Here is a 57,671-nt window from a genome sequence, read left to right on the forward strand (position 1 = left end):
GGTCGTGGGAGATTACCACGTTGATAGGCTACAGGTGTAAAGGCAGTAATGTCATAGCCGAGTAGTACTAATAACCCATAGGCTTATTGTACGCCTGTTTTTTTATAAGTTCAATAATTATTACAAACTATGTTTCTTATTTTCAATATGTTAAGATATTTGTTTATCTAAATTGATAAACGCTGAATGCTAAAGGCAAAATATGCCAATAGCAAGCAGCTATAACTTAAGGTGGTTATAGCGATGGGGCTCACCTCTTACCATTCCGAACAGAGAAGTTAAGCCCATTAGCGCCGATGGTACTGCATTTGTGGGAGAGTAGGTCGTTGCCTTTTTTGGAAACCCTTCACTATTTTAGTGAGGGGTTTTTTTGTTTAAGTTTCTATTTTATTCTATAATATTAAGCAGGATTAAATGATGATTTTTTTCTTTATATGAAGAAGAAAATAAAGCATAGCAGATTAAACAAAAAAAGTTGAGGGATTAAGAATTATGCATAAATTTTTGATAGTCTAAAGAGGAAGAATGCTACAGAGCTCACGCCTCTAAATTGATTTCTAAAGGCTTTAATATTTACATTGAAGGATTCCGCCTAGGTATTGGTACTTCTGTAGTCAAAAAAGTTTAGGATGTTTTTATAATGATGCTGTATAGACTTAGACACAATGCCAAAGGTTTTGCTAAAGCTGTAGCTTTCAATTTTGTTGTACCACTGGGCTAGTTTGGTTTGGGCTACCGATTTGTTTTTGGTTTTTTTATGAATAACCCCAAGTTCCAGTGTTAATAGGTAAGCTTCTTTTAAGTCAGAATAGCGTTAAAATAAAATCTCATATACTTGACAAAACAAAAAGAAGTAAAATAAACTAGCTAATTTAAAACCTGTTTTTTTACTAAAAAAATAAAAAAATCAATTCTATTTACGTAGCTATTAGTTGTATTAAAAAAGGAATTCCAGAAGTTGCATAGCAATTTTATATATTTGTTCTTATGACATATAAAGAACTACAACAGCTTAGATATCCCATTGGAGAATTTAAAGCTCCAGAACATATTACTTCTCAGCTTTTAAATCAATGGATAGAAACTTTAGAACGCTTTCCTTTACGATTAGAGGCATTGGTTAAGTTTTTAACCAAAAAACAATTAGACACACCTTATAGGCCAGATGGTTGGACTATTCGTCAAGTGGTGCATCATATTTCAGATAGCCATCACCACAGCTATATTCGGTTTAAATGGGCTTTAACCGAAGATAAACCTGTTATTAAACCTTACCAAGAAGGGCTTTGGGCAGAGCTTCATGATACCAAAACAGCACCTATTGCAATGTCGTTGGAACATTTAAAGGCTGTACACTATAAATTGGTGTATTTGTTAAAAGGACTTAGTGAAGCACAATGGGGCAGAAGCTTTATACACCCTGAAAGCAATAGTGAAGTTTTACTAAACCTAAACGTTGGTATTTATGTATGGCATTGTAACCACCATTATGCACATATTGAAAACGCATTAAAACAAAATGGTTGGATTTAAATGATAAGACCTGTACATATTGAAGACGCTCAATCCTTGTTGAATATTTATAATTATTATGTTATTAATACTGCTGTCACTTTTGATATAGAGCCTATAACTTTAAAAACCTTTATAAAGAAATTAAATGTTTTAAAAAAAGACTACCCTTTTATAGTGTTTGAAGAAAACAATACCATTTTAGGTTACGCCTATGGTAGTCGATTTAGACCTAAACCTGCTTACGATTATGTGGTGGAATCGACTGTCTATGTTAAATATGATACCCATGGTAGACAGATAGGGACTCAATTATATGCTGAACTGTTAAAGCTTTTAAAAAAGGAAAATTTCCATACGGTTTTAGGTGTGCTTACTATACCCAATGATGCCAGTATAAAACTTCATGAAAGGTTTGGTTTTAAACAAGTTGCTAACTTGAAAGAAGTAGGGTTAAAGTTTGGTAAATGGTTAGATGTTGGTATTTGGCAATTAAAACTAACTTAGTTTTTCCACTTGATATTGCATCCAATACTTGGTTTTTGTAACAGGATATTTTCTTTATTTTCAAGTAAACAATTTAAAGCATGTCTTAAATCTTTTCCAGTAACAGGCAATCCGTTTCCTGGTCTAGAATCGTCAATTTGTCCTCTGTAATTTAATTTTAATTCGGCATCAAAAACATAAATATCAGGTGTACATGCTGCATCATAAGCTTTTGCCACATCTTGAGTTTCATCATATAAATACGGAAATGGATAGTTTTGTTCCATAGCATGCATGGCCATTTTTTCGGGTGAATCCTGCGGATAATTAAAGACATCGTTACTAGAGATGCCTATAAACGATACACCTTTATCCGCATAAGCATTAGCTATTGAGACAATTTCTAGGTTTACATGAATTACAAAAGGACAATGATTACATATAAACATAATTACAGTGGCATTCTTTCCTTTTAAATTTTGAAGCGATAAAACCTGTTTTGAAACCGTATCAAATAAATTAAAATCTGGTGCTATTGTTCCTAAAGGAATCATATTTGAAGGTGTTCGTGCCATAATTTTTTAGTTTATTCAAAGTTCGACAAAATTTGTATTTTTAAAAAATGAACAACACAATATCTTTTGAAGATTTTAGTAAAGTAGATTTACGAGTAGGCACAGTAATTAAAGTAAACGATTTTCCCGAAGCAAAACATTTAGCTTACCAACTTATTATAGATTTTGGAGGTTTAGGTATTAGAAAATCTTCGGCACAAATAACAACTTTATATTCTAAGCAAGATTTATTAAACAAGCAAATTATAGCTGTTATAAATTTTCCTAAAAAGCAAATAGCCAAATTTATGAGCGAATGTTTAGTTTTAGGTGCTGTATATGGTAAAGATGTAAAGCTTTTAAATCCAGAGAACAGAGTTGAAAACGGCACACCTGTCTCTTAGTTTATGCAGCAGCTAGATAACGTTCAAATAAATTTTGATACCAATACACTTTGGGTTCTAAATGTTGCTCTCGGACTGGTTATGTTTGGAGTTGCATTGGGGATTTCGTTAAACGATTTTAAAACTTTAATTAAGCAACCAAAACCTATTTTGTTGGGTTTATTGTCACAATTTGTTTTACTGCCCTTCGTTACGTTTTTATTTGTAATTCTTATAAAGCCACAACCGAGTATTGCTTTAGGAATGATGATGGTTGCTGCATGTCCAGGTGGGAATATATCAAATTTTATGTCGCATTTAGCTAAAGGAAACTCAGCATTATCAGTAAGTTTAACCGCATTTGCTACTTTTTTAGCAATGATTATGACACCGTTTAATTTTCAGCTTTACGGAAACTTGTATCAACCAACAGCACAAATTTTAAAAACGATTCAATTAGATCCCTTTGAGTTGGTAAAACTCGTTATTCTTATTCTTGGGATACCATTAATTTTAGGAATGCTGCTAAGATTTAAGAATGAAACTTTGGCTATTAAACTTTCAAAACTTTTAAAACCATTATCTATTGTTATTTTTATTGCTATTGTTATTGTAGCATTTACTAAAAATATAGAGATTTTTAATAAATATATTAGCCATGTTTTATTAATTGGGGTTAGTCATAATATATTAGCGATTATTATTGGATTTTTAGTAGCAAGAATGTTTAAACTTTCATTTAAAAATCAAAAAACATTAGCCATAGAGACTGGAATTCAAAATTCGGGTTTAGGCTTGTTACTTATTTTTACATTTTTTGATGGTGTTGGTGGTATGTCTATTTTAGTGGCATTTTGGGGTATTTGGCATATTGTTTCTGGCTTATTGTTAGCTGGATATTGGTCTAATAAAAAAGAGGTTTAACAAATTGAAATTTATTTGGTTATATAGTGTTAGATTGTATTTAAGTATTGGAATGTTTTTTTATTTCAGGAAGATAAGAATACATAGTGTTAAAAATGTACCTAAAAACGTACCTGTTTTATTGTTGAGTAATCATCAAAATGCTTTATTAGATGCCTTATTAATTGCAACTAAAAGTGGTAGGTTTTCTTATTTTTTAACCCGAGCTGCAGTTTTTAAAAAGACTTTTGTAAGTAAGATTTTAATGAGTTTGCAATTGCTTCCTGTTTATAGAATTCGTGATGGTTGGAGTAACTTAACAAACAATAATGCCATTTTTGAGACGTGTTCGGGGCTTTTAAATAAAAATGAAGCGATTGTTATTTTTCCAGAAGGAAGCCATAATTTAAAACGCATAGTGAGGCCTTTAAGTAAAGGGTTTACAAGAATTGTTTTTGATACGCTTGAACAATATCCAGAAATTGATTTGCAATTAATACCGGTAGGATTAAATTTTGAAAACGCTGAAAAATTTCCTGATAGCACATCTATTATTTTTGGAGAGCCAATATTTGCTAAATCTTTTGTTTCTGAAAATAAAAACGAAAGTATTGTAAAATTAAAAGCTAAGATTCAATTAGAAATTTCTAAGTTAACTACGCATATTCCTTTAGATAATTATGATGAAACATTGGAAAAACTAAATGCATTACAAGTCGATTTTTTGAATCCTAAAAATGTAAATAACTGTATTGCAAACAATTTTAAGAACTGTGAAACTAATCAAAAACCTAAACTAAAAGGAATCAAATCATTTTTTAAAGGGTTACTAATTTTAAATATTCTACTACCATATCTAGTATGGAAATTTGTAATAAAGCCTAAAATAGATGAAGTTGAGTTTCGATCTACATTTAGGTTTGCTGTTGCAATTACTTTAGTGCCGTTTTACCTTTTAATATTGACGTTTATGTTGGCTTTGTTTTTAAGTTATCAAATAGCTGCAATCTATTTAATTGCAGTTTTAATAATCTCGCTTTTAGCAGTTAAATTATAGTTTGTTTCTAAAGAAAATAGCATTTATTAATAACCTGTTTGTGCTATGCCAAAAAGCTCTAAAATTAGTGTTATCTGTAAAAGCTATCACTTTACCTTTGCCAAGACTTTTTATTTTAATAGGAACAGTTTCAGATAAAAGTTTCAAATTCGGTTTAGATATGTAACCACTTAAAAGTGAATCTTTAGAAAATCATTTAGCCATTGTTTTACGTTATCAAGGGTTACGAACACGTTGTTTTTGTAGTGTTGTTTGATGTAAAGCCATATTTTTTCACTTGGATTCAATTCGGGAGAATATGGTGGTACTCTAATGAGTATAATATTGTCTGGTAATGTGTATTTTGATAAGCTATGGAATGCAGCATTATCTATAATTATGATTATAATTTCTTTAGGTTTATATAGTGAGAACGCTTTTAGGTATTGGCTATATGACACCTTTAGAAAAATATGCTCAAATTAATAATATCTTTTATCAAAATGTAGCTTAACTTTTTTCTATCAAAATTTGTTGTATATCCATCCTTTTTATGTAAGTCCTTAAGTTCTTCTATAGACTCTTTAATAATAATAGTTGCTTGTCTTCACATAAGGGAAAGATACAAAAATTTAGCTTGTTTTAAAATTTATTTGGTATTATAGTAAAGATAACAACATGAATCTATCGACAATGAATATTTGTAATTTATTAACTAAAGATTTACCTTTTAAATCAAGCAACACCATGCACATTATTATAAAAAATAAAGCTGGCAAAACAAGTTCTTTTGCGTTAGAAAAAATTTATTAGTAACATATTAAAAAGTACAGCTTGTCCTATTATCTTGCCACCAAATTTAACGATACTGTACTTAAATTACCTGCGCCACTATAACGCTCTGCCCATAATTCAATAAAGTCTGTAGGGGCCATTTCAATAGATCCAATTATAGCCAATGCACCAACATCATCATTTTCTCCTACCTCTCTAAACACTCTAGTTTCTTCTAAAACCGTACCATTTTTAGCAATATAGAATACAAAAACTGTATTATTATTATCTCCTTGAAAAGATAAACTAGCAGTAATCAAAAAATTTCTAAGTTTATTCCCTTCATATATAATCTTGTTATTTCCAGAAGCAGAAAAGCGAAATAAATGATTAGATGATGTAGTCCCTTCCAATTTTTTTCTACTACTATCTCCAGTACCTGTAAAAGTGGTTGTAAATCCAGAGCCTACTGGAGCGCTTAAATTAACATCTCCTGTGGCTACCCAATCAGACTCAAGTACTAACCCAGGGCAATTTATAAACCAATCATTAGAAAAATTATAATTAGGATTAGGCAACCCAGTATATTTATTCACATAACTATTCGATGGTCCTGAAAATACGCAACTCGATATAACACCTGTTCCCACCACAGGATTTGAACTTACATCAATTCCATAATTACCAATATTAACTATAGAAAATCCACTAACCTTTTCTATCAAATCAAAAGTTCCAGAAAACGTTTCGTAAGCCCCTCCATTATTGGAAAACCACCCTTGATTACTCAATAATAAATCGGCAATATCTTCATAAACTATTCCCGAAGTATTTCCAGAATATTGTATAACATTGGAAAATACAACAGCATATCCTTTAATTAAACCAACACTATTTGAATTTGCAATAATATTATCCTGAAGAACCAATATTTTGTCGTTACTGGTATTATTTAAATTAAAAACACTTCCTCCAGGTGCTGTTAAGGTTAAGTTTCTTAAGCTACCTCCATTACTACCAGAAAAAATAGTTCCACCAACTCTAAGTAAAATATCTTCATTTGTATCTAAGCCCGCAATATAAGCCCCATTAATATCTATTGAATTGCTCAAAGTTATCATTCCATTAATTTCATAAAACGTATCTTCATCGAGTGTAATAACACCTCCACTTGGCGTAGGCAAATCTGCTTCACTTTTTACTAATTTATAATTAGTCCTACTAATTGCACCTTCAAGTGGTACCCAACTTCCTCCATCAAAAAAATAAAATACATCTTCATCGGTATCAAAAACCAACAGACCTTCCGCTGGGTTAGAAATAGCAATCCGCTGTATTGTGGTCATCCGCGGAGTTAAAACACCTTGAGTAGTGGATGTAATATCTAAAACAGAAGACGGATCTGGAGTTGTTGTATTAACACCTACTTGTCCGCTTACTATAATTGTGAAAAAAGAAAAAAATGTAATAATAGATTTAGAAAATTTCATGAGAGAAAGAATTTTTTATTAGTACTGGTATAAAATATTTTTAACAACGCAAATATATTGATAAAAATCGATAAAAACAGCTTTTTAAGCGATAAAGCGTGTTATTACTTTGTTTTTTTAAAAAAAAAACTTACATTTGGTTTTAGATAAACAATGTATAACGAATTACATATTTAAAAAAATATTGAAGCCTATAGTAAATGCATTGACTTACTAAATTAAATACTGGTATATACCTTTTTGTAATTAAAAATTTAAAATAAAACAATAAAAATTTAACACCTAAAACCAAATTCTTATGAAACAAATTTACATTTTTAGTTTATTGTCTATATTATTTTTATATAATATTGGAGCTCAAACCCTTTTTGATTGGGAATCAACCAATGGCACAACAGATAATGGAACATCAATTACTCAAACCGTTAATGGTATAACAGCAACGTTTACTGTGTCGTCAAACAATCCGTTTTATGCTAGTGGTGGACTAGGAAACACAACAGGTCGTTCTGTCGCAGCAGACGATAGCAATACAGATAGTTGGGTTAACATTGCTTTTTCTCAAGCAATAAACATTAGTAGCCTAATAGCTTATGATGGAGATTCCTTTGCAGATAGTGCCACATGGACTTTTACTCCTACTGGCGGTACTAATTCTGTTGTTAACCAAGTTATGCCAGATGCAGGCACAACAGTTACTTTAAACTGGACAGGGGTTACAAATATTAGGGTAACTTCCGATTTTGCAGGAGGACTTGACTGGTTTGTTTTAGATAATATTTCATCAGATTTCACATTAAGTTCCCCAGAATTGGAATTTAAAGATTCGCAGGTAAAGTTGTTTCCTAACCCAACAATCGATTATATTCAATTTAAAAATATAACCAAAGCAGAAAAATATGTGATTTATAATATTATTGGAAAAGAAATTTCAAACGGAACTATTAATGTAGATGGAGAAATTGATGTACAAAGCTACGTTAATGGCTTATATTTCTTAAAACGTGAAAATGGAGGCACAATAAAATTTATAAAAGAATAACGTTAAACGTTTTTGCCAAATAAAAGTGGAGATAAAACTATGTTCAAAAAATTTAGTTTTATCTCCACTTTTATTTAATAAACTTTATTTTTGAATGAGTAAAATATTAAATATATATAATGAGCCATAACAAAAAGTTAATACCAAACGAAATATGGTATAGGTGAATTACAGATAAAAAGTATAATTTAAATAGATGAAATCTAAAATATCCTCTCTTTGTGTTGCTGCTATTATTTTTATAGTTATCTCATGTGATAACAAACAAACAAAACAATGGGTCGCAAAAGACCCTAATATTCTTTTTATTTTAGTTGACGATCTTGGATATAAAGATTTAAGCTTCACTGGTAGTAATTTTTACGAAACTCCAAACATCGATAAAATTGCCAATGAAGGTATGGCTTTTACTCAAGGATATGCGGCTAGTCGTGTTTGCAGTCCATCTAGAGCCAGTATTATGACAGGGAAATTTACAGCTAGACATGGAATAACAGATTGGATTGGTGCTGCTCATGGAGAATTATGGCGCAAACACAATAGACATAATAAATTACTGCCAGCCAATTATGAACATGTTTTACCCAAACAAGATATAACCATAGCCGAGGCTATGAAAATGGCTGGTTATAAAACTTTTTTTGCAGGAAAATGGCATTTGGGGGAAAAAGGCTCTTATCCAGAAGATCATGGTTTTGACATTAACATTGGAGGTTGGGAAAAAGGAAGCCCCATTGGTGGTTACTTCTCCCCTTGGAAAAATCCAAATTTGGAAAATAAAGAAAAAGGTGAAAATCTATCCATACGACTTGCCAAAGAAACATCGGAATTTATAAAAAAAAACAAGGACACTTCATTTTTTGCCTTTCTTTCATTCTATGCTGTTCATAGCCCAATACAAACAACTAAAACTAAATGGGAAAAATACAGAAACAAAGCAGAACAACTGGGTATTAAAGATACGGGGTACATAATGGAACGCGCTCTTCCTATAAGGCAAGCACAAGACAATCCTATTTATGCTGGTTTGATTGAAGCTATGGATGATGCTGTTGGTCATGTTTTAAATACACTAGAAGAATTAAAGCTAGACAAAAACACTATTGTAATATTTACTTCAGACAATGGCGGAGTAGCTTCTGGTGATAACTTTTCTACCTCTAATTTACCTTTACGAGGCGGCAAAGGATATCAATGGGAAGGTGGTATACGAGAACCCTTTATCATAAAAGTGCCTTGGCTACAATCGAATGGAGCAACAAACGATTACCCAGTAATTGGAACCGACTTCTATCCGACTATATTAGATTTGGCTAACATTAAACCTCTACCCGAACAACATATTGACGGGTTGAGTCTGAAACCGCTTTTGGAAGGCAAAACAATAACCACCAAAAGATCTTTATATTGGCATTACCCGCATTACGGAAACCAAGGCGGAGAGCCTTCATCCATTATAAGGGATGATCATTGGAAACTCATTCATTATTGGGAAGACGATAGAAATGAGTTGTATAATTTACAAGAAGACCCAAAAGAACAAACCGATATTGCCGATTCAAATATAGAAATCACTAAGAAACTCTATAATAAACTTAATACCTGGCTCAAATCGGTTAATGCTAAAACACCAGCTAAAGATTTAGAATATGATGAGGCATTGGCAGATAAGCGTAAGGATTACTTGAAAAATACCTTGCTGCCTAATTTAGAAAAAGAACGTGTTAAAATATTATCTAAAGATTTTAAACCTAATGCTGACTGGTGGCAAAGTCAGGTTACAATTGATTAATTTGGCTATTAACTAGATAAGTGCTTTTAAAACATCAATCACATAATCAATCTCTTGTCTGGTATTGTATATGCTAAATGAAAAGCGAATAGAAGGTTTTTGCAGCTCTTCGTCGTTTAGTATTTTGGCTAACACATGTGAGTTTTGGTTGCTGCCACTTTGGCAAGCACTTCCTTTTGAGCAAGCAATACCTTTTAAATCTAACTGAAACAATAACATACCCGATTTTTCTGGACTTACTGGTAAGCATACATTTACCATGGTGTAAGTTCCTTTTTCCATATTACCAGAAAACCCATTAAACTTAGCTGTTGGTATCTTTAATTTTAGCTTTTCTATAAAATATGCTTTTAAAGATTTTACATATTCGCTCTCTTTTTCTAAGTTATCATAAGCAATTTTTATAGCCGTTTCAATACCAACTATATTGTGCACACTTTCGGTGCCTGCTCTAAACCCGCGTTCTTGTTCGCCACCTAAAATTAAAGGCTTTAAACCAGAGTTTTTCCTAATAAAAACAAATCCAACACCTTTTGGTCCATGAAATTTATGTGCAGCAGCAGCTAGAAAGTCTACTTGGACATCTTGCAAATCTAATTTGTAATGTCCAACAGATTGTACGGTGTCGCTATGAAATAACGCATTATTGGCTTTGCATAAATCTGCTACTTTTTTTATATCTAAAATATTACCTATTTCGTTATTAATGTGCATTAAACTTACTAGTGTGTATGTTTTAGTATCAAGTAGTTCCTCTAAATGATAGTAATCAATAAGTCCTTTTTTATCAATATTTACATAACTAACCTCAAGATTATATTCATTTTTAAGTTGTTCAATAGTATGTAAAACAGCATGATGTTCAATTTTCGATGTAATAATATGTGTTACTTTTAAATCTCTTACAGCACTTTGTAGTACTAAATTATCGGCTTCAGTTCCACCAGAAGTAAACACAATTTCGCCAGCTGACACATTCAAATAACCTGCTATTGTTTTTCTTGATTTTTCAATTAATGCTTTAGATGATCTGCCAAAGCTATGTGAAGATGAAGCATTTCCATAGTTATTCTTCATCACTTCAGTTATTTTATCAATAACCTCATCACGAATTTGCGTGGTTGCAGCATTATCAAAATATATATGTTTCATCTACTTATTCATATTATAAAGCAAAAAATAATTCTATGTGCTTTAAGCATCAAAAATAATTGAAATAAAATTATTATCAATATGATACGTTATAAATAACAATTCTATATTTTTGTCTTAAAACCCAAACACATGCGTAAATTATTTTTTGTCGTATTAACTCTTAGCATCACTTGTTTTTTTTCTTGTAGCGATGGTGATATTATTGAAGTAAAATTAGATTTTGGTAACGATTTTAGTAATTGCCAAGGTGTTACTGGTTTGGTTTTTTATAAAACTAAAAACGACCCTTCTGAATCGGTTTCTGTCATTATTAACTCATTCAATCTAGATGATGTTTTTGAAGTTGGAGACGACAAAACATTCAGTACTACAAAATCTGGAACATTTAATTATAGATCTTACAGCAATACTTCAATTTCTGGAGGGAATTTGTTTTGCAACGACATTCCTTCCTCCGAGGTTAATATTATTAGTGATTATTCTAGTAATTGCAAAGCCAATATCAACACAATTTTAATTGAAGATGATAATGATGAGGTTCCATTAGCATTGGAAGATGTTAATGGAGATGGTAATTTAGAAAATGATGACACTGATGGTGATGGACTATGGAATTATATTGATATAGATGATGATGGTGATAATATTTTAACCATAGATGAAGATTTAAATGATGACGGTGATCCTACAAACGATGATACTGATAATGATGGTATACCTAATTATTTAGATGATGATGATGATGGCGATGGCGTAAAAACTAGAGATGAAGAAAGCGATTCGCAAGACCAAAACCCAACAAACGATATTACAAACAGTGATGTTGGTCCAGATTATTTAAATAAAGATGTGTTAACTTCAGTTGCAGCAACAGCTTACAGAGCACATACCATATACCAAACCTATGTAGTTACTTTAACAGTAACAGGAATAAGCATAGATATTTTATTGCAAGACGAATATGATTTTGGTGAATTGTCAGGTGGCACATCAGATACTAGAACGGTTACTCCAGAATTTAATTAAGTTGCAACGTTTTGATAAATATAAACTTCGGTAGCTCCTAAACCATATTTTTGGTAATTAGCATCGTAGAATTTCATGTTATTATAGCGACCAAAAAGGTAATCTAATTCCATTTTTAAAACACCTTCGCCAACACCATGAATAAACACAATCTTTTGAATACGCTTTTTTATAGCAAACTCTAATTGTCGTCTAGCTGTATCTAATTGTAATGTTAACATGTCATGATTACTCATATTTTTTGAAGATTTTACTAATTGATTTATATGTAAATCAATTTCTAAAGTAGGCTCATAACGCGCTTTTGGCTTTGCTTTTTTTACAGGCTTCTTTATGTATTGCTCTTTTTCGTAAATCGCAGATTTTATGCTATCGCTTGTAAACAAATCTGATTGTATTGCTTTGTCGGCATTAATTTTAATCAACTCTTTAGCTTTAAAATCAAGTAAAAAACCATCTTCAGTTTCAATAGAAATTAAACTGTTATCAATTTTTTTTATTGTGCCAGATAAATTTTCATCTATAACCAAAACATAATCGTTTATTTTAAAATTATTGTTCATCATTATTAAGCTTATTCGGGGTGTTGTTATCATCAACTTTCCTGCTCGGAATAGTTCTAGAAACCCTATATACACCAATCATTAACACTACTAAACCCCCAATTAAAATATACTGATTTTGTTGCTCACCCGCCTTTGAATATAATGCAACAATAGCACCTAAAATAATTAATATGTAATTAAAATATGTCATTAGAAAACCCTTGAATTAACACCGCCAATTTAAGCTAAAATTACTTATTGTTAAACAATTATTGATGGTATTATCTAAACCAACAATCGTTAAAAAGTATATTTTAATAGATTATTTGCACAATTTGTATAAAAAATCTACATTTGTAGTTAACTAAGTCCAATTAATTATGCTACGTAATTTTACTTTATTATTTGTTTTAATAACTGGTTTATCTTTTAGTCAGGACTTATATGTTGCAAATGATAGCTATTTGTATACAAGAGATGTAGCATTGTTTGTAAATGATGACATTAGGCTTGAAACTCCAACTTCTAACATTTATCTTAGAGGAGACGGACAACTTTTACAAAATACAGACACCAAAAACTCTGATGCTGGAGAGTTATCCATTTATCAAAATCAAACCACAGGTATTTACGAATATAACTATTGGTGTTCGCCAGTAGGAATAAGTATAGATGGTATAGCACAAGGCAATGTGTCTTTTCAAGGTGATAATAGTATACACGACCCAACAGATCATACTGATTTAGCAAACGTAGCCTCTACAGCTTACTCTTTTACATCATCACAAAACGGAACAGCAACTGAGCTTTCAAACTTTTGGATTTATACGTTGGTAAATGGCGAAGGTTATTTTGACTGGAATTATGTATCAGAAAATAACCCTGTTGCACCAGGTTTAGGATTTACTTTAAAAGGAAGCCCTAACACCAATAATGTTTTAGATTTTAGAGGCAGACCTAATAATGGTACTATTACCGTTAGCTGTACTTTTGACGGTAGCGATGATGAGCCCATAGTAGGTATACCCGATAGGGCAGAAACCTTAACAGGAAATCCTTACCCTTCTGCTCTAGACTTGAAAAAATTTATTATAGAAAACACCAATACTGCAGATGGTGGAACCTCAACCAACCCAACAAATATTGAAGCAGAGATTTATTTTTGGGAACAAAAACCTAAAAATTCACACGTTTTGACTAATTACGAAGGCGGTTATAGTATTTATACCCCTGGGGACTTAAGTGATTTAAATGATAATGGTTCTTATGCTACAGCAGCATTTGTTAGTTATGCTGGTGATGGAAGTTCAAACTTGCCAACTCCAGGAGGCGGTAACACCACAAGTTATTCTGGAAATAATTCTAGACGATATGCTGCTGTAGGACAAGGCTTTGTGGTTAGCAGTAAAGGGTCTGGCGGAAATTTTGTATTTACAAATAGTATGCGTCTATATTTACCAGAAGATTCAAGTCTAACAGGAGACGGTTCAGTTTTTGCAAAAAATGGGAAAAGCAAGAAAGACTCAAAAAAAGAAGTTAAACCGATGTCTCATAATGGTGTCGATTATAAATCAATTTTAGAAAATCCAACCATTATTCCTGAAATTAAAATACATACAAGAATAAATGACACATATTATAAAGAAAATGTTATTGCTTTTAGAAGTTCTACTCCAAATAACAATACTTTAAACCGCTTTTTTGATGGTATTAATATTCATGCTTTAAATTCTGATGCCTATTTGCTTTCTGAAAACAAAGAATTATCGATTAAATCTATAAATTACGACGAAGCAACAAGAATTCCTTTTGGATTAAAGGCAGAGTATGACAATATGCTTTTTAGTGTTAGAGTTTACGCAGCAAAAGATACACCTTCAGATGTTAATATTTATGTTTATGATAATACTAACAACACATATACTGATGTAAAAAACGGTACATTCAACATAACTTTAGAGACTGGAACTTATAACAACCGTTTCGAAATTACATTTAGCAACAAAACTCTTAATGTAATTGATAATACGTTTGATAATTTTGATGTTATTCAAAACAATACTATTTCTCAGTTAAAAATTCTAAACCCAAATGCTTTAGATATAAAATCATTTAACTTATTTGATGTTTCTGGAAAACAGGTTTTAAATGAAAATATCTCAGGAAATAAAAACACGTATGCTTATTCCACAAAACCTTTAAGCAATGGTGTTTATATTGCTAGAATTAGTTTATCTAACAACCAAGTGCTTACTAAAAAAGTAATTGTTTCTAACAAAAATTAGATTATGTTTAATTTTTTAAAAGTTAGTAATTACAAATTTTTGCATAAATTTAACAAGATTTAATCTCTAATATGCAATCAACTTTTGAAGAATACATGGTACCCTGCTTGAACAAAAAGCTTTTTGGTATTGACTGTATGGGTTGTGGTATGCAACGTTCAATTTCACTCATTTTCTATGGGGATTTTGTTGAGGCTTTTTATATGTACCCAGCAATATATACATTAATACTACTTTTTGGTGTTATTGCTATAAATTCATTTAAAAGTTTTAAGTACGCTAATAAAATTATTATTATTTTGGCTATTCTTAATGCTATAATTATCATTGGAAATTTTATAATAAAAACTTTTCTAATCAAATAAAAAAAACATGGAACAACAAAAATTACCTAATGCAACGATTATTTTAGTATTTGGAATCTTATCAATAGTAACATGCTGCTGCTATGGGATAATAGGGTTAATACTTGGTATTGTAGCACTTGTATTAGCAAACAAAGCTACTAAAGTTTATGCAGAAAACCCTGAAGCTTACACTGGATATCAGAATGTAAAAACGGGTAAAATTTTAGGAATTATAGGAATTGTATTAAGTGCACTATACTTACTTTTTGTTTTGTGGTTAGTTAGCACTTTTGGCTGGGAAACTTTACAAGACCAAGAGTTAATGCAAGAAAAACTTCAAGAAATGATGGGACAATAAGTTCTCAATAATAAAAAAGCGACCATATTTTAAGTTTCCTCAACAAGTATTGGTCGCTTTTTTATTTAATCATCCTATTCTTAAAATGAAAATGTTGCAAAAAAACATACTTCCTAAAATAATAGAACATATTTAGCTAAATCTGTATGATTTTTTATATAATTTTTGTAAATTATACACGTCTTTATTAAATTTCAGACAGCACGTATTCAATAAAAAAATTGAGACAATGTTAAATCTAAAGAAAGAAATGCATATAATTGGTGGGCATTCACAAGGCGCAAAAATGGCATCCAAATTCATTTATGAAAATCTTGGGCTATTTAAAGGACTTTTTTCATTAGAAACTATATTATCCAAGAGATTTCGATTTTATCATACAGGATATTCTAAAAATCAAGTTTTATCAAGAAATGGATGGATTAGCAAGTGTGTTTCTGAAGTATTGGAAAATAAAAATAAACTTCTCTCAAAATACGAGCCTAATATAAATAAAAGTAGAAAATCATTTTCAATCTGGATATTTGGAGACTATTAACTTAAAATACTGATTTTTTTATTAAAATTAATCTATAAAACCATGAAGCACAACAAACTCTTTTTATATGTAATAGGTATGCTATTACTAGCAAGTTTTAAAAACTCCTATTCACAAACAACCTATAACGTTACATCAACAGATTTAGAAGGTCCTGGCTCTTTTTTACAAGCCATACAAGATGCTAATGCTAACCCAGGAGAGGACATTATTCAATTTTCTGCAGGATTAATTGTAGATGCTATTACGCCAGGATTCAGTCTAACAAATCCAGACATGGCAATAATTCTCGAATCTGTAGTCATTGAAGGTAACGGAAGTTCTATTAATGCAAAACAATGGTGGATTGCTGCGGATGGTACTACAAATCCATTAGCCGCATGCCCGGGATCCATAGGCAGTACCACTATTATGTTAAAAGCACCAACGTTTTTAAGGGTTGGGACTATTGGTCAAGATAATTCTGCTATTACTGTAACCATAAAAGATCTCTCAATTAAAGAGTTTAATGGTGTTGCGCAAATATATGAAAATGCAACTTTAAATTTGGAGAATTTTAAAGCTAGCGATATTTGGGCTACTAATAATTGTCCAAGTGGCACAACTGGTATGATGTCAGTAGCTAGTGGCGGTTCATTGTCTATAAAAAATTCATCTTTTCAAGAATCTATAAATTGGGAGACCACACCGGATTTAACTGCAACAATTATCTCTGAGCCAAATGCAGGAAATTTAACAATTGAAAATAGTCTTTTTTACGATTTAAACAAACAAAAACATTACGCAATTAATTGGGAAGGTTCTGGTTCTGCTGTTGCTAATATTGTCAGCTCAAGGTTTTTAGGTGCTGGTGGTTTAAAAATATCTGGTGGTACTACCACAAATATTGTTAATTCTACTTTTGTTTTATCAGATGGATTAGGCGTGTTAAATTACGGGGAACGTATTTGGAATAATTCAAATGGCCCTATGAATATTATTGCTTCTTCAATTAGATTTAATGGCAATGAATGTAACTTGGAATGTTCTAGTTTCTCTGTTAATTCATTAATCCATAACAGTTCTTCTGGTTCACTTAATTTTATAGAATCAGCTATTGGCTTTAACTTCCCATCAACTACAGGAACAATTTTGCTCACTTTAGAGGGTTCAAATATTACAGCTGATGGAGCTACATGGATTGAGCCTTCAGTAAGTCAAGATGCTGCTGCCTTAAAAACCATTACTTCACAACTAAATTTACTTACGAATTTAAATGGTTTTGAACCGCAAGTAAACACCAGCATAGTATTCTTAGATGCTGAATTTGTTAAACCTGCATTTCCGGGAGAATTGATTGATGTTGTTAATACTCCTTTAACCAATCCTATAACAAATCAGCCAATTACTTTAGACCCAATTGGCAATGATAGGTTTGATGGTAATGGTTTTCGTGATATTGGCGCCATTCAATTATCAGTGGCTCCATTTTTGAATTTAAGCTCCATAGGGAATGAATCTGCAACCCTTAACTGGAATGAACCTGTCCACCATGATGGTCATTCAATTATAAGATATGAGGTATCATATATTGAATCAGGTGGCTTTACTCCTACCATTGTTACAGTCAATTTACCTAATCTAACAACTACAATAAATGGTTTAACAAATGGTACTGAATATGTGTTTTCAGTTAGAGCTGTTTATGATAATGGTGGTTCTGAATTAAATGGTCCATACTCTAATAATGTAACGGATACACCGTTTGGAACTCTGAATGCTCCTACACTAATTGCTACACCAGGAGATCAACAAATAGACCTTTCTTGGAATCTTCCTGATTTAGGCGGTCGTACATTTCAAAATTATGTTTTATATTGGAAAGAAAGTAGTTCTTCAACCTGGGATACTGTATATGTTATTACAGACCCAAATGAAACTACAAGAACTGTAAGCGGCTTAGTAAATGGCACCACTTATGAGTTTAGGATTAATGCAAGAGCTTCAGGCGAGATTAGTGTGTTTAATACTACTACTGCTACACCTGATTCTGGACTAGGAATTGAAGAGCTATCAAATAATGTGGTTTCTTTTTATCCTAATCCAGTTAACGACGTTGTAAATATTAAATTAGATGAAAGCTTTAAAGCTAAATTGTTTAACATTAGCGGTAAATTGGTACTTGAAGTAAATAATAAAAAACAAATTGATATTTCTTTCTTAAGTAGAGGTGCTTATATCTTAAAAATTGAAAGTGAAGATAAAATTTATTCGGGTAAAATTTTAAAGGAATAAAAGCTCTGTATTAAAACAAAACTTTAACAAATTAGGGACTATAAAGTATTTTGTGTTTATGTCTATTTAGATTATTGAAAACATATTTTAAATTCAAAAACAAAAATTTATTTTTAAATTTTATTATTCTAAATTCAAAATTAAAACAACTATTAGTCTTGATTAGAAAAAAGAAACTTATATAAAAGAGAATTCACAAAATTTAAGTGAATTCTCTTTTTTTCATTTTGTGCGTAATGATAAATTTATAAAAGTTTTAAAAAGCCTAATTTTGAATCCAACAAGTATAATATCATTTCTTATTTAAATGATATTAGAGAACTAAAACTAATTAAAAAACATGGAAGAAATGTCAATTGAATATTGGAATGCACTAGCTAATCAACTAATAATAATTAGTTCGTTATTAAGTGGATTTACAATTGCAGTAATTGCAAACCTCTTAGTATCTGATAGGAATACTCGGTTGTTTAGAATTATAATGATAGCTGCAGTATTAGCGGCTAGTTTCTTTTTAATCACATTATTTGCTAACACAAAAGTTTTAATAATGTCAACAAATGGGTACCCTTTTAAAATGACAGAAAAAGGATTGGTTAATTTTTCTTTAATTGGATCAATTAGTCTCTATTTAGGAATTATGTCGCTAATTACTATTGTTGTATTAGCAGGTTGGACTAAATCAAAAAAAATGGGAATATTTACTACGCTAATTGGAATTTTAACATTCGCAATAATCCTTTTAATGTTAAATTTAAATTAAATAAATATGAACAATACAAAAGCAGTATTACAATACTTGGGAGTCATTATGGTATCATTATTATATATGACCTTGCTTATTTTTACACAATTAAGTTTTTAAACTACTGTTGAAGATGAAAACTTAAAACTATTGATAGCATTGGGAATGGGAATTCTTTTTCCATATGCTATCTATTTATTAAATAATTTATATTTTAAAAAAATAGGATTAACACCTCCTCCTCTATTGAGGTTAAATGTTACTCTCCTAAAAAACATAATAATTGGATTTTTATTAGGGCTGCTAGCATTGTATTTATCTGGACTTCTGTTTTATTTCCAAACAAATGACATAAATAATTTCTTTTTTAAAGTGTCTTTTCCGCTAATAGTATTTAACATCCTTACTGCAATTGGAGAAGAAATTATTTTTAGAGGCACTTTATTAAACGTCTTTGCCCAAAAGAATAAACGATATCTGGGGCTAATTATATCTGCTATAATCTTCGCTTTAATACATTTATTGAACGTGCTTATAGGACAAGAAGTTAGTATTTCTCATATATTAACCTTGATTTTAGCCTGACTATTCTTAGGCTTAATCTATCTAAATTTTGGTTTGGTTAGTGCCATTGCTACACATTATATATGGAATCTTCTTCACGCAGGAGCAAATTTTAGTGAAGAAGGATATACCGTTCAATTTGTTCTCTTTATTTTATGCATAGGGCTTTTTTATTTAGATTGTAAAAATGAAAAACCAAATAATGACAGCAGCCAACAAATAGAACACTATAAATAAACTTAAAAAATAATAATAAATTAAATATCAGTTAGAAAAAACCATTATTAAAAAGGAAAAAATAAAGAGAAAGACAAAGAATAAGAAGAATCATTATTCCATAATCACAGTGCTAAACTTAGCGTTTACAACAATGTTTTTATTGGTTTCGGTATTGTTAATAGTTAATGAAGATATATTATCATCATTTGGTTTTTCTGGGTGTTTAAAGCGCGTACGCGTGCCTTTGTACTGAAAATTATAATTCACTTTTGGAAGCACTATAAAAGCATCGGTATTTTGTAAAATAACATTTAAGTTATTAAAAGTATCATCAATTTTTAAAATTTTTAAATCTCCAATACTACCATCAATAATAGCACTACCTAAAAGGTTTTTTATTTCGGTGTTTGATGAATTAGAGTTTAACACCAACTGCTTTACATTATTTAACTCTACGTTTTCAACATACTTTAAATTTAATTCACCTAAATTCCAATGGTTTACATAAACTGGCGAATAAGAAGCATTAATGGAAGTACTACTTCCATTAATGCTATGTGCTGTAAACTTAGTATGCGATAAGTCTGCTTTTAAATTGTTAATATTTGCAGCAAATTCTATTTCGCCATGTCTTACATTAACTTTTAATTTGGCGCCTTTTGGCATTTTAATTATAATTGTTTTTTTAACTTTTGAATGTGATTTTTTATTAACCAATTTCTCAATTAAAACGCGTCTTTTACTCGATAGTTTTTTACGCTCTTCAGCACGTTTTTTCATTACCACTGCACGCTCTTTAGTTCTATCCTTTAAAGCTTTTGTTTGCGCCTGTAAGCGTTCTGTTTTAATTCCCATTTGTTCTGCAAAACGCTTGCCCCAAGATTCCATTTTTTCTGCATACTCTTCATTATTCCACTTGCCTTTATACTTTTCGACCCATTTCTCCATTTCTTTAGCATATTTCTCACCCCATTCTTTTCCAAATTTCTCGCCCCAAGCTTCCATTTTATCTTCATATTCCTTACCAAACTTCATTTCAAAATTCTTGGTGTATTCTTCAATATACTTTTCACCATCCTTTTTATAAGCCTTGTAATCAAAATTAAATTTGTTTACACCTTCAGGTAATTCGGGCAATTCTGGTAATTCTGGCATTTCTGGCATTTTTGGAAATTCTGGTAAATCTGGCATTTCTGGAAGCTCTGCCATCTCAAAATGAAAATCGAAATCCATATCTTTTAAATCTGCCAATTCATACTTTAGCTCTTTTAATACAGCCCGCGCAGCTTCATTATCGCCGTTACTAAGATGTACCCATAGCGAAGGAGAATACCCTTTGGTTTTTATTGAAACTTCGCCTTGAGAACCTTCAATATTTACATCCCAATCTTTTAAAGCGTCTTGTATTTCTTCGTCAGTTAAATCTTCGCCTTCAATATAAGCTTCAATTTCAACTGTGTTTTTACTCCAAGTATCAAATACAATGTTACAATAACTTGTATTTAAATCGATTGTAACATCTTTATCTACTTTAATTGATTGAGATACTTTAGTTAATTTTTGTTGAGCTAATGCACTGCCCGATACAAAACAGACTAAAATCAGTAATTTTATTTTTATAATTGTCTTGTTCATTTTTTGATTTTTTAGATGGATTGTTTTACTTCTTCAAGATTATCTTCAGAAGTTTGTAATGTGCTTAATTGCGATCGTAAACGATACAAAAGATTTAAACGAAATTTTAAATTATCAATTAATGCATTTACTGTTAACTCACTTGGTCCAGACTCGGTTAATTCAACCGATAAGCTTTGGTACTCCTTATTAAGTTCATCCAATTGTAATAAATAACCATCAATAACATCTTTGTTTTCTGGTGTGTATTCCATTTTAGATAACTCTAAATTTATACTTGCTAAATAATAATCTTCAACCTTTTTTAAGCCTGGAGACACATCACCCAAAGTTTTGGTTTCAACAGGTTGTGTTGTTACCACCTCAATAGGTTTTTCTATGTCTAAATAATGGTACGCACCAAAACTCAAACCTAAAAGCAATACCACACTTGCAGCAATTTGTAGCCAATTAAATTTAGATTTTTGCTTTTCAGGAAATGCTTTATCTAGTTTTTCAAGAAATCGATCTTGATGATTTTTTGGCATCTTTTCGTTCGATACTTTATCATCTTTAAATAAGCTTTTAATATCTCGTGCCATTTTTTTTAAGTGTTAAGAGTTCTTGTAATTTTGCTTTACCTCTCAATAATTGAGTACGCGATGCGACTTGAGATATGCTTAATATCTCCGATATTTCTTGGTGGTCGTAACCCTCAATCAAATACAACATCACTACATACTGGTATTTATCTGGTAAATTATTAATTGCATGTTTTACATCGTTTAATGTAATTGTATCTTCAACTAACCATTTGTCGTCGTCTTCAGCATCAATAACTTTTAGGTGCACCTCATCTAACTCCACAAGTTTTTGCTTTTTAGACTTTAAGAAATCAATACTTTTATTAACAACAATACGTTTTAACCATGCGCCAAAAGTAACTTCTGCTTTATATTGGTGTAGTTTAGAAAACGCTTTAATAAAGGCTTCCTGTACCACATCTTCAGCATCATTAGCATCTTTTAAAAACCTATTAGCAACAATATACATCCCATCGCAGTACTGGTTGTATAACTGCAATTGTGCTTTCCGGTTGTTTTGTTTACATTGCTCAATAATGTTAACATTAAACATACTAAGTCTACTTTTGGTTTAAGCTAGTTCTTTTTAAAAGACGACAGAAAAAATATAATGTGACAAAAAGTAATTATTTTTTTAGAATAATAAATATTTGGGTGTTTCAATTTTATTAATTATCACTTTTTAAAGTATCTTTAGCTCATAATAAATACCCTTTATGAATATCTTTTTAAAACGCATTTTATTAATATTATCATTTATTGCTTTAGGCTTATTTTTATATTCTCTTTTTGTTGAAAATATTTTCGCTTCTCGCTTAAGTCCTAAAGATACAGTTGAATTTAAATTAAACGATTTAAAACTTGAAGTGTTTTACAACAGACCATCAAAAAAAGATCGCGAAATTTTTGGAGCTTTAGTGCCTTTTAATCAAGTATGGCGAACAGGTGCAAACGAAGCTACTACTTTTGAAACCAATCAAAAACTAGATATAAATGGCATGCCTTTACCAAAAGGGAAATATACACTTTGGACAGTACCAAAAGATAGTGTTTGGACCATAATATTTAATTCTAAGCAATATCCTTGGGGTGTTACCGATGAAATGAAACCGTACTGGGATCCTAATTACGATGTTTTAAATGTTGATATTCCTGTTGAGAAATTAAATACAACCGTTGAGCAATTTACCATAGCTTTTGATAACTCTACAGATCAACTCTTTTTAACCATGGCTTGGGATGATGTTAAAGTTGCTGTACCACTTAAATAAGTAATTAATTCTGTTGGTAGCAAACAGTGTTCGGTCATAAAAAACAAAATAATATAAATTAGACAAACATTCGCGCACTCGTGGCAAAAGATAAAAAATCAACTTTAATAGAAAACCAAGACGTTTCGCAGCTAGAAATTACTAATAGTATTTCTATTAAAAATATAAAAAAGAAGCGTAATGCAAGAATTAATCCTAAAACTTTAGTAACATCCATTTTAAAAAAAGATACTACAGCACTAAGTAGGGCTATTACTTTAGTTGAAAGTAAAAACACAGAACACCTAGATATAGCAAATAATATTATAAAACAGTGTTTACCACATGCCAACAAATCTATTAGAATTGGTATTACTGGTGTGCCAGGAGTTGGTAAAAGCACATTTATTGAAACTTTTGGGAAACACTTAACAGCTTTAGGTAAACGTGTTGCTGTTTTAGCTATAGACCCAAGTAGTTCTCTTACCAAAGGTAGTATTTTAGGTGACAAAACCCGAATGGAAGAATTGGTTAAAGACGAGAATGCTTATATACGTCCGTCTGCTTCTGGGAAATCTCTTGGTGGTGTTGCCAAAAAAACACGCGAAAGTATTATTTTATGCGAAGCCGCTGGTTTTGATGTTATAATTATTGAAACCGTTGGTGTTGGACAAAGTGAAACCACCGTACACAGTATGGTAGATTTCTTTTTATTATTGAAGCTAGCTGGTGCTGGCGACGAACTGCAAGGTATTAAACGTGGTATTATAGAAATGGCAGATACTATTGCAATTAACAAAGCCGATGGCGATAACTTAAAACCTGCCAAACTTGCTAAGGTAGAATTTAATAGAGCCCTTCACCTTTACCCTCAAAAAAACTCGGATTGGCAACCCAAAGTAATGCTGTGCAGTGCAATAAAAAATGAAGGGATTGATATTATTTGGAATGTTATTAATGAGTATATTGAAACTACTATTGAAAATAATTATTTTTATAAAAAACGAAAAGAGCAAAATAAGTTTTGGCTTATTCAAACCATAGAAGAGCAATTAAAATCTAATTTTTTTAATCGACCAGATATTAAAAAAGAGTTGACAACGCAATTGCATTTAATAGAAAATAACAAAACCACGCCATTTGCAGCTGCTTATTATTTGTTAAGTTTAGCTCACTAATTTTTTACAAATCTGCTTAAAAGATAGTTTACTAATTTGTAAAACAAAAACCCTGAAATAGCACCAAAAGCTAATCCACAAACAATATCTAATGGGTAATGTACACCAAGATAAATTCTACTATAAGCTACAATAAAACTCACCAATATTAATAAGTAAATAAGGTTTTTATAGTATTGTCGTAAAAGTAATCCGCCAAAAATAGCTACCGCCATAGAGTTTGATGAATGTCCTGAAAAGAAGCCATATTTACCGCATCTAACAGCTACAAAACGTATTTGGTCAACTATATCAAGATTTCCACAAGGTCTAGCTCTTTCAAAACCTCGTTTAAAAACATTTGTAATTTGGTCTGTAAATGTTATCATTAGTGCGCAAACTAGCATAAGTAATAATACACCTTTCCAACCAAATTTCTTTTGGAATAAAAAAATTAATACTACGCCTAATATCGAACCAAATATGAATTTATTGGTAATAGCACGCCATAAAGCATCCCAAGGTTCTGAACCTAAATTATTTAAAAACAAGAATAATTCGGTGTCGTATTCTAAAAGTTTATCAATCATTTGTAACTAGAGGCTTTAATTTTCATACTTAGCTACTTCATTATCATAAAACTCAGTAGCTAATTTTATAGCATTTTCAGTTTCAATTTGTAATTCTTTTTGATCTTCGACATCAAAATCCTCAAACCATTCTACCTCATCATTTTCAAGATTAATTATAAATCTGGGGAATTCTGTATGAATTACATAAATGGCATTTGGATAATCTGTATTATCACCGAGAATGAATTTTGGGAGTGTCATTATATAGTTGTTAGTTGTTAGTTGTTAGACAAAATTAACTTTTTAGTCAAATAATTAAATCGAATATACAATAAAATAGCAGCTGTTGTTAATCCTGCTAGTAATCCTAACCAAATACCAAAGCTTCCGTAGGCATCTTCTTTTCCTAAAAACCAACTTATAGGAAAACCAATTAACCAATACGAGATAAAGGTAATAAATGTTGGGATTTTAACATCTTGCAGTCCTCGTAAAGCACCTAAAACAACAACTTGTATACTATCACTTATTTGAAAAATAGCTGCAGCAATTAATAGTTTTGATGCAATTTTAACTACTTCAACATTATCAATTAAGTTTTTAGCATCATCAAAATCTACATATATTTTTGGTAACTGATTATGAAACACAAAGAAGATGATGGCAAAACTAATTGCAAAAACGGTTCCCATTAAAAACAATGAAAATGCAATTCGGCGCAACTCAAAATATTTTTGTAATCCTTTTTGATTACCAATTCTAATCATAGATGCTACACTTAAACCTATAGCCACCATAAATGTCATAGAGGACAAGTTTAACGCAATTTGATTTGCTGCTTGCGGATTTTTACCTAATAAACCACTTAACCATATTGCAGCAGTAAAAATAGCAACTTCAAAAAACATTTGCATTGCACTTGGTGCTCCCAGATTTATAATTTTTTTAAGCATTAATTTATTGAGAACAAAAAACTTAATGTTAGTTACAAAGGCTTTTGATTTTTCTTTTCCTTTCAATAAGGACCATAAATACCAAACCATTATAAAACGCGATATTAATGTACCATAAGCTGCACCAACAATACCTAATTCTGGAAACCCAAACTTTCCGAAAATCAAAATATAGTTTAAAACAACATTTACAATATTAGCTACCAAAGTAGCGTACATAGGGTATCGTGTCATCGATAAACCGTCACTAAATTGTTTAAACCCTTGAAAAACTATTAGCGGAATTAACGAAAACGCTACTAAATCTAAATACGGAATTGCTAGTTCTACAACCTCAACAGGCTGTTTCATTAAATACATAAGTGGTTTTGCGAAAAACAGAAATAAAAAAAGTAAAACACCTAAAACTGTACACAAAAACAACCCGTGCTTAAACGATGATTTACCATTTTTAAAATTTTGTTCAGCATCCGCCTCTGCTACTAAAGGTGTAATAGCTGTAGAAAAACCAATACCTAAAGACATTGCAATAAACATAAAACTATTGCCTAAAGAAACTGCTGCAAGTTCTGCAGTTCCTAATTGACCTACCATAATATTATCAACAAAACTAACAAAAGTATGTCCCAACATGCCAAGCATAACTGGAGCTGCCAATTGCCAATTGTATTTAAACTCTTTAGTATAGTCTTTCAATTGCATGCCCCAAAAGTAACCTTTAGTATTAGTTTTTTAAACTTTATGGAATAGATTTATTAAATATTGATATTATCTGAAAATTGATATCTCGAACAACCAAGATTATAAACATCTGATAATTAATAATTTATTTGTATATTTAAACTATCCCAGACATAGCTGAACGTTTATTCTATTTTATTAGGAACTAATTTGGCTTTTGTTTAATTGGGATTTAAAAACGGAAGCTTTTAGTTTCTAATTTTTAAAAGAGGCTGTCTTAAAACTTAAGATAGCCTCTTTTTTATGATTACTCCAAATGAAAATATTGATTTAATATATTATATAAAGTTTCAATTAAAAATATTACTCTTTGTAATGCGTTGCATCATCCCAATTATCTGTTCTAAAGGATGACGCAGGTAAGATACTGGTATCAAATAAAGTTCCACTAACCCAGTTTCGCCATGCATAACGGACTTCAATAGGATTTAAAACTTTATCACTTTTTACAAATACATTTCTACCATTTATAATTTTTGCTTCAGCAGGATAAAATACTTTATCTGCTCCAGCAATTTCAAATCCTTGTAACCCATTAAATGCATATAAGCCGCCCTCAGCATTTTTAAACTTTAAAATAAGTCCGCCATCTTTTGTTTCTTTCGAATCAAATTCTGGACCAGCGAAATCTATAGTTTTATAGCCATAAGTTTTATTTAGAGCGTTAAACAAAAGTCTATCGGCAACTTCTTTCTTTTTTGCAGGATGGATACAATATTGTTCTCCTAAATCCATTGTTATTGCGACACCAGAATTCGGGATAATATCTGCGCATTGTAATTGAACTTCGCGTATAAAAGCGCTATTTTCTTTTTCTTCAAACTTATCATTTCCTCCATAATTAAATGGTGCTATTTGTACAAAATAAAAAGGAAAATCTCCTATAGCCCATTTACTTCTCCAATCTTTAACCATAGCAGGAAAAAGCGTTTTATATCCTTTTGGATCGTTTTTATTACTCTCGCCTTGATACCACAAAGCGCCTTTAATTGTGTAAGGTATTAGTGGGTTAATCATGGCATTAAATAATGCCGTTGGAATATGATTTGTTCGATTAGCAATATCTACATTATCAAGATTTACTGTTTGGTAGTTAGTTATCATGTCTTTACTTATCCAAGCTTCAACCTTACTTCCTCCCCAAGACGTATGAATCATCCCAACAGGAACATCTAATATTTTTTGTAATTGATTGCCAAAAAAGTAAGCAATAGCACTAAAATTTAAAACATTATCAGGCGATGCTTGTTGCCAAGCTTTATATTCGTTAACATCTTTTAGTGGTGCTTTAGAACCCTTTCTTTCAACTGTAAATAATCTCAAATTCGGATTATTAGAATTAGCTGTTGCAAGTACAGAACCAAAAGTAGGTTGCCCATTGTAACCTGCTAGCGTTTGTCGCATATTTGATTGGCCAGAGCACAACCAAACTTCTCCAAATAAAATGTTATTTAATGTGATGTTTGATTCTTTACTAGTAATTTTTATGGTTTGTGCATCTTTACTATTGGTTGTTATTACCTCTAATCTCCAATCTCCGTTTTTATCCGCTTTAATATTTAATTTTTCTTTTAACCAAGATGCATCAATAGTAATGTCTTCATTAGCATCTGCCCAACCCCATAAAACCACAGTTGTGTTTCTTTGTAAAACCATGTCTGAAGATACAATAGCAGGCAGTTTTACCTCTGCATAAATGGATTGGATAGTTAGTAAAAACCCAATAACAAATAGTTGTTTTAAGTTATGTTTTCTCATTTTATTTAAATTTAAAGTGTATATATTAATGATTATTTAGAATATAGAAATAGAATCGTAAACTACAACTTTATGCCATAATTGACAAGATTCCTGAATAAATACTTTATGTGCTGGTTCTTCTTGATATTTATCTTGATTTTCTTTTGATGAAAATCCAAGCGATAAACAATAAGTATAACTACTATCGATAACTTCTCTATTAGTCTCTGCTGGAATTCCAATGTGCTTCGATTGAATATATGTTGAAGTATTAATAAATTTCTTCAAAGAAGTTTCAAATGTTTTTCTATTTGATTGATTTTCTGGTTCTTTCAACCAAAAAAATACGGTGTGTTTAAAATAGTCATTCATAAATTATATTCAGTATTATAAAGTTAAAACCTCCTTTTTTGCAGTTTCAAACTCATGCATCATATCCTTAACAATTTGAAACACTGGCTTAATATCATGTATTAATCCAGCTATTTGACCAATTTCTAATTCGCCTTCATCTAAATCGCCTTCAAACATCCCTCGTTTAGCTCTAGCTCTACCCAATAGTTGTTTTAATTGTTCTGGTGTTGGTGCTGTTTTATATAACTCTTGAACATCGCTGTAAAATTTATTTTTAATTAACCTTACTGGAGCCAATTCTTTTAGTGTTAATTGTGTGTCTCCTTCTTTAGCATCAACAACCGCTTGTTTAAAATCTTTATGAGCCGAACTTTCCTTACTAGCAACAAATCTACTTCCAACCTGTACAGCATCGGCTCCTAAAACCATAGCAGCAAGCATTGCTTTTCCTGTAGCAATACCTCCTGCAGCTATTAACGGAATGGATATTTGCTCTTTAACCATTGGGATGAGGGTTAGCGTTGTGGTTTCGTCTCTTCCATTATGCCCACCAGCTTCAAAACCCTCTGCAACTATCGCATCAACACCAGCTTCTTGTGCTTTTAAAGCAAATTTTATACTACTTACAACATGCACAACAGTTATCCCTTTGTCTTGTAAAAATGATGTCCATGTTTTTGGATTTCCTGCTGAAGTAAATACAATCTTTACATCTTCTTCAACAATAATATCTATAATTTCTTGAATGTTTGGATATAGCATAGGCACATTAACTCCAAAAGGTTTATGGGTTGCCTTTTTACACTTTTTAATATGCTCTCGCAACACATCAGGATACATACTTCCTGCTCCAATAAGCCCTAATATTCCAGCATTACTTGAGGCTGAAGCCAATTTCCATCCACTATTCCAAACCATTCCTGCTTGAATAATTGGATATTTTATTTTGAATAATTTAGTAATTCTATTTGGCATCTAATGTTTTATAAATTTAAAAGATATTACTCTGTCTTGATGTTTTACATTTGCTATATAAACCCCTTTTGATAATAAGGAGATGTCTATTCTATTATTAGTATTATTAATTAATTGATGGAGAACTTGTTTTCCTAAAACATCAAAAAAAGTTATTGCTAATTTATTTTTGTTTAAAGGTGTTTTAACGTAAATAAACTCTTTAGAAGGGTTAGGGTAAATAGATATATATCTATCATTTTTCAAATTACCAATAGATAAGGTTGTATTATATGCGCTCATTAAATCGGGAATTCCATAACCCAATTCATAATCTGGGTTATTATATTGAGAACCAGACTCTCTTACTAACTGTATAATTTCTGCATTAGTTTTATTTGGTAGAGCTTGTATTAAACAAGCAACACCACCAGCCAAAATAGGCGAACTGAATGAGGTTCCATTACTTGTCTCAATACTATTATTAAGATTTATTACAACAGCTGAAGAACCTTGAGCTACAACATCAGGTTTTTGTGATGGTTGAATAGCAGTGCCTACAGAACTAAATAACGCATACATTCCTGATGAATTAACCGCTCCAATAGATAACACATACTGAGAATCTGCTGGTGCATTAACTCCAGAACCACCAGAATTACCTGCTGAATTTATAAGTACTAAACCTTTTTCAAAAGCAATATTTGCACCTTTAGTAATAAAGGCAGTATTGCCATCTAAATCTGCTGATGAGTAACTATAAGCTGGATAATTTGGTGCATAACTTTTATAGCCCAAAGATGTGTTTATTAAATCTACACCCAAGCTATCTGCACGCTCAACAGCTTCAACCCAATAGCTTTCTTCAACAGGGTTTTCATCGGCACTATCTTCAGTAATAAACAAGTAATACGATGCATCTGGCGCAGTACCAACAAAATCATTTAAAATATAACCAGCCATAGTGCTTAAAACCTGAGTACCATGTTCACTAGATATATTGGCATATACATCTGGATTTCGGTTGACAAAATCGTAACCTCCCATTAAATTACCTGCGTCTCGCAAACGCTGAAATGCACCCATGGTATTTACATTAATAAATCCAGCATCTAGTACTGCTATAGTAACTCCATCACCTGTATAATCTGCAATGTGTAAATCATCAGCATTAATCATTTCTACTTGATTCTGCGTATTACCATAAGTAAAATTGACAAAAGTTTTTTCTACTTCAAACTTGTCTTTTACCGTAAATGCTGTTTTTTCTTTGATGCTTTTTAAAGTATTCAAACTTTTATCGGCAAAGTCAATATAATCTACAAACGTAGTTGTTGGATCTGTTAATAAGTTATTGATATTAGTTTCTGAACCTCTAACATGTACCGCATTAAACCATTTAGATTTTGCCATAACTGTAATTCCTGTAGCATTTTTAAGAGCTGTAATATATGATTCGTTTACAGGAATGTCTCTAAGGTCAATAACAACGTTATGCTTAGTTTTTCTATCAATCGCTTTTTGAGAAAGAAATGCTGAGGGATTACTTAAAGGATATATATTGGTAGGCTTATCTAATAAATATACCCAAGCATCTTGTTGTGCTAATGAAAAAAAACAAAAGCTAAAGAAACATAAAATTAAGAATTTCTTTACCATATTATATAGGTTTTATTGCAATTTACGAAATGACTCCAGAACCTATTAACTCATCATTTATATACCAAGCTACAAATTGACCTTCGGTAATAGCAGATTGAAAAGCTTCAAACTCAACATACAAACCACCATCAACTTTATGCAAAGTTGCTTTTTGCAAAGGTTGACGATAGCGAATTCTAGCATCTACCTGCATGGTTTCATCTACTTTTAAAGACAAATCCTCACGAATCCAATGTAATTCTTCATTAGTTACAAATAAAGCTTTTTTTAATAATCCAGGGTGCTCTTTTCCTTGTCCGGCATAAATTATGTTTTCTTCTACATCGGTATCAATTACAAATAAAGGTTCAACATTTCCTCCTACACCAAGACCTTTACGTTGTCCTTTGGTATAATAATGTGCGCCTTGGTGCTTTCCTACTATTTTACCATCGTTAATTCTATAGTCGATTTTTCTTGATAAGTATTTTAGTTTATCTTCTTCAGATTGAAATTCTGTATCCAATTCTTTAAATACTTCTTGTTCTTTAGAAACCTCAACAATAACACCTTCTTTAGGCTTTAATTGTTGTTGAAGAAAATCAGGTAATTTTACTTTTCCTATAAAACATAATCCTTGAGAATCTTTTTTTTCGGCTGTTACCAAATCTAGTTTAGATGCAATTTCTCTTACTTCTGGTTTGGTTAATTCACCAATTGGAAATAACGATTTAGCCAATTGTTGCTGTGATAATTGACATAAAAAGTATGATTGATCTTTATTGCCATCAACCCCTGCAAGTAATTGATAAATTTCTTTTCCATCTTTTTCAATTGTTCCTTTTTTACAATAATGGCCAGTTGCTACAAAGTCTGCTCCCAGTTCTAAAGCTATCTTCATAAACACATCAAACTTAATTTCTCTGTTACACAGCACATCTGGGTTTGGTGTTCTTCCTTTTTCATATTCATTAAACATATAGTCTACTATACGCTCTTTGTATTGCTCACTTAAATCGACTGTTTGAAACGGAATTCCTAACTTTTCGGCAACCAACATCGCATCATTACTATCATCTAACCAAGGGCATTCATTTGAAATAGTTACAGAATCGTCATGCCAATTTTTCATAAACAAGCCAATAACCTCATAACCCTGCTGTTTTAACAAATAAGCAGCAACGCTTGAGTCAACACCTCCAGAAAGTCCTATTATTACTCGTTTCATAATTGAAAATTGACTACAAAGATAAGTATAAATAAAGATATTTTGAGTTTTTAAGAATACACGAAAACATCGACGAAATACATTTTGTTTAGTTTTTTTAAAAAAATATTGAACAAAATTTGGATTTATGTTTAACTTTTATTTAAATTTGTTAAACAAAATAAAAACCCTTTAAAAATGAAAACATTAACAGCATTAAAAAAAGTAGTTCTGCTTACTCTAATAGTAGTATTAGGATTCTCATGTAGTGATGATGATAATCCAACACAGTTTAAAGTACAATCAAACATTGTAGAATTAGCATTAGCTAGTCCAGATTTAAGTAGCTTAGTTGCTGCATTACAACGTGCAAACCTTGTGGATGCATTAAATGGTGATGGGCAACTTACTGTATTTGCACCAACAAATGCAGCGTTTGATAAATTCTTATCTGACAATGGATTCGCTAGTTTGGATGATGTGCCAGAAGATGTGTTAAGTCAAGTTTTACTAAATCATGTTATCGAAGGAGATTTAAAATCATCTAGTTTATCTACTGGATATGGTAAAACTTTAGCAACAGAAGCATCTTCTAGTAATAATTTGAGTATTTATATAAACACTGAGGCAGGTGTTAATTTAAATGGTGTATCTGATGTAATAACTGCAGATATTGATGCATCTAATGGTGTAGTACACATAGTTGATGGTGTTATTGGTTTACCAACCGTTGTAGACTTTGCTTTAGCGGATAATAATACTTTTTCAATATTAGTACAAGCGTTAACAAGAGGTGATTTAACATTTGATTATGTTACTACGCTTTCAACTCCAAGTGGAACTGCACCGGCTCCATTTACCGTATTTGCACCAACTAATGATGCCTTTGTGAGTTTACTAGGTGAACTTGGAGCATCATCTTTAGGAGACATTGATGAACCTACGCTTAAAGCAACATTAGATTTACATGCCGTTGCTGGAGCTAATGTTTTAGCTGCAGGTTTATCAGATGATATGATGGTTGGAACTTTAGGTGGAGATATTACAGCCGATGTTACTGGCGGAGCAAGATTAACAGATTCTAACGGAAGAGTAAGTAGCATTATAGTTACTGATGTACAAGCTGCTAACGGAGTTATACACGTAATTGACAAAGTGGTTTTACCTAAGTTACCTGAAAACCTGGTTAGTAAAGCATACAACACTCCCAATCTGAGTATATTATATGATGCAGTACAAGCTGCAGGTTTAGTGGATGCACTATCTGGAGAAGACCCTTTAACTGTATTAGCTCCAACAAACGAAGCCTTTGCAGCATTTTTAGCCGATAACAATTTTGGGTCACTTGGAGATATTCCAACTGATGTATTAGCACAAGTACTTTTAAACCATGTTATTGATGGTAGTGTTATGTCTACAGATTTAACAACTGCAGGTGCAGGTTACGCTTCAACAATGGCAACAGGTGCAGGCGGTAATGATATGAGTATTTATTTCGATACATCGAGTGGTGTAACGTTTAATGGAATTTCAACAGTTTCAGCTGCTGATGTTGAAGCTACAAATGGTGTAGTTCATATTGTTGATAAAGTAATAGGATTACCAACCGTAGTAGACCACGCGCTTGCAAACTCAAGCTTTGGAAGTTTGGTTGCTGCCTTAGGAGCTGCAGATGGCGATTTAGTAAATGTATTAAGCGGAGCCGGACCTTTTACTGTATTAGCACCAGATAATGATGCGTTTACCGCATTCTTAGATGGGGCTGCTCTAGCTGATGTACCAACTGATGCTTTATCTAACATATTATTAAATCATGTATTGGATGGTGTAACTATGTCTACAGATTTAGTTGCAGGTGTTGCTGGATATACTACTACAAGTGCTACTGGACCAGGAATGAGTAACTTAAGCTTATACTATAACACAAGTGATGGTGTTAGATTTAATGGAGTTTCTTCTGTTGCTAGAGCAGATGTTGTGGCAAGCAACGGGATTATTCATGCTGTTGATGCTGTAATAGGTATCCCAACAGTTGTAACATTTGCTGCTGCTGACCCTAACTTTTCAACTTTAGTTACGGCATTAACAACATTAACTCCAGATACTGATTTTGTATCAGTATTATCAAGAACTGAAGGCATGAATGGTGATGGAATTAATCCTAATTTTACAGTATTTGCTCCTACTAATGCAGCGTTTGATGCTTTAGCAAGTATTCCTGAAGAATCTGTATTAACTCAGGTATTATTACATCATGTAATTGGTGATAACAACGTAAGATCTGGAAACTTAAATGTAGATGGAGATACAGTTGCTGCAAGCTTACAAGGAGATAACATAACTGTGACATTACCAGGAACTGGTGATAATATAGCTGATATAACTGATGGTGCTGGGAACGCAGACATAGGAATAGTTGATGTTGATGTGCAAGCAGGTAACGGTGTTATTCATGTAGTAAACAAAGTTTTATTACCAAGTAATTAAAAAACAAAAAAACAGCGCAATACATGGTGGGTTAAAAAGCAACTTTAATTGATGCATACAATTTAAAACATTACCGCTGTTGATGTGAAATTAAAAATTGTATAACCAAAAACTATCTTTAAAGTTGCATTCCACCATAATTAAAATATTAAAATTTAAATTAGTTTGGTTAGTTTAGTTTGATTGTTAGATTTTGTAGACAATGGGAAAAAGCTTGTCTATGAAAAAGGAGACTGCCTGAGAGGGCAGTCTTTTTTTTATTGCTTGTTTTTAATATACTTAGGTCTATAAGTAAAATCTTTTTCTGTAATTAATTCACCATTTTCATAGTATTTCCAAATACCATGCTTTTTACCTTTTTTATATTGTCCTTCTGTAATCAGCTCTCCTTTTGGATTATAGTACTTTGATGCGCCATCCAGTTCTCCATTCACGTAAATAAATTCTTTTATCACCACATTATCTTCTGAATACCAAACAGAAGCACCATATAGTTTTCCATTTTTATAGCGTTGTTTTTCAGCAATTTGGCCGTTTTCATAGTATACAAAACGCTCTCCATCTAAATGACCTTCATCATTGTAATATTCTAAAGTGAGTAAATTATCGTTACGATTTTGATAATATTTCCATTCGCCTATATACTTTTTACCATCCATCTTACCTTCACTAATCAACTTTCCTCTTGAGGATAAGAAAGTAACATAGGCTATGTTATTATCTTTACTAAACTTTTTTGTTGCAGTTAAAACAGCTTTTTTTCTTATGTTTTTATAAAACTTAAATAGCCCAATTTCTTTTCCATGATAAAATTCGCCTTCATATCTTAAAACATTAGTGTCCTCAAATGTTTTTTTCCAAATACCATGACGCTTCCCGTTGGCATCAAATTGATTGATGTTTTGAGCAAAGATTAGTGATGCAAAAAATGATAAAAAATAAATTAAGAAATGTTTCATTTTGAATGATTTATAAATACTAACGAAAAAATATTTCAATTTGTATACTATACCAATTCTGCATTGAAAACACCTTAATAAAACGCCCTTTTTCCCTTTCTGATTCAAGAGAAAAAGAAACCGTAACTAAGGCTATGCCTTATTTTTATCTTTTGCATAAAGAAAAAAATCATCATTTTCTTTTCAGTGATTTCAACGCAGAATTGGTATTACAAAAAAGCTGCCAAAATTAATGACAGCTTTTAAAGTTTGTTATGTGAATCTGAAATCGTACCGATAACTATCGAAACAGATTATAACAAGCAACAATTATATTACTTGCGCTTTTGTTGTGCCTGTTTTTGTTTTTCGGCTTGTTCCATCATGTCTTTCATTTTTCTTTGGAACTTACTTTCTTTTTTAGGTTTCTTTTTATTCTCTTGTATTTGTGCATGAATTTTATCCTCATCAAGAATGTAATTCTTAATAACCAATATAATTCCAATACTAATTAAGTTAGAAATAAAGTAATACAAACTTAAACCTGAGGCGTAGTTGTTGAAGAAAAAGAGCATCATGATTGGCGAGAAATACATCATGTACTTCATCATTTTAGCCATATCTGGCATACCTTCTTGCTGTGGTTGTGATTGCATATTTTGCCCTGTCGTTAATCGCATATAAAAGAATATGGCTATAGATGCTAATATTGGAAATAAACTAACATGATCGCCATAAAACGGAATATTAAATGGAAGATTAGCAATAGTATCATAAGACGATAAATCTTTTACCCAAAGGAAGCTTTTTTGACGTAAATCAAAAGCTGATGGAAAAAATTGAAACAAGGCATAAAATACTGGCAACTGCACTAATGCTGGTAAACAACCTGCCATAGGACTAGCTCCTGCTTTGGTTTGCAACGCCATAGTTTCCTGCTGCGCTTTCATTTTATTGTCTTTATGCTTTTCTCTTATAGCATCCAATTCTGGTTTTAGAATTTTCATTTTAGCCTGAGACAAAAACTGCTTATACTGCACAAAAGACATTGCTAATTTTATCAATACCGTCATAACAATAATTGCTATACCGTAAGGTAAAAAGCCACTTAAAAATCCAAATAATGGAATAAACAAGTATCTATTTATCCATCCAAAAATACCCCAACCTAATGGTACAATTTCATCTAGATTTCTATTATAAGAGTTTAAGATTTTATAATCTGTTGGACCGTAGTACCAATCCATGGCTTTATTAAGCTCGCCCCCTTGTAATTCTAACGGCATTTTTGTAGCAAAGCTTTTAATATAAACAGTATCAATGGTTTCATCTTCAACTAAATTTTTAACTTTAAAGTTAACTGATTTAAAAGGAGAATCGGTAAGTAATATAGATGAAAAGAAGTGTTGCTTATACCCTATCCAAGAGACATCTTGTTCATCTTCTTCAGAGTCAGACATACCTGTATAATCGTCTTTATCACCTTCATATTCGTAATGAATATCGGTATATCTTTTTGCATAAGAAATACTTTTAGCATTACGCAAAGTCTTTAAATTCCAATCTAAATTTATGGCTTGAGAGCTATTTATAACATTGCTTAAGCCTTGAGAACGAATAGAAAAATCTATCATGTAATCGTTCTCTTTAATCTCATATCTATATTCTAAAAATTTAGAATCCGATACTTTTAACTTCATTGAAACTACTGTAACATCACCATTTTTTGTTACTGTAGGTTGAAATGGCAAATCTTTGGTATTACGAATTCTGTTATCTGTTGTTCCGAAATTTATATTGAAAGCTGCATTATTATCTTTTATTAAATACACAGGAAGCGAATCAAACCTAACAAACTTTTTTAATCTAACTTCTGATAAATAACCCCCTTTATTGCTAAATTTTAAAGCTAATAAATCACTTTCTACAACAGTTTCTTTATCAGATTCTTTTGATATGGAAAATGCATAAGCAAAATCTCCATGTTTATTTTTTAAAGTTAATTGTTGAATAGAATCTGAAACTGCAGGCACATTATAATCTTCTGCTGTAGTTACCTTACTTTGTATTGTTGCTTCATTAGATTTTGTTTCAGCTTCAACTTGTTCTTGTTTTGCTTTTTCTTGAGCCTCTAATTCTTCTGGTGTTGGTTGGTTTTGCCAAAGCCAAAACATCATAATTCCAAAAATAAGTACAAAACCTATAATTGAATTTATGTCTAATTTCTTTTCTTCCATATTTTAGTTTGTGTCATTCCAAATGCCTCAATGTATCTTTTTTTTTTTGAGATATTTTGACTATGCTTAGATATGACAGTATATTATTGATTATAACGATTACTGGATAAACAAAAAGCTATCCAATTTTAATTTTGTGCCATACTGGCACCTTTTTTCTTTTTATGGTTTTTTAAAGCGGCTTTTACAAATGCCACAAATAATGGGTGCGGATTTGCAACTGTACTCTTATATTCTGGGTGATATTGTACACCAACAAACCAAGGGTGATCAGGTATTTCTACTATTTCTACCAAACCAGTATCAGGATTTAAACCCGTTGCAACCATACCAGCAGCTTCTATTTGGTCTTTATAAATGCTATTAAACTCATAACGGTGTCTGTGACGCTCGCTAATGGTTTCAGTTTTGTAAATATCGCTAACTTTACTCCCCATTTTTAAATCGCATGCCCATGCCCCCAAACGCATTGTACCACCTTTATCAGTAATACTTTTTTGTTCTTCCATTAAATCTATCACTGGGTTTTTTGTAGTAGCATTCATTTCGGTAGAATCAGCATCAGTGATATTTAAAACATTTCGAGCAAACTCAATTACTGCCATTTGCATACCTAAACAAATTCCAAAAAATGGTATATTATTTTCTCTTACGTATTTAACAGCATTAATTTTACCTTCAATACCGCGCTCACCAAAACCAGGTGCAACTAAAACACCATCTAAATGCGATAGTTTTAATTTAGCATTATCGTCGTTAATGTACTCAGAATGTATTGATTCAATTTCTACTTTTACTTCATTTTCCGCGCCAGCGTGAATAAAAGCTTCTAATATAGATTTATACGAATCTTGCAATTCAACATATTTACCAATTAACCCGATAGTAATCTCAGATTTTGGGTTTTTATGACGTGTTAAAAATTGATTCCATTGTGTGATATCTGGAGTAGTACCCTTTAATCCTAATTTTTTAAGAACTACTTTATCTAGACCTTCTTCTAACATTAAATTAGGTACATCGTATATGGTAGATGCATCAATAGATTGTATAATGGCTTCCTCCCTCACATTGCAAAACAAGGCTAGTTTACGACGCAAATCATTAGGTAAATCATGCTCTGTTCTGCAAACTAAAACATCGGCTTGTACACCACTTTCCATTAATGTTTTTACACTATGTTGCGTTGGTTTTGTTTTTAATTCCCCTGCGGCAGATAAATAAGGCACTAATGTTAAATGAATTACAATACCGTTATTATCACCTAAATCCCAACGTAATTGACGCACAGCTTCTATATATGGTAAAGATTCAATATCACCAACTGTTCCTCCTATTTCGGTAATTACAATGTCGTAATCGCCAGATTTTCCTAAAAGTTGAACACGACGCTTTATTTCGTCTGTAATATGTGGTACAACTTGAACTGTTTTACCTAAAAACTCTCCTTTTCGTTCTTTTTGAATGACACTTTGGTAAATACGTCCTGTAGTTACGTTATTAGCTTGACTTGTTGGTACGTTTAAAAAACGCTCGTAATGTCCTAAATCTAAATCGGTTTCAGCGCCATCTTCGGTTACATAACATTCACCGTGTTCGTAAGGATTTAAAGTTCCAGGATCTACATTAATGTATGGATCTAGTTTCTGAATGGTAACTCTATATCCTTGAGCTTGTAGTAATTTAGCTAAAGAAGCGGCAATAATGCCTTTTCCTAGAGATGATGTAACACCGCCTGTTACGAATATGTATTTTGTAGTTGTTGTCATGTTGCGCTTATAAACGCAGGCAAATTTACAAAATTTAAATAGTTATTTTAGAATAAGTTTTTGGTTATTTAAATGGTAGTTGTTAACAAACTAGTAGTAAAAGTATTTTAGCGTTTTCGTTTAATTAAACAGAAAAGTAATTGCATTATTTAAGCTACATTCATTTATCGTAGTATATTTATCCTATAAAAGTTGTTGTAAACTTCAAGAAAAATTAAAATCCATGAATAAAATAACGAAACTATTTATACTTGCGGTAATATTGATTTCTTCATGTAAAACACCAGATAAAAGACCAAACATTATATTAATTATGACTGATGACCAAGGATGGTACGATGCAGGGTTTAATGGAAATACAGAAATAAAAACACCACATCTAGATAATTTAGCCTTTAATGGCGTTATTTTCGATAGGTTTTATTCAGCTTCAGCGGTTTGCTCGCCAACAAGAGCTAGTGTTATTACAGGGCGAAACCCATTAAGAATGGAAATTCCTTATGCTAATTCTGGTCATATGAAAGATGAAGAAATAACCATTCCAGAAATTTTAAAAAAGGAAGGATATTCAACCGGTCATTTTGGTAAATGGCATTTAGGTACATTAACAAAATCAACGCTTGATGCCAACAGAGGTGGAAGAGAAAAATTTAACAAGCACTATACAATACCTACCGAACACGGATATGATTATTTTTTCTGTACCGAATCAAAAGTACCTACTTTCGATCCTATGTTGTATCCTAACACATTTAAAAAAGGGGAAAGTATGCGCTATGGCTGGAGTGCTATAAAAAACCATGACTCTACAAAGCAATACGGTACCGCATATTGGAAAGGAGATAACCAAAAAGAAACTACCAATTTAAAAGGAGAAAATTCACGAATTATTATGGATCGTGTTATTCCATTCATTCAAAATTCAATTAAAAAAGAGAAACCATTCTTTTCTACAATTTGGTTTCATACACCACATCTACCAGTGGTTAGCGATAGCTTACAACGTAGTAAATACAGTAATTTGGATTTAGATAAACAACTATATTACGGCTCTATTTCTGCAATGGACAAACAAATTGGTAAACTATGGGAAACCTTAGAGTCATCTGGCATTGAAAAAGAAACCATTATCTTTTTTTGTAGTGATAATGGTCCTGAATTAAAAACTCCAGGTAGTGCTAATATTTTTAGAGGGCGAAAAAGAAGTTTGTACGAAGGTGGTATAAGAGTTCCTGCCTTTGTTATTTGGAAGAATACCATAGATGGTGGCAAAAGAATTGATTATCCTGCTGTTACAAGTGATTATATGCCAACCATACTTGACATTTTAAACATAAATTATCCTAATAAAAGACCATTTGATGGTGTAAGTCTTTTAAATGTGCTTAATGAAAGCAATAAAGAAAGAGAAAAACCAATTGGATTTATTTGTAATCCGCATGTGTCTTGGGTAACAGACCAATATAAATTAATAGGCGATAAAAAATTAGAACATTTTGAACTTTACGATATATTAAATGATAAATCTGAAAAAGAAAATATTATTGAAGAATTTCCGGAAATAGCTAAAAATTTAAAAGCTGATTTGGTTGAATGGTTGGAGTCTGTTAAAAAAAGTGAACAAGGGTTAGATTATAACTAAAAGTGTGTTTTTATTATTTAAAACCTACTTGACTTTGTCAGAAAAAAAATGATAACTTTGTTTACCTGTGCTGAACTTGTTTCAGTAACATCCGATAAAGTTCATTGAAAATGGAACTTTATCTGTGCATTGGCAATAAGCTGAAATAAAAACCATGAGAGGAAACGTATTCAACAAATATTTTTTATCTGACTACATAAGTAACATAAGAAAAGTACTTTCAAAGGAAATAGATTTATTAGAAATTACTGATTCAACTGACTTGTATGTTCTAACAGAAAACCTTGAATCAAAATATTCAGTTCAACCGATTGAACTACTTGAGCCAATTCCCTCAAAACCTAAAGAGACAACTCGAAATATTCAAAATCATTGGGGACAAACTTACGAACAAAAAGTTTTTGAAATTTTTGTAAAAATTCCATTTAACGGATAAAGAGAATTATTTGACTGTTTTCTATCTACTTCTGGAATTGTGCACTTAGATAAAGGTGTTAACATTAACAGAAGTGATATAACAGCAACTATAACTCTTGATAATTTAGACACTTCAAAATTTAATTCTGCTGTTTCGAATATAAAATCAGAATTGAATAGAAATATCCCAAGAATAAATAGCGAAATAGAACCTTGGAACAAAGGTCTGTCGCAACTAATAACAAAACTTATTGAAAACCGAAAAGGAGTGGTTTCTGAAAAAATGGATTTTATGAAGGCTATAGGATTGAATGTAAATCCGCATTCTGACTCTTTTGTAGCATCAAAACCAATAGTTAGAAAAAACATTCCAAAACCCGTTTCAGAAACTTCGAAAAGAAAAGACATAACACCTTACTTAAAAGAACAAGTTTACAATGACATCAAAGAAATAATTTATAATGTTGGTAAATCGATAGAAAGAAAACAATCTTTATATAAAGAAAAACACGAAGAAGATTTAAGAGATGTTTTTTTACTATTTCTTGAGACAAGATATGATTCAACTACTGGTGTTGGAGAAGCTTTTAATAAAAAGGGGAAAACAGATATTTTACTCAAATATGCAAATGACGGAACTAACCTATTTGTTGCAGAATGTAAGTTTTGGAAAGGAAAAAAAAGTCTTTTATCTGCTATTGACCAATTATTAGGTTATTTAACTCATCGTGACTCAAAAACAGCCTTAATGATGTTTGTAAATCAAAATGAGATAACTAGCGTTATGGAAACTGCAAAAAAAGAAATTAAAAAACATGCAAATTTTAAAAGATTTGTTAATGAAAGTTATGAATCATCATTTAGCTATGAATTTACTCTTCCTGAAGATTCTAAAAAAGTTATTCAAATTGAATTAATGTTTTTTCATTTTCCGAAATAAGAAAAACAAAGCCAGTTGCTAACACCGTTTATAATTTATTACTAGTTTTAGACTACTTACAAAAATCCTTGTGGATTTTCTATTCGGTTTGTATTTGCTAAATTTAGTTGCTGAAACACGCAACGAAATCATATACAAACAATTAACAACCCTTCAAAAAACAAATCAATGAAAAAAATATACTCCGTTGAAGAATACATTGAAGAAAATGCTCATTTTGGCGAAGCTTTAAGCATTTTACGAAAAATCATAAATTCTACCGAACTTGAAGAAACTGTAAAATGGAGTGCGCCTGTTTATACTTTAAACAATAAAAACGTGATTGGTTTAGGAGCCTTTAAAAAACATTTTGGTATCTGGTTTTTTAATGGTGTGTTTTTAAAAGACGAGCACAACCTTTTAGTAAACGCTCAAGAAGAAAAAACAAAAGCGCTTAGGCAAATGCGCTTTGAATCGGTTAGCGAGATTGATAAAAACATAGTTTTAGCATACGTAAAAGAAGCTATTGAAAACCAAAAACTAGGAAAAGAAATTAAACCAGACCGAAGAAAAAAAGAAACTGTTATACCTATTGAATTGCAAGCAGTTTTGACAAACGACCTAAGAACTAGCTTTGAAAATTTATCGCCTTACAAATAACGCGAATATTGCGAGTATATTAGTTCGGCAAAACGAGAAGCTACCAAACAAAGATGTTTAGAAAAAATTAAGTTAATGATATTACAAGGTATTGGCTTAAACGACAAATACAAGAATTGTTAGTTTGTTGGTTTTGGGTTTAAGGTTTAAAATAGTTTAATAAAAAAAGCTTCTAAATTAGAAGCTTCTTAATCTTGTAAAAAAGAGTAATTACTTAGTTTTTACTGGTGCATTTAGTTTTGTACTCATTTCCATTGAAATAGCAGAACGCTCAAACTTTACTTTTCCAGACATGGTTTCTATAACACAGCTACCGTCTTTATCGTTTAGCTCTAAAACTTTACCATGCATGCCACTTTTAGTAATTACTTTGTCACCTCGTTTTAACTCAGCAGCAAACTTCTTTTCTTTTTTAGCACGTTTCATTTGTGGTGCAATCATAAAAAAGTATATGACTACAAACATTAATACAAAAGGCATAAATTGCCCCATTCCTTCTCCCATTATAATTTAATTTTTAGTCGTGATTATGGCCTTCGTGCCCTGGTCTTGTACTTGATTTAACTTTTTGAGCAGACGAATTTAGTATTGGTGCTGCTGCTGGTTGATTTGTAACAGGAGTTGCAGGAGCATTAGGATCTGGTTTTACAAACGCTGTAATTTTTACCATTTCTGTTCCCTTCTCTGTATTTGCTGTAACTGTTATAGCTTTCGATACTTTATTTTGTCCGCTACCATTAAACTTTACAGTAAACTGTCCAGATTCTCCTGCTGCTAAAGGCTCTCTACTCCAATCTTTAGGCACTGTACAACCACAAGTACTTTTAATATCTGTGATTACTAAAGGAGCCTCACCAGTATTTGTATATTTAAATACGGTTTCAACCTGAGTTTTTGCTTCAATTTCGCCAAAATCGTGTACGGTTTTGTCAAACTCTAATTTTGGGAATTTTGAAGATACTGCATCTCTTTGTGCTGCAGCTGTTAAATTACTTTCTTCAATTTTCTTAGCGGCATTCTCTTTACATGATGTAAAGGCAATTAAACACAATGTTGCAAATCCTAATATTACTTTTTTCATTTTAATTTATTTTATGATTTGGTTTGTAAAAATAGTAATTATTTAATCGATTAAAAACTTTTATTAGTTTCTTAACAGTTAATACCCTTATTAAACTACATTAAACCACGCCCAATTTTATTCAATTTTCCATTGGCAACATATTCTTTTACCAGTTTATCTAAAATACCATTAATAAAAATGCTGCTTTTTGGTGTCGAGTATTCTTTGGCTATTTCTAAGTACTCATTAATTGTAACTTTTACTGGAATTGAAGAAAAATGTTGCAACTCACTTATTGCCATTTGAAGCAGTATATAATCTATGTTAGCAATTCTATCGGCATCCCAATTTAGTGTTTTAAATTCAATCTCTTTATTTATTTTTGTTTGATTTAAAAGTGTTTTTTTAAACAAATCAATAGCAAACTGTTTATCCTCTGCATCTTTATATAAATTTGGTGTAAAATGATTTTCAGAAGATGAGGCTTTAACTTTTCGCAATAACTTTAAAATGGTCGTGTTTACTGTTGGAAGATCGTCTAACCAAGTAAGGTTTTTATCTTCCATATAATCGTAAAGTTTATCATTAGGTGCTATAACTTCTTTAAAAATATCGATTATAAAATCTTTATCCTCTTTAAAATCAGATACTTTAGTTTGCATGTAGTCTTTATACAAGTCACTAGAAATAATGGCTTTAAATATAATATCTACATACTCGCTATCTAAATTCCAATTGGTTATTTTGTAAGTTTCTAATTGGCTTTTAAGTTGCGTATTACTGCTTAGCTTTTGTAATACTTCATTGTTAACAAACTTGCGGTTAGGATCTTTATCTTCTTTAGTAGCTAAATGCTTTTTTTGCTTTTTCTGTAAATCACTTTGGGCTCTTTTTTGTACTTCAATAAGTAGCGCCACTAACAACAAGTACAAGTTGTACATGTTATCTATACTAAACAGTAAAAATTTCTGCTCTTTACTAAAATCGTCACTTTCTCCTCCTTTAAAAGCGTACAATGTTTGCATTACCTTTACACGAATATGTCTTCTGTTTAGCATCATTACAAAGAACTTTAAATTAAAAAACGAAAATCATACAAATCATTTCGTTATGCAAAAATAATACTATTTTAAAAAAATGCTTCATATTATTTAACTAATTAATTAGGCTTTATTTAACAATGAGAAGTTTAAACTTAAACCAATTAATGGTTTTAATCCTTTATCTTTGCTTCTTCAAAAAATAAAGCAACCCTTATATTTATAAATGAAGGAACTTCGGCATTTAAATAAATACTTTTTAAAATATAAAACACATCTTATTATTGGTGCAATAATTACAATTATAGCCAGATTTTTTTTGCTTTATACACCACGATATGTAAAAAAAATATTCGTGGTTGTAGAGAAGGCTTTAGAAGGTGAAATTACCGAAAACATTTTTAAAGCAGAGTTAACAGAGATAATAATATATATAATTGGAGCTGCACTAATTGGTGGCATACTTACTTTTTTTATGCGTCAAACTATAATAAACGTATCTCGCTATATAGAGTTTGACTTAAAAAATGAAATATATGGTCAGTACCAAAAACTTTCGCTAAACTTCTATAAAAAAAATAGGACAGGTGATTTAATGAACAGAATAAGCGAAGATGTTGGTCGTGTACGTATGTATGCTGGTCCAGCATTAATGTATAGTATTAACACGATTACACTTTTTGTAATTGTGCTAATTTATATGTTTAGTGAAGCACCAAAATTAGCATTTTATACATTGACTCCGCTACCCATATTATCTATAATAATTTATAAATTAAGTAGAGAAATACATAAACGTAGTACTATTGTGCAAGAGTATTTATCTAAACTTTCAACGTATACTCAGGAATCTTTTAGTGGTATCTCAGTAATAAAAGCATACGGAATTGAACCTTTAACAGCAACCAATTTTGAAACCCTTTCGGCTATTAGTAAAGAAAAACAGATTAGTTTAACTAAAGTACAAGCCTTGTTTTTTCCGATGATGATTTTACTAATTGGCACCAGTAATTTGTTGGTAATTTACATAGGTGGTATGCAATACATAAATGGCGAAATAGACAGTTTAGGTACTATTGCAGAATTTATAATATACGTAAACATGCTCACGTGGCCTGTAGCTACTGTTGGCTGGGTAACATCAATTGTGCAACAAGCTGAGGCTTCTCAAAAAAGAATTAACGAATTTTTAAAAATTGAACCCGAAATAAAAAACACTATTAGCAATCATACAAAAATTACGGGAGATATAGCTTTTAACAATGTATCATTTACATATGATGATACCAACATTCAAGCTTTAAAAAATGTGAGTTTCAATATTAATGAAGGAGAAACACTAGCTATTTTAGGTAAAACAGGCTCAGGAAAATCTACTATTTTAGATTTAATAGGACGATTATATGATGTTGATGCGGGCTCAATACAGATTAACAAAACAGAAATAAATCAACTTAATCTTACCGATTTAAGAAACAGTATAGGTTATGTTCCACAAGATGCTTTTTTGTTTTCAGATTCAATAAAAAATAATATAAGATTTGGTAAAGAAGATGCTACCGAAGATGATGTTATTGAAGCTGCAAAAAACGCACAAGTACATAAAAACATCATAAAATTTAATGAAGGTTATAACACCGTTTTAGGCGAACGCGGTATTACACTCTCTGGTGGGCAAAAGCAGCGCGTATCTATTGCAAGAGCCATTATTAAATCGCCTAAAATTCTATTATTTGATGATTGTTTATCAGCTGTTGATACTGAAACTGAAGAAAAAATTCTTAAAAATTTAAACATGCTAACAAAAGGTAAAACGACTATTATTGTTAGCCACAGAGCATCGTCAGCTAAAAATGCCGATAAAATTATTGTTTTAAAAGATGGTAAGGTTGTGCAAAAAGGCACACATGAAACACTAGTTAATGTAAATGGCTACTACAAAGATTTATATTTAAAGCAAATTAGCGAATCAGACTCTAAGTAAACTAATTTATATTTCTAGATTTATCAGAGTTTTTAATCTCGAAAATCAAGCAAACTAACTGAATTTTAACTATATACACCTTTTTATTATTCCATTTAAACGCATTAAAAATTTGCTTAAAAAAAAAGAAAAACCAATATTTGTTGGTTAATATGCTATTTTTTTAGATTTTTGATACAAATAACAGACTACTAAACAAATTTCTAAATAATTATGAATAATAATGACATGATGGAGAGAGAAGAGATTTTTTCAAAAGTACTACGAGCAGGAAGACGCACCTATTTTTTTGACGTAAGAGCAACAAAAGCTGAAGATTATTATCTTACTATTACCGAAAGTAAAAAGTTTACAAATGATGATGGATCCTATCATTACAAAAAGCATAAAATCTATATTTATAAAGAAGATTTTTCTGAATTCAAGTCTATTTTAGCTGAAATGACTGACTATATTATTCAAGAAAAAGGAGATGAAGTTATTAGCGAGCGTCATCAAAAAGACTTTAAAAAAGAATATAACAATGAGCTTCCTGTAACTGAAGATGAATTAAAAACTCCTGAGAGCTTTACTGATATTGACTTTGACGACATATAAAGCATTTACATAAAATTAATAAAAACCGTTACATTTATTTGTAGCGGTTTTTTTTATATTTATAACTAAACTAACTCACAATGAATAAACTTCTAGTAATTTGTTTTTTTTATGATTAGAATCTGTAGTTACTTTGTGTTTCTTTTTTACTTTAATTTTTAAGTTATTCAAACGCATTAATTTAGCAACTCGTATTCTAGATACATTTCATCCTTTTTTTTTGTAATGCTTCTGTTATTTTTGGGCTTCCATAGGTTTGCTTACTTAAATCGAACTCCTTTTTAATAGCTTTTAATAACTGTTCATCTTCTAAAGTGCGTTTGCTTGGCTTGCCATTAAACCAGTTGTAATCGCCACTTCGGCTTACTTGTAAAACTTTACACATTTTCTCAACAGGATATTTTTCTCTATACATGCCTATAAATTGATAGATTCCCCATCGTTCTTGGAGAAAATGTGAACGGCTTTTTTTAATATTTCAAGTTCTAACTCTGGGTTTTTAAGTGCTTTTTTGAGTTGTTTAAATTCATGATTTTCTGATTTTAATGAAATGGATGTGCCTAATTCCTTATTTTTTTGGTCGGTACGCCATTTGTATATGCGCTCTACTTTTATGCCTAGTTCATTTGCTAACTCTTTAATGTTAGCGCGATGATAGCTTAGAAGTACTGCTTCATCTTTAAACTCCTTTGTGTAAATACGTTTTTTCGTTTTCGTGTTTCTAAAATATTTGTTTTGCAACAAACACTCTTAAATTTTGTGTCCTGATAAAGATAGCAACTCCAATAGCTTGTCCAAAGCTTTTGTGTACAAAGATTTATTTAGAGAACTCATGACACAGTAACGGTTGTTGTTTGTATAAATTAACAACCTTGGGAATTGCTATGTCTTGTAGTAAAAAACGTCTTTTTTTGTTCTAAAAACAAAGAAAATACCCCAGTAAAGCTTTTGAAAGTAGAGTAAATTTTCCAAAAAAATCAGACAAAAGCAAAATTATAAAATCAAAATCTGAATCCTATTCAAAATTCTAGCGGCGATGAATAATGCGGCTTAAACAATGAAATCATAATATCGATTATTTATAATCAAAAATCATGCAAACACTTTTTAGCTCATTTAATGTGTAATTGGTATTATTACTGCTTATTTCTTTCATCAAAGTTGAAGAAATTAAGTTAGAAGCTTCAGTATCAAAAATAAAGCGATACAAGCGTTGTTAATCTTTGCAGGTATTATGAGTTTGCCATTTGCATTTTCATAGGGGATTTCGGTATAATATTTTTTAGTGGTAGACTTTCCAGTTTTAAAGGTTTTATTTTGGGCAAAGCTGAAGTTGGCTATAACAAAACAAAAAGCAATATTCAATAAGCATTAGGTTATAGCATTAAAATTTCATAGTTGTCCTAATGTTAAATACTCGAGGTGTTAAAAAGTTAGGAATAGCATATTGACGCTTACTATATACATCTCTAACCCAAGTATTTGTAATGGAGTTTTGCACATCGAAAATATTAAAAATTTCTACACCAAACGAGAGTTCTTTAAACGGTTTTTTCCAACCGCTGTTAAATTGTTTTTTATCGTCAACAATTACAAATTGAAAACCAACATCTGCTCTTTTGTAAGATGGTAACCTGTTTTGATACTCATAAGGGTCTGCATAACTAGGTGAGCCACCCGGTAAACCTGTATTAAATACCAAGTTTAAATACATTTTCATATTAGGTATATTTGGTACATAATCTTGGAATAGCGCTGCAAACTTTAAACGCTGGTCTGTTGGTCGTGCAATATATCCACGGTTATTTATGTTTTCTTCAGTTTTTAAATATCCAAAACTAAACCATGATTCGGTTCCCGGTACAAACTCACCATTCAAACGCATATCTAAACCGTAAGCAAACGCTTTCGCGGAATTATTAGCACGATAACGAATACGAACATTCTCTAAAGTATATGGATTTACATCTCTCAAACCTTTGTAATACGCTTCAGTAGTTAATTTAAAAGGTCTATCCCACATTTTAAAACTATAGTCGTTACCTAATACTACATGAAACGATTGTTGTGCTTTAACATTGGGTTGCACAACGCCGTTAGCATCTCGCAACTCTCTGTAAAAGGGTGGCTGATAATATAATCCTCCAGCAATTCTAAAAAGCATGTCTTTTTCCCAATAGGGTTTTATGGCGAATTGCGCTCGGGGACTAAATACAGTTTGATTTGAAGATAAAACACCATCACCACTAACTAACCAATTATGCACTCTAACACCAGCATTGTACCAAACATCGTTTATTCCTATAACAGATCGTTTGCTCCATTGTGCGTAGGCTTGTAATCTGTTTATTTTGGTGTTATTTGTAGCTCGAACGTTTTGAAACGGTTTAATAGGACCTTCAAACGGCATGTAAGGTTGCTCGTTAAATGTATCAATATGTGGTGGCCTAATTGAAAATCCGGCAGAATCAATAACTTCCCATTCTACTAATCGGTCACGAATGTCTTCGTTGCTATATTTTATAGACCACTGTATGCGGCTATCATTAATTTTTAAATCACCTTTGTGTTCAACTGTAGTTATTAATGCGTCTAAATCGTTTCTGCCATGATTTAATTGACTTCCAATACCTTCGCTAAATTCAACTTCACCTAAATTTTCATCACCAATATTCGTGTTAACTTCACCCAATCGATACTGTGCCAAAATATCAAAATGCTCTTCTTCAGTGGTATGATAAGTAGAAGCTATAGCATGTAGTGTTAAATTATCGTTTGCAAAATAAGTGCCTTTAAAAGCTCCAAAAATGGTTTGATATTGATCTTTTTCCTGCCCTTCATAAAACACAACTAAAGCTAACGGATCTGCAAGTGTGCCAAAATTAGTTTGTCGTGTTAGTGGCTGGTAACCATATTTATTTAACGACATATTACCCAAAAAGCTTAAATGAAATTTATCGGTAAATTTATATGTTAAAAAGGCTTGGGCGTCTGCAAAAGCAGCATCATAATTGGTTTCAGTTTCTTTAGCATTTACTAATAATTCATTATCACGATAACGCAAACCAACAATACTTGAGAACTTAGAGTCTTTACTTATGTTTTCAATAGAAAAGCTACCGCCTAATAAACTTAAGTCTGCGTTAATTTCAAATTGATAAGGGTTTTTATAGGTAATATCTAAAACGGATGATAATTTATCGCCATATTTAGCTTGAAATCCACCTGAAGAAAAATCTACGTTCTGAACCAAATCAGTATTTACAAAGCTTAAACCTTCCTGTTGGCCAGATCGAATTAAAAAAGGACGATACACTTCTATACCATTTACATATACCAAATTTTCGTCGTAATTACCACCACGAACAGAATATTGTGTGCTTAGTTCGTTATTATTACTAACTCCAGGAAGTGTTAATAATAAATTTTCAACACCAGCATTGGCTCCTGGGATTTTTCTTATGGTTTCTGGTTTTAAAGTTGTAACACCTTCAATATCTTTTCGACGATTTCCAGAAACTACAACAGTGCTTATCTGTTCTATGGTAGTACTCATTACTGGATTAAACTCTCGTGTTTCACCATTTTTAAGATTAAAAGTGATGCTTATTTTTTTGTAAACTAGATGAGAGAATTTAATAGTGATATTTTGGTTTGCAGGAATGTTTAAAGTGTAAAAACCGTTTTCATTAGTTTCTGTACCAATATTGCCAGCTTTAATATTTACTTTAGAAATGGGTGTATTTTCATTATTTAATATAACACCTTTAATAGTTGCAGTTTGAGAATAGCCTAAAGTAATATTTAATAAAAACAGAATTACTGTAAATGAAAATTTTGAATTCAAAAGCGAGAAAATTTATTTTCTATAAAACACAGTTTCAAAAGTAGAATTATTTCCAACATTATCGGTAACAATTACCTTTAAATTATTTTTAGTTTCGGTAATTATACCATCATTAAAATCGTGTGTTAAGGTTTTTGTTTTATAATCGTACTCCATTAAAATCCATGTCCCATTTACAGTTGCTCTGTAATTTGATATTCCAGAAAGTTCATCATCTATCTTAATTTTTAAATATCTAAAGTTGCTTAACCATTGCCCTTTTTTAAAATTGATTGGTGTTATTTTTGGTTTAATTGTATCTGTTGCTAATACAAATTCACCTAATGTTTTAGAGTATGTGGTTAATATATTATCTTTTCTTTTAGTTGATGAATATGAAGGAAATTTTTTATAACCCAACAATTTGGCAATGTATAATTTACTTTTGTCTTTATCAGAATATGCGCTTACATCATAAGAAATTTTGAAGCTTTTTTTAGTTGGTATAATATCTTCGTGTAATGATAAGGTATCATTGCTCACATCAAAATCTAAATAAAAATTATCGTAAAACGTGTCTTTGTAAAAATCAACTGAGACTTTTCCTTTTTTTAAATTGGTGGTTTCTTCTTTATTAATAAAATATGGTGTCGTTTTTTTTGTTGATATGTTATTAGTATCACTTTTACTTCCTTTTATGGTTACAGTTGCCCAAGTATTATTTTTTTTATAATCGCCAACTTTTATTTTGTAAACAGAATATGTACTGTCTTTTATGTTTAAAATGCCATTATTTAATACTTCTTTATAAATACTTAGTGTATTGTTTTGATTAAATAGTTTTTGAATACGTTTTTTTTTTGTTTTATAGTGTGCGTAGTCTATAAGTTTGTTAATGTTTTTTGTTTCGCTAAACGAAAAACGCTTAAAATCTAGTTCGAAATTTTTATTGCCATTAACAAAGGTTTGAATGTTATAAACGCCATTTTTATTGGCGGCTAAATTTTGTCTATCAATAGTTTCAATACCAAAACCAATTTTACCATATGCTTCAATATTTTCAACAGTGTAATCACCATTTTTTAAAGGTATTATGCGTAATTTCTTTTTAGTATTCGATGTATTTATAAAAGAATTTTCATCTAACGGATATGCATAAATAGAAGATATTATTGGGTTTACCGAATCTTTTATATCAATGCCAAATAGCATGGGGTTTATTGGTCTTTCTTGTTTGTCGCGAATTTCAAAATGTAAATGTGGCCCTCCAGAGCCACCAGTATTTCCGCTTAAAGCAACTATTTCGTCCTTTTCAATTTTCAAGTCTTCAGCATTAGGAAACAATTCAATTTGAAAAGATTCTTTTTTGTATTGATGGTTTTTTACATAAGCTTCAATTTTGGGCGAAAACTTTAATAAATGAGCATAAACTGTGGTATAGCCATTAGGATGAGTAATGTATAATGCTTTGCCGTAGCCAAAATGTGAGACTTTAATTCTGCTTACAAAACCACCAGCCGAGGTGTACACATTTAAACCTGTTCGTTGTTGTGTTTTAATGTCTAAACCAGAATGAAAGTGATTAGACCGTAACTCTGCAAACGTTCCAGAAAGAACTAAAGTAATATCTAATGGACTTCTAAAATAATTTTGTGGGTAATTATTTTGAGCTAAAGAGCTTGTTGAGAGTAATAAAAAAATATAAAAGATTAATCGCATATGAGTTACCAATTAAATTTTAAAATGGTATTTAAAGGCTTTGTTTAATTTTGATTGGTAATTAGGCTAAAATATTAATTTGATATGAATACGCAAAGCTTTGAACAAAAATCAAGCCAATGTTAAGGTTTTAGCATAAACTAATAATTAAAAAAAATTATGAAAAAACAATTGTAATTTAAACTTAGGTATGTTAACTTTGTGTGATAAGTATTGAAATTTGTAAATGAGTAGTATTGAAGATATTGTAGATTCTTTAGAAAACAAAATTAGCAAAGTATTACACAAGCTAGAGCTTTTAAAACAAGCTAATTATAAATTGAATGAAGAATTGCAAGTTTCCAAACTAGAGCTTCAAAGCCATAAGTTGCAAATAACAAATTGGGAAGAAAAATATGAGGCACTAAAAATAGCAAACTCAATACTTGGTAGTGACGATAATAAGAGAGAAACAAAGCTTAAAATAAACGCATTAATTAGAGATATAGATCATTGTATTGCTCAATTATCAGATTAATGTAACTAGATTAAATGTCAGAAAAGCTTAAAATAAAGCTATCAATAGCTAATAGGGTATATCCTTTAACTATTGAAGCAAATCAAGAAGAAGGATTGCGTAAGGCAGCTAAGAAAATTGAGGCTATGATTAAGCAATTTGAACAAAGCTATTCTGTAAGAGATAAGCAAGATGTATTGGCTATGTGTGCTTTACAGTTTGCCTCTCAAGTAGAACAAAAATCTATTGACAAAGCAAATGTGAACGAACATGTAGAAGAAAAGCTAAACGCTTTAAATGAATTATTACATTCGCATTTAGTCTCTTAAACGTTCTTTAAAATAAACTAAAAAGTTACTGCCTACATTGGTTATTTTTTTTGATAAACTCAACGTTAATTCTTTAAAAAGGGTGAGTTTAAGTTGTAAAAGCATGCTGCCTTAGTCGCAGATTCTTGATCAGCTTGTTAGCCCTAAACTTGTTTTTAAGGAGTTTATACAAAACTTTATACTGGTGTAGGCTTTTTTTATATACTAACCAACAAACAAAATGGAAATTAATTCAATAATATTAACAGCAGGTGGCGTATTATTAGGTCTTATATTAGGATTTATTATCGCAAAAGTGCTTGAAAAAAATAAGGCTTCAAAATTAATTAGAGAAGCAAAAAGATCTGCATCTAACATATTAAAGGAAGCAAATTCTGAAGGAGAATCAATTAAAAAAGATAAAATTCTTCAAGCTAAAGAAAAGTTTATCGAGCTAAAAGCAGAGCACGAAAAAGTTATTTTATCTCGTGATAAGAAGATGGCTGAAGCCGAAAAGCGAATTCGAGATAAAGAGTCTCAAATATCTAACGAACTCTCAAAAGAAAAAAAGCTAAATGCAAGTCTTGAGTCTAAGCAAAAGGATTATAATCACAGATTAGAAATTCTTAATAAAAAGCAAGACGAGTTAGAGAAACTTCATAAAAGTCAAGTACAGCAATTAGAAGTTATTTCTAGTTTATCAGCCGAAGAAGCCAAAGAACAATTGATTGAATCTTTAAAAGGAGAAGCTAAGAATGATGCTATGGCATATATTCAAGGAGCACTTGAAGAAGCTAAAATGACTGCTGAACAAGATGCTAAAAAAATAATTATTAACACCATACAGCGTATAGGAACTGAAGAAGCCGTAGATAATTGTGTGTCTGTTTTTAATATTGAGTCAGACGATGTTAAAGGGCGAATAATTGGTCGTGAAGGTCGAAATATTCGTGCCATAGAAGCAGCTACAGGTGTTGAAATTATTGTTGATGATACACCAGAAGCTATTATCTTGTCATGTTTTGATTCTGTACGTAGAGAGATTGCACGTTTGTCTCTTCATAAATTGGTAACCGATGGAAGAATTCATCCAGCTAGAATTGAAGAGATTGTTAAGAAAACACAGAAACAGATCGAGCAAGAAATTATAGAAGTTGGTAAACGTACTGTTATCGATTTAGGAATCCACAATCTACACCCAGAACTTATAAAGACGGTTGGCAGAATGAAATACCGCTCATCATACGGTCAAAACCTATTGCAACACTCAAGAGAAGTTGCAAAACTTTGTGGTGTAATGGCAGCAGAATTAGGCTTAAACCCCAAATTGGCAAAACGTGCTGGATTACTGCACGATATTGGTAAAGTGCCAGATGCTGAAGCTGATATGGAAACTCCGCACGCTATATTAGGTATGCAATGGGCAGAAAAATATAATGAAAAGGATGATGTTTGCAATGCTATTGGAGCGCATCATGATGAGATTGAAATGAAATCGCTATTAGCACCAATTATTCAAGTATGTGATGCTATTTCAGGAGCGCGCCCTGGAGCAAGAAGGCAAGTGCTAGATAGTTACATTCAGCGTTTAAAAGATTTAGAAGATATTGCTTTTGGATTTAATGGTGTTAAAAAAGCTTATGCTATTCAAGCGGGTAGAGAGTTGCGTGTTATTGTTGAAAGTGAAAAAGTAAATGACGACGTAGCTGCAGACTTATCGTTCAATATTTCACAAAAAATCCAAACTGACATGACGTATCCTGGACAAGTTAAAGTTACCGTAATTCGAGAAACTAGAGCCGTTAATATTGCTAAGTAAGCTTTGTCATTCCTGCGAAGGCAGGAATCTTATAGATAGAATTATATAAAAATCCAGCGTAAGTTGGATTTTTTAATTTATAAACATTCCATAGAAGTGTATTAACGAAAAACGATTAACGATTTTTGATTGCTGAACTTACTGCCAGCAGAAGACTGTTTACTTATTTTCTAGGGTGATATTTTTCTACCACGTCGGCTAAATGCCCTTTATCAAGATGTACATAAATCTCAGTTGTTGTAATACTTTCGTGCCCTAACATGAGTTGAATTGAACGTAGATCAGCATTATTTTGCAATAAATGAGTGGCAAAAGAGTGTCTGAATGTGTGTGGAGAAATATTCTTTTTCAATCCAACTTTTTCTGCTAATTGTTTTATAATTGTAAAAATCATAGCTCTGGTTAATTGTTTTCCACGTCTGTTTAAAAACAAAGTATCTTCAAAACCAGCTTGAATGTTGATGTGATTTCGAACTTCTTTCCTATAAATATTAATATATTTTTGTGTTACAGCCACTATTGGTACAAAGCGTTGTTTGTCACCTTTTCCAGTAACTTTTATAAAGCCTTCATCAAAAAACAAATCAGATAATTTTAGATTTACCAACTCACTAACACGTAATCCGCAGCCGTATAAAGTTTCTAAAATAGCTCGATTGCGTTCTCCTTGAGGTGTACTTAAATCGATGGCATTTATAAGTTTGTCTATCTCATCTTCAGATAAAGTATCGGGTAATTTTCTACCAATTTTTGGAGATTCAATCAATTCAAGAGGATTTTTTTTTCTATAATCTTCAAAAACTAAGTAGTTAAAAAAACTTCGTAAACCAGAAATCATACGTGATTGGGATCTAGCATTAACATGTTTAGCAGTTTCGTAAATAAATTGCTGAACAACTTCAGAAGTAACAGAAATAGGGGATGAGTTTATATTGTTTTCTTCTAAAAAAGCAAT

At 31.2% G+C, this 57,671-nt stretch carries 56 protein-coding genes, 2 rRNA genes, 1 other RNA gene and 1 pseudogene (2 of these 60 running past the window's edge); 31 read left to right on the plus strand and 29 right to left on the minus strand.

The window, feature by feature from the left end:
* Both L3X37_RS13115 and rrf read left to right on the plus strand, forming a co-directional pair.
* Window positions 1–91, plus strand: a 23S ribosomal RNA gene (locus L3X37_RS13115); it begins 2,736 nt to the left of the window's first position.
* A 136-nt stretch (window positions 92–227) separates the two neighbouring features.
* Window positions 228–335, plus strand: a 5S ribosomal RNA gene (gene rrf / locus L3X37_RS13120).
* Window positions 336–592: 257 nt separating this feature from the next.
* On the opposite strand, the pseudogene L3X37_RS15475 reads toward rrf, so the two are convergent.
* Window positions 593–799 (minus strand): annotated as a pseudogene (locus L3X37_RS15475) (transposase); the annotation flags it as partial.
* 188 nt (window positions 800–987) lie between these two features.
* On the opposite strand from L3X37_RS15475, the gene L3X37_RS13125 reads away from it, so the two are divergent.
* Window positions 988–1,533 (plus strand): YfiT family bacillithiol transferase, encoded by a 546-nt coding sequence (locus L3X37_RS13125; RefSeq protein ID WP_237240624.1) that lies wholly within the window; start codon window positions 988–990, stop codon window positions 1,531–1,533.
* Complete coding sequence (locus L3X37_RS13130; RefSeq protein ID WP_237240625.1) at window positions 1,534–2,019, plus strand: GNAT family N-acetyltransferase; 486 nt, start codon at window positions 1,534–1,536, stop codon at window positions 2,017–2,019.
* Here the strand turns inward: L3X37_RS13130 and L3X37_RS13135 are convergent.
* Window positions 2,016–2,573, minus strand: coding sequence for a thioredoxin family protein (locus L3X37_RS13135; RefSeq protein ID WP_237240626.1), 558 nt, complete (start codon window positions 2,571–2,573; stop codon window positions 2,016–2,018). The two genes, L3X37_RS13130 and L3X37_RS13135, sit on opposite strands and share 4 nt — an antisense overlap.
* Before the next feature lie 47 nt (window positions 2,574–2,620).
* On the opposite strand from L3X37_RS13135, the gene L3X37_RS13140 reads away from it, so the two are divergent.
* Genes L3X37_RS13140 through L3X37_RS13150 form a run of 3 tightly spaced genes read left to right on the plus strand, consistent with a single transcriptional unit; the run spans window position 2,621 to window position 4,895 of the window.
* On the plus strand, window positions 2,621–2,956 hold the full coding sequence (locus tag L3X37_RS13140; RefSeq protein ID WP_237240627.1) for a tRNA-binding protein: 336 nt from the start codon (window positions 2,621–2,623) through the stop codon (window positions 2,954–2,956).
* Window positions 2,957–2,959: 3 nt separating this feature from the next.
* Window positions 2,960–3,859 (plus strand): bile acid:sodium symporter family protein, encoded by a 900-nt coding sequence (locus L3X37_RS13145; RefSeq protein ID WP_237240628.1) that lies wholly within the window; start codon window positions 2,960–2,962, stop codon window positions 3,857–3,859.
* A 4-nt stretch (window positions 3,860–3,863) separates the two neighbouring features.
* Complete coding sequence (locus L3X37_RS13150) at window positions 3,864–4,895, plus strand: 1-acyl-sn-glycerol-3-phosphate acyltransferase (RefSeq protein ID WP_237240629.1); 1,032 nt, start codon at window positions 3,864–3,866, stop codon at window positions 4,893–4,895.
* 170 nt (window positions 4,896–5,065) lie between these two features.
* Here L3X37_RS13150 and L3X37_RS13160 read toward each other — a convergent pair whose 3' ends face one another.
* The gene (locus tag L3X37_RS13160) at window positions 5,066–5,281 is read right to left on the minus strand and encodes a transposase (protein WP_237240678.1); all 216 of its coding nucleotides are present in this window, start codon (window positions 5,279–5,281) and stop codon (window positions 5,066–5,068) included.
* Between L3X37_RS13160 and L3X37_RS13165 the strand changes: the two genes are divergently transcribed.
* Window positions 5,208–5,360 carry a hypothetical protein gene (locus L3X37_RS13165; protein ID WP_237240680.1) on the plus strand — a complete coding sequence of 51 codons (153 nt, stop codon included), beginning with the start codon at window positions 5,208–5,210 and terminating at the stop codon, window positions 5,358–5,360. The genes L3X37_RS13160 and L3X37_RS13165 overlap by 74 nt on opposite strands.
* A 356-nt stretch (window positions 5,361–5,716) precedes the next feature.
* On the opposite strand, the gene L3X37_RS13170 is transcribed toward L3X37_RS13165, so the two are convergent.
* The gene (locus L3X37_RS13170; RefSeq protein WP_237240630.1) at window positions 5,717–7,138 is read right to left on the minus strand and encodes a phage tail-like protein; all 1,422 of its coding nucleotides are present in this window, start codon (window positions 7,136–7,138) and stop codon (window positions 5,717–5,719) included.
* 298 nt (window positions 7,139–7,436) lie between these two features.
* Here L3X37_RS13170 and L3X37_RS13175 point away from each other — a divergent pair, with 298 nt between their 5' ends.
* Entirely contained in the window at window positions 7,437–8,180 is a 744-nt protein-coding gene (locus tag L3X37_RS13175; RefSeq protein WP_237240631.1) for a T9SS type A sorting domain-containing protein, read from the plus strand.
* A gap of 196 nt (window positions 8,181–8,376) precedes the next feature.
* Entirely contained in the window at window positions 8,377–9,972 is a 1,596-nt protein-coding gene (locus tag L3X37_RS13180) for a sulfatase (RefSeq protein ID WP_237240632.1), read from the plus strand.
* 12 nt (window positions 9,973–9,984) lie between these two features.
* Here the strand turns inward: L3X37_RS13180 and L3X37_RS13185 are convergent, their stop codons facing one another.
* On the minus strand, window positions 9,985–11,124 hold the full coding sequence (locus L3X37_RS13185) for a cysteine desulfurase family protein (RefSeq protein ID WP_237240633.1): 1,140 nt from the start codon (window positions 11,122–11,124) through the stop codon (window positions 9,985–9,987).
* A 132-nt stretch (window positions 11,125–11,256) separates the two neighbouring features.
* Between L3X37_RS13185 and L3X37_RS13190 the strand changes: the two genes are divergently transcribed.
* Window positions 11,257–12,153, plus strand: coding sequence for a hypothetical protein (locus tag L3X37_RS13190; protein ID WP_237240634.1), 897 nt, complete (start codon window positions 11,257–11,259; stop codon window positions 12,151–12,153).
* On the opposite strand, the gene L3X37_RS13195 is transcribed toward L3X37_RS13190, so the two are convergent.
* Window positions 12,150–12,719 (minus strand): DUF8465 domain-containing protein, encoded by a 570-nt coding sequence (locus L3X37_RS13195; RefSeq protein ID WP_237240635.1) that lies wholly within the window; start codon window positions 12,717–12,719, stop codon window positions 12,150–12,152. The two genes, L3X37_RS13190 and L3X37_RS13195, sit on opposite strands and share 4 nt — an antisense overlap.
* Window positions 12,706–12,909, minus strand: a complete 204-nt coding sequence (locus L3X37_RS13200) for a hypothetical protein (RefSeq protein WP_237240636.1) — start codon at window positions 12,907–12,909, stop codon at window positions 12,706–12,708. Before L3X37_RS13200 ends, L3X37_RS13195 begins: the two co-directional genes overlap by 14 nt.
* Before the next feature lie 169 nt (window positions 12,910–13,078).
* On the opposite strand from L3X37_RS13200, the gene L3X37_RS13205 reads away from it, so the two are divergent.
* From L3X37_RS13205 to L3X37_RS15480, 7 genes are all read left to right on the plus strand, one after another.
* Window positions 13,079–14,983, plus strand: coding sequence for a T9SS type A sorting domain-containing protein (locus tag L3X37_RS13205; RefSeq protein WP_237240637.1), 1,905 nt, complete (start codon window positions 13,079–13,081; stop codon window positions 14,981–14,983).
* A gap of 71 nt (window positions 14,984–15,054) precedes the next feature.
* On the plus strand, window positions 15,055–15,348 hold the full coding sequence (locus L3X37_RS13210) for a DUF2752 domain-containing protein (RefSeq protein WP_237240638.1): 294 nt from the start codon (window positions 15,055–15,057) through the stop codon (window positions 15,346–15,348).
* 7 nt (window positions 15,349–15,355) lie between these two features.
* A complete protein-coding gene (locus L3X37_RS13215; protein WP_237240639.1) occupies window positions 15,356–15,688 on the plus strand; it encodes a CCC motif membrane protein in 333 nt (110 codons plus the stop codon).
* Between the two features lie 229 nt (window positions 15,689–15,917).
* A complete protein-coding gene (locus L3X37_RS13220) occupies window positions 15,918–16,226 on the plus strand; it encodes an alpha/beta hydrolase (protein ID WP_237240640.1) in 309 nt (102 codons plus the stop codon).
* Between the two features lie 42 nt (window positions 16,227–16,268).
* Window positions 16,269–18,500 (plus strand): T9SS type A sorting domain-containing protein, encoded by a 2,232-nt coding sequence (locus L3X37_RS13225; RefSeq protein ID WP_237240641.1) that lies wholly within the window; start codon window positions 16,269–16,271, stop codon window positions 18,498–18,500.
* A gap of 340 nt (window positions 18,501–18,840) precedes the next feature.
* A complete protein-coding gene (locus L3X37_RS13230; RefSeq protein ID WP_237240642.1) occupies window positions 18,841–19,263 on the plus strand; it encodes a hypothetical protein in 423 nt (140 codons plus the stop codon).
* A gap of 147 nt (window positions 19,264–19,410) precedes the next feature.
* Window positions 19,411–19,830, plus strand: a complete 420-nt coding sequence (locus L3X37_RS15480; RefSeq protein WP_369409906.1) for a CPBP family intramembrane glutamic endopeptidase — start codon at window positions 19,411–19,413, stop codon at window positions 19,828–19,830.
* A gap of 309 nt (window positions 19,831–20,139) precedes the next feature.
* Here the strand turns inward: L3X37_RS15480 and L3X37_RS13235 are convergent, their stop codons facing one another.
* From L3X37_RS13235 to L3X37_RS13245, 3 genes are read right to left on the minus strand one after another with little or no spacing between them, the layout of a single operon-like run.
* Window positions 20,140–21,663: a hypothetical protein gene (locus tag L3X37_RS13235; RefSeq protein WP_237240643.1), complete on the minus strand. Its 1,524-nt coding sequence runs from the start codon at window positions 21,661–21,663 to the stop codon at window positions 20,140–20,142.
* A gap of 11 nt (window positions 21,664–21,674) precedes the next feature.
* The gene (locus L3X37_RS13240; RefSeq protein WP_237240644.1) at window positions 21,675–22,244 is read right to left on the minus strand and encodes a hypothetical protein; all 570 of its coding nucleotides are present in this window, start codon (window positions 22,242–22,244) and stop codon (window positions 21,675–21,677) included.
* Window positions 22,228–22,779, minus strand: coding sequence for an RNA polymerase sigma factor (locus L3X37_RS13245; protein ID WP_237240645.1), 552 nt, complete (start codon window positions 22,777–22,779; stop codon window positions 22,228–22,230). Before L3X37_RS13245 ends, L3X37_RS13240 begins: the two co-directional genes overlap by 17 nt.
* Window positions 22,780–22,942: 163 nt before the next feature.
* Here L3X37_RS13245 and L3X37_RS13250 point away from each other — a divergent pair, with 163 nt between their 5' ends.
* A complete protein-coding gene (locus L3X37_RS13250) occupies window positions 22,943–23,497 on the plus strand; it encodes a DUF2911 domain-containing protein (RefSeq protein ID WP_237240646.1) in 555 nt (184 codons plus the stop codon).
* Window positions 23,498–23,577: 80 nt separating this feature from the next.
* Window positions 23,578–24,654, plus strand: a complete 1,077-nt coding sequence (gene meaB, locus L3X37_RS13255; protein WP_237240647.1) for a methylmalonyl Co-A mutase-associated GTPase MeaB — start codon at window positions 23,578–23,580, stop codon at window positions 24,652–24,654.
* Here meaB and L3X37_RS13260 read toward each other — a convergent pair.
* The 8 genes from L3X37_RS13260 to mnmA all read right to left on the minus strand — a co-directional run bounded on the left by L3X37_RS13260 (window position 24,651) and on the right by mnmA (window position 32,816).
* Window positions 24,651–25,223 carry a phosphatase PAP2 family protein gene (locus L3X37_RS13260; RefSeq protein ID WP_237240648.1) on the minus strand — a complete coding sequence of 191 codons (573 nt, stop codon included), beginning with the start codon at window positions 25,221–25,223 and terminating at the stop codon, window positions 24,651–24,653. The genes meaB and L3X37_RS13260 overlap by 4 nt on opposite strands.
* 15 nt (window positions 25,224–25,238) lie before the next feature.
* Entirely contained in the window at window positions 25,239–25,466 is a 228-nt protein-coding gene (locus tag L3X37_RS13265; protein ID WP_237240649.1) for a DUF8828 family protein, read from the minus strand.
* Window positions 25,467–25,483: 17 nt separating this feature from the next.
* On the minus strand, window positions 25,484–26,860 hold the full coding sequence (locus L3X37_RS13270) for an MATE family efflux transporter (protein WP_237240650.1): 1,377 nt from the start codon (window positions 26,858–26,860) through the stop codon (window positions 25,484–25,486).
* 342 nt (window positions 26,861–27,202) lie between these two features.
* The gene (locus L3X37_RS13275) at window positions 27,203–28,657 is read right to left on the minus strand and encodes a sialate O-acetylesterase (RefSeq protein WP_237240651.1); all 1,455 of its coding nucleotides are present in this window, start codon (window positions 28,655–28,657) and stop codon (window positions 27,203–27,205) included.
* Window positions 28,658–28,693: 36 nt separating this feature from the next.
* Complete coding sequence (locus L3X37_RS13280; RefSeq protein ID WP_237240652.1) at window positions 28,694–29,011, minus strand: Dabb family protein; 318 nt, start codon at window positions 29,009–29,011, stop codon at window positions 28,694–28,696.
* 15 nt (window positions 29,012–29,026) lie between these two features.
* On the minus strand, window positions 29,027–29,968 hold the full coding sequence (locus L3X37_RS13285; protein WP_237240653.1) for an NAD(P)H-dependent flavin oxidoreductase: 942 nt from the start codon (window positions 29,966–29,968) through the stop codon (window positions 29,027–29,029).
* A complete protein-coding gene (locus tag L3X37_RS13290; protein WP_237240654.1) occupies window positions 29,969–31,606 on the minus strand; it encodes a S8 family serine peptidase in 1,638 nt (545 codons plus the stop codon).
* Between the two features lie 22 nt (window positions 31,607–31,628).
* Window positions 31,629–32,816, minus strand: a complete 1,188-nt coding sequence (gene mnmA / locus L3X37_RS13295) for a tRNA 2-thiouridine(34) synthase MnmA (RefSeq protein WP_237240655.1) — start codon at window positions 32,814–32,816, stop codon at window positions 31,629–31,631.
* A 177-nt stretch (window positions 32,817–32,993) separates the two neighbouring features.
* Here mnmA and L3X37_RS15340 point away from each other — a divergent pair, with 177 nt between their 5' ends.
* Window positions 32,994–35,282, plus strand: coding sequence for a fasciclin domain-containing protein (locus L3X37_RS15340; protein ID WP_304956513.1), 2,289 nt, complete (start codon window positions 32,994–32,996; stop codon window positions 35,280–35,282).
* Between the two features lie 257 nt (window positions 35,283–35,539).
* On the opposite strand, the gene L3X37_RS13310 is transcribed toward L3X37_RS15340, so the two are convergent.
* The 3 genes from L3X37_RS13310 to pyrG all read right to left on the minus strand — a co-directional run bounded on the left by L3X37_RS13310 (window position 35,540) and on the right by pyrG (window position 40,226).
* Window positions 35,540–36,241, minus strand: a complete 702-nt coding sequence (locus L3X37_RS13310; RefSeq protein WP_237240656.1) for a toxin-antitoxin system YwqK family antitoxin — start codon at window positions 36,239–36,241, stop codon at window positions 35,540–35,542.
* A gap of 314 nt (window positions 36,242–36,555) precedes the next feature.
* Window positions 36,556–38,457: a membrane protein insertase YidC gene (yidC, locus tag L3X37_RS13315; protein WP_237240657.1), complete on the minus strand. Its 1,902-nt coding sequence runs from the start codon at window positions 38,455–38,457 to the stop codon at window positions 36,556–36,558.
* A 128-nt stretch (window positions 38,458–38,585) separates the two neighbouring features.
* Window positions 38,586–40,226 carry a CTP synthase gene (pyrG, locus tag L3X37_RS13320; RefSeq protein ID WP_237240658.1) on the minus strand — a complete coding sequence of 547 codons (1,641 nt, stop codon included), beginning with the start codon at window positions 40,224–40,226 and terminating at the stop codon, window positions 38,586–38,588.
* A 223-nt stretch (window positions 40,227–40,449) separates the two neighbouring features.
* Here pyrG and L3X37_RS13325 point away from each other — a divergent pair, with 223 nt between their 5' ends.
* The 4 genes from L3X37_RS13325 to L3X37_RS13340 all read left to right on the plus strand — a co-directional run bounded on the left by L3X37_RS13325 (window position 40,450) and on the right by L3X37_RS13340 (window position 43,864).
* Window positions 40,450–41,868 carry a sulfatase family protein gene (locus tag L3X37_RS13325; RefSeq protein ID WP_237240659.1) on the plus strand — a complete coding sequence of 473 codons (1,419 nt, stop codon included), beginning with the start codon at window positions 40,450–40,452 and terminating at the stop codon, window positions 41,866–41,868.
* A gap of 154 nt (window positions 41,869–42,022) precedes the next feature.
* The gene (locus tag L3X37_RS13330) at window positions 42,023–42,304 is read left to right on the plus strand and encodes a hypothetical protein (RefSeq protein ID WP_237240660.1); all 282 of its coding nucleotides are present in this window, start codon (window positions 42,023–42,025) and stop codon (window positions 42,302–42,304) included.
* 39 nt (window positions 42,305–42,343) lie between these two features.
* Window positions 42,344–43,225, plus strand: a complete 882-nt coding sequence (locus L3X37_RS13335; RefSeq protein ID WP_237240661.1) for a hypothetical protein — start codon at window positions 42,344–42,346, stop codon at window positions 43,223–43,225.
* Between the two features lie 168 nt (window positions 43,226–43,393).
* A complete protein-coding gene (locus tag L3X37_RS13340) occupies window positions 43,394–43,864 on the plus strand; it encodes a DUF1801 domain-containing protein (protein WP_369409904.1) in 471 nt (156 codons plus the stop codon).
* Window positions 43,865–44,074: 210 nt separating this feature from the next.
* On the opposite strand, the gene yajC is transcribed toward L3X37_RS13340, so the two are convergent.
* The 3 genes from yajC to nusB all read right to left on the minus strand — a co-directional run bounded on the left by yajC (window position 44,075) and on the right by nusB (window position 45,988).
* Window positions 44,075–44,368, minus strand: coding sequence for a preprotein translocase subunit YajC (gene yajC, locus L3X37_RS13345; protein WP_237240662.1), 294 nt, complete (start codon window positions 44,366–44,368; stop codon window positions 44,075–44,077).
* Window positions 44,369–44,381: 13 nt separating this feature from the next.
* A complete protein-coding gene (locus L3X37_RS13350) occupies window positions 44,382–44,945 on the minus strand; it encodes a DUF1573 domain-containing protein (RefSeq protein WP_237240663.1) in 564 nt (187 codons plus the stop codon).
* A 95-nt stretch (window positions 44,946–45,040) separates the two neighbouring features.
* The gene (gene nusB / locus L3X37_RS13355) at window positions 45,041–45,988 is read right to left on the minus strand and encodes a transcription antitermination factor NusB (RefSeq protein WP_237240664.1); all 948 of its coding nucleotides are present in this window, start codon (window positions 45,986–45,988) and stop codon (window positions 45,041–45,043) included.
* A 205-nt stretch (window positions 45,989–46,193) separates the two neighbouring features.
* Here nusB and L3X37_RS13360 point away from each other — a divergent pair, with 205 nt between their 5' ends.
* Window positions 46,194–47,951, plus strand: coding sequence for an ABC transporter ATP-binding protein (locus tag L3X37_RS13360; RefSeq protein ID WP_237240665.1), 1,758 nt, complete (start codon window positions 46,194–46,196; stop codon window positions 47,949–47,951).
* 213 nt (window positions 47,952–48,164) lie between these two features.
* Window positions 48,165–48,548, plus strand: coding sequence for a PUR family DNA/RNA-binding protein (locus tag L3X37_RS13365; protein ID WP_237240666.1), 384 nt, complete (start codon window positions 48,165–48,167; stop codon window positions 48,546–48,548).
* 196 nt (window positions 48,549–48,744) lie between these two features.
* Here L3X37_RS13365 and L3X37_RS13370 read toward each other — a convergent pair whose 3' ends face one another.
* The 4 genes from L3X37_RS13370 to L3X37_RS13385 all read right to left on the minus strand — a co-directional run bounded on the left by L3X37_RS13370 (window position 48,745) and on the right by L3X37_RS13385 (window position 54,093).
* Entirely contained in the window at window positions 48,745–48,963 is a 219-nt protein-coding gene (locus L3X37_RS13370; protein ID WP_237240667.1) for an IS3 family transposase, read from the minus strand.
* A 2-nt stretch (window positions 48,964–48,965) separates the two neighbouring features.
* Complete coding sequence (locus L3X37_RS13375; protein WP_237240668.1) at window positions 48,966–49,292, minus strand: transposase; 327 nt, start codon at window positions 49,290–49,292, stop codon at window positions 48,966–48,968.
* A 640-nt stretch (window positions 49,293–49,932) separates the two neighbouring features.
* On the minus strand, window positions 49,933–52,395 hold the full coding sequence (locus tag L3X37_RS13380) for a TonB-dependent receptor (protein WP_237240669.1): 2,463 nt from the start codon (window positions 52,393–52,395) through the stop codon (window positions 49,933–49,935).
* 12 nt (window positions 52,396–52,407) lie between these two features.
* On the minus strand, window positions 52,408–54,093 hold the full coding sequence (locus L3X37_RS13385) for a M23 family metallopeptidase (protein ID WP_237240670.1): 1,686 nt from the start codon (window positions 54,091–54,093) through the stop codon (window positions 52,408–52,410).
* 226 nt (window positions 54,094–54,319) lie between these two features.
* Here L3X37_RS13385 and L3X37_RS13390 point away from each other — a divergent pair, with 226 nt between their 5' ends.
* The 4 genes from L3X37_RS13390 (at window position 54,320) to rny (ending at window position 56,716) form a co-directional block, all read left to right on the plus strand.
* Window positions 54,320–54,610, plus strand: a complete 291-nt coding sequence (locus L3X37_RS13390; protein ID WP_237240671.1) for a coiled-coil domain-containing protein — start codon at window positions 54,320–54,322, stop codon at window positions 54,608–54,610.
* A 14-nt stretch (window positions 54,611–54,624) separates the two neighbouring features.
* A complete protein-coding gene (locus L3X37_RS13395; protein ID WP_237240672.1) occupies window positions 54,625–54,918 on the plus strand; it encodes a cell division protein ZapA in 294 nt (97 codons plus the stop codon).
* A 57-nt stretch (window positions 54,919–54,975) separates the two neighbouring features.
* Window positions 54,976–55,084, plus strand: a non-coding RNA gene (gene ssrS, locus L3X37_RS13400) — 6S RNA.
* A 54-nt stretch (window positions 55,085–55,138) separates the two neighbouring features.
* The gene (gene rny / locus L3X37_RS13405; RefSeq protein WP_237240673.1) at window positions 55,139–56,716 is read left to right on the plus strand and encodes a ribonuclease Y; all 1,578 of its coding nucleotides are present in this window, start codon (window positions 55,139–55,141) and stop codon (window positions 56,714–56,716) included.
* A 163-nt stretch (window positions 56,717–56,879) separates the two neighbouring features.
* Here the strand turns inward: rny and xerD are convergent, their stop codons facing one another.
* Window positions 56,880–57,671, minus strand: partial view of a site-specific tyrosine recombinase XerD gene (xerD, locus tag L3X37_RS13410; protein ID WP_237240674.1) — the 3' portion only. It continues 105 nt past the right edge of the window; only the last 792 of its 897 coding nucleotides appear in the window; its start codon lies beyond the right edge, outside the window; its stop codon occupies window positions 56,880–56,882.

This window comes from Wocania arenilitoris (assembly GCF_021728535.1).
Lineage (GTDB): Bacteria > Bacteroidota > Bacteroidia > Flavobacteriales > Flavobacteriaceae > Wocania_A > Wocania_A arenilitoris.

What these genes read in the sequence shown, in the direction of transcription:
- L3X37_RS13275 (WP_237240651.1), bottom strand. Translation starts at nt 28,657, where the DNA reads ATGAGAAAACATAACTTAAAACAACTATTTGTTATTGGGTTTTTACTA.
- L3X37_RS13175 (WP_237240631.1), top strand. Translation starts at nt 7,437, where the DNA reads ATGAAACAAATTTACATTTTTAGTTTATTGTCTATATTATTTTTATAT.
- L3X37_RS13330 (WP_237240660.1), top strand. Translation starts at nt 42,023, where the DNA reads ATGAGAGGAAACGTATTCAACAAATATTTTTTATCTGACTACATAAGT.
- L3X37_RS13210 (WP_237240638.1), top strand. Translation starts at nt 15,055, where the DNA reads ATGCAATCAACTTTTGAAGAATACATGGTACCCTGCTTGAACAAAAAG.
- L3X37_RS13360 (WP_237240665.1), top strand. Translation starts at nt 46,194, where the DNA reads ATGAAGGAACTTCGGCATTTAAATAAATACTTTTTAAAATATAAAACA.
- L3X37_RS13290 (WP_237240654.1), bottom strand. Translation starts at nt 31,606, where the DNA reads ATGGTAAAGAAATTCTTAATTTTATGTTTCTTTAGCTTTTGTTTTTTT.
- L3X37_RS13370 (WP_237240667.1), bottom strand. Translation starts at nt 48,963, where the DNA reads ATGTATAGAGAAAAATATCCTGTTGAGAAAATGTGTAAAGTTTTACAA.
- L3X37_RS13145 (WP_237240628.1), top strand. Translation starts at nt 2,960, where the DNA reads ATGCAGCAGCTAGATAACGTTCAAATAAATTTTGATACCAATACACTT.
- L3X37_RS13310 (WP_237240656.1), bottom strand. Translation starts at nt 36,241, where the DNA reads ATGAAACATTTCTTAATTTATTTTTTATCATTTTTTGCATCACTAATC.
- L3X37_RS13165 (WP_237240680.1), top strand. Translation starts at nt 5,208, where the DNA reads ATGAGTATAATATTGTCTGGTAATGTGTATTTTGATAAGCTATGGAAT.
- L3X37_RS13185 (WP_237240633.1), bottom strand. Translation starts at nt 11,124, where the DNA reads ATGAAACATATATATTTTGATAATGCTGCAACCACGCAAATTCGTGAT.
- L3X37_RS13395 (WP_237240672.1), top strand. Translation starts at nt 54,625, where the DNA reads ATGTCAGAAAAGCTTAAAATAAAGCTATCAATAGCTAATAGGGTATAT.
- L3X37_RS13205 (WP_237240637.1), top strand. Translation starts at nt 13,079, where the DNA reads ATGCTACGTAATTTTACTTTATTATTTGTTTTAATAACTGGTTTATCT.
- L3X37_RS13215 (WP_237240639.1), top strand. Translation starts at nt 15,356, where the DNA reads ATGGAACAACAAAAATTACCTAATGCAACGATTATTTTAGTATTTGGA.
- L3X37_RS13270 (WP_237240650.1), bottom strand. Translation starts at nt 26,860, where the DNA reads ATGCAATTGAAAGACTATACTAAAGAGTTTAAATACAATTGGCAATTG.
- L3X37_RS13350 (WP_237240663.1), bottom strand. Translation starts at nt 44,945, where the DNA reads ATGAAAAAAGTAATATTAGGATTTGCAACATTGTGTTTAATTGCCTTT.
- L3X37_RS13230 (WP_237240642.1), top strand. Translation starts at nt 18,841, where the DNA reads ATGGAAGAAATGTCAATTGAATATTGGAATGCACTAGCTAATCAACTA.
- L3X37_RS13385 (WP_237240670.1), bottom strand. Translation starts at nt 54,093, where the DNA reads ATGCGATTAATCTTTTATATTTTTTTATTACTCTCAACAAGCTCTTTA.
- L3X37_RS13140 (WP_237240627.1), top strand. Translation starts at nt 2,621, where the DNA reads ATGAACAACACAATATCTTTTGAAGATTTTAGTAAAGTAGATTTACGA.
- L3X37_RS13180 (WP_237240632.1), top strand. Translation starts at nt 8,377, where the DNA reads ATGAAATCTAAAATATCCTCTCTTTGTGTTGCTGCTATTATTTTTATA.
- L3X37_RS13280 (WP_237240652.1), bottom strand. Translation starts at nt 29,011, where the DNA reads ATGAATGACTATTTTAAACACACCGTATTTTTTTGGTTGAAAGAACCA.
- L3X37_RS13135 (WP_237240626.1), bottom strand. Translation starts at nt 2,573, where the DNA reads ATGGCACGAACACCTTCAAATATGATTCCTTTAGGAACAATAGCACCA.
- L3X37_RS13285 (WP_237240653.1), bottom strand. Translation starts at nt 29,968, where the DNA reads ATGCCAAATAGAATTACTAAATTATTCAAAATAAAATATCCAATTATT.
- L3X37_RS13125 (WP_237240624.1), top strand. Translation starts at nt 988, where the DNA reads ATGACATATAAAGAACTACAACAGCTTAGATATCCCATTGGAGAATTT.
- rny (WP_237240673.1), top strand. Translation starts at nt 55,139, where the DNA reads ATGGAAATTAATTCAATAATATTAACAGCAGGTGGCGTATTATTAGGT.
- L3X37_RS13220 (WP_237240640.1), top strand. Translation starts at nt 15,918, where the DNA reads ATGTTAAATCTAAAGAAAGAAATGCATATAATTGGTGGGCATTCACAA.
- L3X37_RS13200 (WP_237240636.1), bottom strand. Translation starts at nt 12,909, where the DNA reads ATGACATATTTTAATTACATATTAATTATTTTAGGTGCTATTGTTGCA.
- L3X37_RS13250 (WP_237240646.1), top strand. Translation starts at nt 22,943, where the DNA reads ATGAATATCTTTTTAAAACGCATTTTATTAATATTATCATTTATTGCT.
- L3X37_RS15480 (WP_369409906.1), top strand. Translation starts at nt 19,411, where the DNA reads ATGGGAATTCTTTTTCCATATGCTATCTATTTATTAAATAATTTATAT.
- L3X37_RS13190 (WP_237240634.1), top strand. Translation starts at nt 11,257, where the DNA reads ATGCGTAAATTATTTTTTGTCGTATTAACTCTTAGCATCACTTGTTTT.
- L3X37_RS13130 (WP_237240625.1), top strand. Translation starts at nt 1,534, where the DNA reads ATGATAAGACCTGTACATATTGAAGACGCTCAATCCTTGTTGAATATT.
- L3X37_RS13390 (WP_237240671.1), top strand. Translation starts at nt 54,320, where the DNA reads ATGAGTAGTATTGAAGATATTGTAGATTCTTTAGAAAACAAAATTAGC.
- yidC (WP_237240657.1), bottom strand. Translation starts at nt 38,457, where the DNA reads ATGGAAGAAAAGAAATTAGACATAAATTCAATTATAGGTTTTGTACTT.
- pyrG (WP_237240658.1), bottom strand. Translation starts at nt 40,226, where the DNA reads ATGACAACAACTACAAAATACATATTCGTAACAGGCGGTGTTACATCA.
- L3X37_RS13340 (WP_369409904.1), top strand. Translation starts at nt 43,394, where the DNA reads ATGAAAAAAATATACTCCGTTGAAGAATACATTGAAGAAAATGCTCAT.
- L3X37_RS13235 (WP_237240643.1), bottom strand. Translation starts at nt 21,663, where the DNA reads ATGAACAAGACAATTATAAAAATAAAATTACTGATTTTAGTCTGTTTT.
- L3X37_RS13365 (WP_237240666.1), top strand. Translation starts at nt 48,165, where the DNA reads ATGAATAATAATGACATGATGGAGAGAGAAGAGATTTTTTCAAAAGTA.
- L3X37_RS13170 (WP_237240630.1), bottom strand. Translation starts at nt 7,138, where the DNA reads ATGAAATTTTCTAAATCTATTATTACATTTTTTTCTTTTTTCACAATT.
- L3X37_RS13240 (WP_237240644.1), bottom strand. Translation starts at nt 22,244, where the DNA reads ATGGCACGAGATATTAAAAGCTTATTTAAAGATGATAAAGTATCGAAC.
- L3X37_RS13325 (WP_237240659.1), top strand. Translation starts at nt 40,450, where the DNA reads ATGAATAAAATAACGAAACTATTTATACTTGCGGTAATATTGATTTCT.
- mnmA (WP_237240655.1), bottom strand. Translation starts at nt 32,816, where the DNA reads ATGAAACGAGTAATAATAGGACTTTCTGGAGGTGTTGACTCAAGCGTT.
- L3X37_RS13260 (WP_237240648.1), bottom strand. Translation starts at nt 25,223, where the DNA reads ATGATTGATAAACTTTTAGAATACGACACCGAATTATTCTTGTTTTTA.
- yajC (WP_237240662.1), bottom strand. Translation starts at nt 44,368, where the DNA reads ATGGGAGAAGGAATGGGGCAATTTATGCCTTTTGTATTAATGTTTGTA.
- L3X37_RS13245 (WP_237240645.1), bottom strand. Translation starts at nt 22,779, where the DNA reads ATGTTTAATGTTAACATTATTGAGCAATGTAAACAAAACAACCGGAAA.
- L3X37_RS13195 (WP_237240635.1), bottom strand. Translation starts at nt 12,719, where the DNA reads ATGATGAACAATAATTTTAAAATAAACGATTATGTTTTGGTTATAGAT.
- nusB (WP_237240664.1), bottom strand. Translation starts at nt 45,988, where the DNA reads ATGATGCTAAACAGAAGACATATTCGTGTAAAGGTAATGCAAACATTG.
- L3X37_RS13265 (WP_237240649.1), bottom strand. Translation starts at nt 25,466, where the DNA reads ATGACACTCCCAAAATTCATTCTCGGTGATAATACAGATTATCCAAAT.
- L3X37_RS13225 (WP_237240641.1), top strand. Translation starts at nt 16,269, where the DNA reads ATGAAGCACAACAAACTCTTTTTATATGTAATAGGTATGCTATTACTA.
- L3X37_RS15340 (WP_304956513.1), top strand. Translation starts at nt 32,994, where the DNA reads ATGAAAACATTAACAGCATTAAAAAAAGTAGTTCTGCTTACTCTAATA.